Source organism: Micromonospora reichwaldensis, assembly GCF_031845925.1.
Taxonomy (GTDB): domain Bacteria; phylum Actinomycetota; class Actinomycetes; order Mycobacteriales; family Micromonosporaceae; genus Micromonospora; species Micromonospora reichwaldensis.
Genome location: NZ_JAVRFL010000010.1, coordinates 113991 through 170993, shown reverse-complemented (window position 1 = coordinate 170993; position 57003 = coordinate 113991). Strand labels below are relative to the sequence as shown.

At 74.5% G+C, this 57003-nt stretch carries 55 protein-coding genes and 1 pseudogene (2 of these 56 running past the window's edge); 13 read left to right on the top strand and 43 right to left on the bottom strand.

Features of this window, described 5'->3' with window-relative positions; translation table 11 throughout:
- Positions 1 to 128: the end of an AMP-dependent synthetase/ligase gene (locus RM555_RS11035; RefSeq protein WP_311411645.1), read on the top strand. 1699 nt of this gene lie to the left of the window's left edge; only the last 128 of its 1827 coding nucleotides appear in the window; the start codon falls outside the window, past its left edge; the stop codon is at positions 126 to 128.
- Positions 129 to 194: 66 nt separating this feature from the next.
- Here RM555_RS11035 and RM555_RS11030 read toward each other — a convergent pair whose 3' ends face one another.
- Together RM555_RS11030 and yczR are read right to left on the bottom strand one after the other, a co-directional pair.
- On the bottom strand, positions 195 to 1508 hold the full coding sequence (locus RM555_RS11030; RefSeq protein WP_311411644.1) for a low temperature requirement protein A: 1314 nt from the start codon (positions 1506 to 1508) through the stop codon (positions 195 to 197).
- A gap of 86 nt (positions 1509 to 1594) precedes the next feature.
- Complete coding sequence (gene yczR / locus RM555_RS11025) at positions 1595 to 3052, bottom strand: MocR-like transcription factor YczR (protein WP_311411643.1); 1458 nt, start codon at positions 3050 to 3052, stop codon at positions 1595 to 1597.
- A 58-nt stretch (positions 3053 to 3110) separates the two neighbouring features.
- Between yczR and yczE the strand changes: the two genes are divergently transcribed.
- Positions 3111 to 3764: a membrane protein YczE gene (gene yczE, locus RM555_RS11020; protein ID WP_132236350.1), complete on the top strand. Its 654-nt coding sequence runs from the start codon at positions 3111 to 3113 to the stop codon at positions 3762 to 3764.
- Between the two features lie 55 nt (positions 3765 to 3819).
- Entirely contained in the window at positions 3820 to 4281 is a 462-nt protein-coding gene (locus RM555_RS11015) for a hypothetical protein (protein WP_311411642.1), read from the top strand.
- 83 nt (positions 4282 to 4364) lie between these two features.
- On the opposite strand, the gene hisF is transcribed toward RM555_RS11015, so the two are convergent.
- The 12 genes from hisF to hisD all read right to left on the bottom strand — a co-directional run bounded on the left by hisF (position 4365) and on the right by hisD (position 12804).
- Complete coding sequence (gene hisF / locus RM555_RS11010) at positions 4365 to 5132, bottom strand: imidazole glycerol phosphate synthase subunit HisF (RefSeq protein ID WP_101411832.1); 768 nt, start codon at positions 5130 to 5132, stop codon at positions 4365 to 4367.
- Positions 5133 to 5271: 139 nt separating this feature from the next.
- Positions 5272 to 6273, bottom strand: a complete 1002-nt coding sequence (locus tag RM555_RS11005) for an NADP-dependent oxidoreductase (protein ID WP_311411641.1) — start codon at positions 6271 to 6273, stop codon at positions 5272 to 5274.
- The gene (locus tag RM555_RS11000; protein WP_311411665.1) at positions 6270 to 6695 is read right to left on the bottom strand and encodes an organic hydroperoxide resistance protein; all 426 of its coding nucleotides are present in this window, start codon (positions 6693 to 6695) and stop codon (positions 6270 to 6272) included. The genes RM555_RS11005 and RM555_RS11000 overlap by 4 nt, the downstream gene beginning before the upstream one ends.
- 5 nt (positions 6696 to 6700) lie before the next feature.
- Positions 6701 to 7144, bottom strand: coding sequence for a MarR family winged helix-turn-helix transcriptional regulator (locus tag RM555_RS10995; RefSeq protein WP_151454278.1), 444 nt, complete (start codon positions 7142 to 7144; stop codon positions 6701 to 6703).
- A gap of 94 nt (positions 7145 to 7238) precedes the next feature.
- Positions 7239 to 7628, bottom strand: coding sequence for a RidA family protein (locus tag RM555_RS10990; RefSeq protein ID WP_311411640.1), 390 nt, complete (start codon positions 7626 to 7628; stop codon positions 7239 to 7241).
- Positions 7625 to 8350, bottom strand: a complete 726-nt coding sequence (priA, locus tag RM555_RS10985) for a bifunctional 1-(5-phosphoribosyl)-5-((5-phosphoribosylamino)methylideneamino)imidazole-4-carboxamide isomerase/phosphoribosylanthranilate isomerase PriA (RefSeq protein ID WP_151454280.1) — start codon at positions 8348 to 8350, stop codon at positions 7625 to 7627. The genes RM555_RS10990 and priA overlap by 4 nt, the downstream gene beginning before the upstream one ends.
- A 17-nt stretch (positions 8351 to 8367) precedes the next feature.
- Positions 8368 to 8691, bottom strand: coding sequence for a hypothetical protein (locus RM555_RS10980; RefSeq protein WP_311411639.1), 324 nt, complete (start codon positions 8689 to 8691; stop codon positions 8368 to 8370).
- A gap of 99 nt (positions 8692 to 8790) precedes the next feature.
- Entirely contained in the window at positions 8791 to 9423 is a 633-nt protein-coding gene (gene hisH, locus RM555_RS10975; protein ID WP_311411638.1) for an imidazole glycerol phosphate synthase subunit HisH, read from the bottom strand.
- Positions 9420 to 9593 (bottom strand): hypothetical protein, encoded by a 174-nt coding sequence (locus RM555_RS10970; protein ID WP_165947807.1) that lies wholly within the window; start codon positions 9591 to 9593, stop codon positions 9420 to 9422. The genes hisH and RM555_RS10970 overlap by 4 nt, the downstream gene beginning before the upstream one ends.
- A gap of 112 nt (positions 9594 to 9705) precedes the next feature.
- On the bottom strand, positions 9706 to 10317 hold the full coding sequence (hisB, locus tag RM555_RS10965; protein WP_132236332.1) for an imidazoleglycerol-phosphate dehydratase HisB: 612 nt from the start codon (positions 10315 to 10317) through the stop codon (positions 9706 to 9708).
- Between the two features lie 94 nt (positions 10318 to 10411).
- Positions 10412 to 11485, bottom strand: a complete 1074-nt coding sequence (locus tag RM555_RS10960) for a histidinol-phosphate transaminase (protein WP_151454283.1) — start codon at positions 11483 to 11485, stop codon at positions 10412 to 10414.
- Positions 11482 to 12804: a histidinol dehydrogenase gene (hisD, locus tag RM555_RS10955; RefSeq protein ID WP_311411637.1), complete on the bottom strand. Its 1323-nt coding sequence runs from the start codon at positions 12802 to 12804 to the stop codon at positions 11482 to 11484. Before hisD ends, RM555_RS10960 begins: the two co-directional genes overlap by 4 nt.
- Before the next feature lie 106 nt (positions 12805 to 12910).
- On the opposite strand from hisD, the gene RM555_RS10950 reads away from it, so the two are divergent.
- The gene (locus tag RM555_RS10950) at positions 12911 to 13615 is read left to right on the top strand and encodes an LON peptidase substrate-binding domain-containing protein (protein WP_311411636.1); all 705 of its coding nucleotides are present in this window, start codon (positions 12911 to 12913) and stop codon (positions 13613 to 13615) included.
- On the opposite strand, the gene RM555_RS10945 is transcribed toward RM555_RS10950, so the two are convergent.
- The 24 genes and pseudogenes from RM555_RS10945 to mraZ form a co-directional block, all read right to left on the bottom strand.
- Positions 13530 to 14495, bottom strand: coding sequence for a DUF2567 domain-containing protein (locus RM555_RS10945; RefSeq protein WP_311411635.1), 966 nt, complete (start codon positions 14493 to 14495; stop codon positions 13530 to 13532). The two genes, RM555_RS10950 and RM555_RS10945, sit on opposite strands and share 86 nt — an antisense overlap.
- 56 nt (positions 14496 to 14551) lie before the next feature.
- Positions 14552 to 16327 carry a MinD/ParA family ATP-binding protein gene (locus tag RM555_RS10940; RefSeq protein WP_396888730.1) on the bottom strand — a complete coding sequence of 592 codons (1776 nt, stop codon included), beginning with the start codon at positions 16325 to 16327 and terminating at the stop codon, positions 14552 to 14554.
- 289 nt (positions 16328 to 16616) lie between these two features.
- On the bottom strand, positions 16617 to 17561 hold the full coding sequence (locus RM555_RS10935; RefSeq protein ID WP_311411633.1) for an RluA family pseudouridine synthase: 945 nt from the start codon (positions 17559 to 17561) through the stop codon (positions 16617 to 16619).
- Positions 17558 to 18193, bottom strand: a complete 636-nt coding sequence (lspA, locus tag RM555_RS10930; RefSeq protein WP_311411632.1) for a signal peptidase II — start codon at positions 18191 to 18193, stop codon at positions 17558 to 17560. The genes RM555_RS10935 and lspA overlap by 4 nt, the downstream gene beginning before the upstream one ends.
- A gap of 66 nt (positions 18194 to 18259) precedes the next feature.
- Positions 18260 to 18679: a TraR/DksA family transcriptional regulator gene (locus RM555_RS10925; RefSeq protein ID WP_121400566.1), complete on the bottom strand. Its 420-nt coding sequence runs from the start codon at positions 18677 to 18679 to the stop codon at positions 18260 to 18262.
- 222 nt (positions 18680 to 18901) lie between these two features.
- Positions 18902 to 20401 (bottom strand): potassium/proton antiporter, encoded by a 1500-nt coding sequence (locus RM555_RS10920; protein ID WP_311411631.1) that lies wholly within the window; start codon positions 20399 to 20401, stop codon positions 18902 to 18904.
- A 22-nt stretch (positions 20402 to 20423) separates the two neighbouring features.
- Positions 20424 to 20723 (bottom strand): DUF167 domain-containing protein, encoded by a 300-nt coding sequence (locus RM555_RS10915; RefSeq protein WP_151455895.1) that lies wholly within the window; start codon positions 20721 to 20723, stop codon positions 20424 to 20426.
- A gap of 18 nt (positions 20724 to 20741) precedes the next feature.
- On the bottom strand, positions 20742 to 21365 hold the full coding sequence (locus tag RM555_RS10910) for a hypothetical protein (RefSeq protein ID WP_311411630.1): 624 nt from the start codon (positions 21363 to 21365) through the stop codon (positions 20742 to 20744).
- A gap of 76 nt (positions 21366 to 21441) precedes the next feature.
- Positions 21442 to 22254 carry a DivIVA domain-containing protein gene (locus RM555_RS10905; RefSeq protein ID WP_311411629.1) on the bottom strand — a complete coding sequence of 271 codons (813 nt, stop codon included), beginning with the start codon at positions 22252 to 22254 and terminating at the stop codon, positions 21442 to 21444.
- 44 nt (positions 22255 to 22298) lie between these two features.
- Positions 22299 to 22604 (bottom strand): YggT family protein, encoded by a 306-nt coding sequence (locus RM555_RS10900; RefSeq protein WP_088999245.1) that lies wholly within the window; start codon positions 22602 to 22604, stop codon positions 22299 to 22301.
- A 30-nt stretch (positions 22605 to 22634) separates the two neighbouring features.
- Positions 22635 to 23330: a cell division protein SepF gene (locus RM555_RS10895; RefSeq protein ID WP_132236311.1), complete on the bottom strand. Its 696-nt coding sequence runs from the start codon at positions 23328 to 23330 to the stop codon at positions 22635 to 22637.
- 191 nt (positions 23331 to 23521) lie between these two features.
- Positions 23522 to 24268, bottom strand: coding sequence for a YggS family pyridoxal phosphate-dependent enzyme (locus tag RM555_RS10890; RefSeq protein ID WP_311411628.1), 747 nt, complete (start codon positions 24266 to 24268; stop codon positions 23522 to 23524).
- 9 nt (positions 24269 to 24277) lie between these two features.
- Positions 24278 to 25393, bottom strand: coding sequence for a cell division protein FtsZ (ftsZ, locus tag RM555_RS10885; protein WP_132236307.1), 1116 nt, complete (start codon positions 25391 to 25393; stop codon positions 24278 to 24280).
- Between the two features lie 246 nt (positions 25394 to 25639).
- Positions 25640 to 26455, bottom strand: a complete 816-nt coding sequence (locus RM555_RS10880) for a cell division protein FtsQ/DivIB (RefSeq protein WP_311411627.1) — start codon at positions 26453 to 26455, stop codon at positions 25640 to 25642.
- Positions 26452 to 28005, bottom strand: a complete 1554-nt coding sequence (gene murC / locus RM555_RS10875; RefSeq protein WP_311411626.1) for a UDP-N-acetylmuramate--L-alanine ligase — start codon at positions 28003 to 28005, stop codon at positions 26452 to 26454. Before murC ends, RM555_RS10880 begins: the two co-directional genes overlap by 4 nt.
- Positions 28006 to 28202: 197 nt before the next feature.
- Positions 28203 to 29309: an undecaprenyldiphospho-muramoylpentapeptide beta-N-acetylglucosaminyltransferase gene (gene murG, locus RM555_RS10870; protein WP_311411625.1), complete on the bottom strand. Its 1107-nt coding sequence runs from the start codon at positions 29307 to 29309 to the stop codon at positions 28203 to 28205.
- The gene (locus RM555_RS10865; RefSeq protein ID WP_311411664.1) at positions 29309 to 30721 is read right to left on the bottom strand and encodes an FtsW/RodA/SpoVE family cell cycle protein; all 1413 of its coding nucleotides are present in this window, start codon (positions 30719 to 30721) and stop codon (positions 29309 to 29311) included. The genes murG and RM555_RS10865 overlap by 1 nt, the downstream gene beginning before the upstream one ends.
- A gap of 308 nt (positions 30722 to 31029) precedes the next feature.
- The gene (mraY, locus tag RM555_RS10860; RefSeq protein ID WP_311411624.1) at positions 31030 to 32157 is read right to left on the bottom strand and encodes a phospho-N-acetylmuramoyl-pentapeptide-transferase; all 1128 of its coding nucleotides are present in this window, start codon (positions 32155 to 32157) and stop codon (positions 31030 to 31032) included.
- Positions 32154 to 33578 carry a UDP-N-acetylmuramoyl-tripeptide--D-alanyl-D-alanine ligase gene (locus tag RM555_RS10855; RefSeq protein ID WP_311411623.1) on the bottom strand — a complete coding sequence of 475 codons (1425 nt, stop codon included), beginning with the start codon at positions 33576 to 33578 and terminating at the stop codon, positions 32154 to 32156. Before RM555_RS10855 ends, mraY begins: the two co-directional genes overlap by 4 nt.
- Positions 33575 to 35137 (bottom strand): UDP-N-acetylmuramoyl-L-alanyl-D-glutamate--2,6-diaminopimelate ligase, encoded by a 1563-nt coding sequence (locus RM555_RS10850; RefSeq protein WP_311411622.1) that lies wholly within the window; start codon positions 35135 to 35137, stop codon positions 33575 to 33577. Before RM555_RS10850 ends, RM555_RS10855 begins: the two co-directional genes overlap by 4 nt.
- A 52-nt stretch (positions 35138 to 35189) precedes the next feature.
- Positions 35190 to 37397: a peptidoglycan D,D-transpeptidase FtsI family protein gene (locus RM555_RS10845; protein ID WP_311411621.1), complete on the bottom strand. Its 2208-nt coding sequence runs from the start codon at positions 37395 to 37397 to the stop codon at positions 35190 to 35192.
- Between the two features lie 5 nt (positions 37398 to 37402).
- The gene (locus RM555_RS10840; protein ID WP_311411620.1) at positions 37403 to 38008 is read right to left on the bottom strand and encodes a septum formation initiator family protein; all 606 of its coding nucleotides are present in this window, start codon (positions 38006 to 38008) and stop codon (positions 37403 to 37405) included.
- Positions 37998 to 39111: pseudogene (gene rsmH, locus RM555_RS10835) on the bottom strand (16S rRNA (cytosine(1402)-N(4))-methyltransferase RsmH). Before rsmH ends, RM555_RS10840 begins: the two are co-directional and overlap by 11 nt.
- A 205-nt stretch (positions 39112 to 39316) precedes the next feature.
- Complete coding sequence (mraZ, locus tag RM555_RS10830; protein ID WP_311411619.1) at positions 39317 to 39748, bottom strand: division/cell wall cluster transcriptional repressor MraZ; 432 nt, start codon at positions 39746 to 39748, stop codon at positions 39317 to 39319.
- 354 nt (positions 39749 to 40102) lie between these two features.
- Between mraZ and RM555_RS10825 the strand changes: the two genes are divergently transcribed.
- The 4 genes from RM555_RS10825 to RM555_RS10810 are packed head-to-tail and all read left to right on the top strand — an operon-like array spanning position 40103 to position 43623.
- The gene (locus tag RM555_RS10825; protein WP_151457258.1) at positions 40103 to 41350 is read left to right on the top strand and encodes a MurT ligase domain-containing protein; all 1248 of its coding nucleotides are present in this window, start codon (positions 40103 to 40105) and stop codon (positions 41348 to 41350) included.
- Entirely contained in the window at positions 41340 to 42062 is a 723-nt protein-coding gene (locus RM555_RS10820; protein ID WP_132236287.1) for a type 1 glutamine amidotransferase, read from the top strand. The genes RM555_RS10825 and RM555_RS10820 overlap by 11 nt, the downstream gene beginning before the upstream one ends.
- Positions 42059 to 42742 (top strand): TVP38/TMEM64 family protein, encoded by a 684-nt coding sequence (locus RM555_RS10815; protein ID WP_311411618.1) that lies wholly within the window; start codon positions 42059 to 42061, stop codon positions 42740 to 42742. The genes RM555_RS10820 and RM555_RS10815 overlap by 4 nt, the downstream gene beginning before the upstream one ends.
- A gap of 8 nt (positions 42743 to 42750) precedes the next feature.
- Positions 42751 to 43623: a phosphotransferase gene (locus RM555_RS10810; RefSeq protein WP_311411617.1), complete on the top strand. Its 873-nt coding sequence runs from the start codon at positions 42751 to 42753 to the stop codon at positions 43621 to 43623.
- A gap of 64 nt (positions 43624 to 43687) precedes the next feature.
- On the opposite strand, the gene RM555_RS10805 is transcribed toward RM555_RS10810, so the two are convergent.
- Both RM555_RS10805 and RM555_RS10800 read right to left on the bottom strand, forming a co-directional pair.
- Positions 43688 to 44344, bottom strand: coding sequence for a response regulator transcription factor (locus tag RM555_RS10805; RefSeq protein ID WP_311411616.1), 657 nt, complete (start codon positions 44342 to 44344; stop codon positions 43688 to 43690).
- Positions 44341 to 45597 carry a sensor histidine kinase gene (locus RM555_RS10800; RefSeq protein WP_311411615.1) on the bottom strand — a complete coding sequence of 419 codons (1257 nt, stop codon included), beginning with the start codon at positions 45595 to 45597 and terminating at the stop codon, positions 44341 to 44343. The genes RM555_RS10805 and RM555_RS10800 overlap by 4 nt, the downstream gene beginning before the upstream one ends.
- Positions 45598 to 45729: 132 nt before the next feature.
- On the opposite strand from RM555_RS10800, the gene RM555_RS10795 reads away from it, so the two are divergent.
- Together RM555_RS10795 and RM555_RS10790 are read left to right on the top strand one after the other, a co-directional pair.
- Entirely contained in the window at positions 45730 to 46644 is a 915-nt protein-coding gene (locus tag RM555_RS10795) for an ABC transporter ATP-binding protein (RefSeq protein WP_396888729.1), read from the top strand.
- Positions 46641 to 47495 carry a hypothetical protein gene (locus RM555_RS10790; RefSeq protein WP_311411613.1) on the top strand — a complete coding sequence of 285 codons (855 nt, stop codon included), beginning with the start codon at positions 46641 to 46643 and terminating at the stop codon, positions 47493 to 47495. The genes RM555_RS10795 and RM555_RS10790 overlap by 4 nt, the downstream gene beginning before the upstream one ends.
- A gap of 149 nt (positions 47496 to 47644) precedes the next feature.
- Here RM555_RS10790 and leuS read toward each other — a convergent pair whose 3' ends face one another.
- Entirely contained in the window at positions 47645 to 50479 is a 2835-nt protein-coding gene (leuS, locus tag RM555_RS10785; RefSeq protein ID WP_311411612.1) for a leucine--tRNA ligase, read from the bottom strand.
- Between the two features lie 581 nt (positions 50480 to 51060).
- Here leuS and RM555_RS10780 point away from each other — a divergent pair.
- Genes RM555_RS10780 through RM555_RS10770 form a run of 3 tightly spaced genes read left to right on the top strand, consistent with a single transcriptional unit; the run spans position 51061 to position 55895 of the window.
- Complete coding sequence (locus RM555_RS10780; protein ID WP_311411611.1) at positions 51061 to 52116, top strand: AAA family ATPase; 1056 nt, start codon at positions 51061 to 51063, stop codon at positions 52114 to 52116.
- Position 52117: 1 nt separating this feature from the next.
- Positions 52118 to 53416 (top strand): DUF58 domain-containing protein, encoded by a 1299-nt coding sequence (locus RM555_RS10775; RefSeq protein ID WP_311411610.1) that lies wholly within the window; start codon positions 52118 to 52120, stop codon positions 53414 to 53416.
- Positions 53417 to 53432: 16 nt separating this feature from the next.
- Positions 53433 to 55895: a transglutaminase TgpA family protein gene (locus tag RM555_RS10770; RefSeq protein ID WP_311411609.1), complete on the top strand. Its 2463-nt coding sequence runs from the start codon at positions 53433 to 53435 to the stop codon at positions 55893 to 55895.
- A 257-nt stretch (positions 55896 to 56152) separates the two neighbouring features.
- Here the strand turns inward: RM555_RS10770 and RM555_RS10765 are convergent, their stop codons facing one another.
- Both RM555_RS10765 and RM555_RS10760 read right to left on the bottom strand, forming a co-directional pair.
- Complete coding sequence (locus RM555_RS10765; RefSeq protein ID WP_132236265.1) at positions 56153 to 56548, bottom strand: DUF3040 domain-containing protein; 396 nt, start codon at positions 56546 to 56548, stop codon at positions 56153 to 56155.
- A gap of 115 nt (positions 56549 to 56663) precedes the next feature.
- Positions 56664 to 57003, bottom strand: partial view of a DNA polymerase IV gene (locus RM555_RS10760; RefSeq protein ID WP_311411608.1) — the end only. 920 nt of this gene lie beyond the right edge of the window; 340 of the gene's 1260 nt are visible here — the last part of the coding sequence; the start codon falls outside the window, past its right edge; its stop codon occupies positions 56664 to 56666.

Below are 57003 nucleotides of genomic sequence, written 5' to 3'. Positions count from 1 at the left end.
TGCCGCGCGACCTGACCATCGAGGACGGCGAGATCACCCCGTCGCTCAAGATCAAGCGCCGCGGCGTGGAGAGCAACTTCGCCGGCGAGATCGAGAAGATGTACGCGGGCACGCTGGCCGAGCTCTGAGCCCGCGACGTCGGCGGCCCCACGTTCCGTACGGGGTCGCCGACGTCGGACGGGCGGGGCGCCGACTCACAGGTGGTGGCCCCGCCACCGCGTCTGCTCGACCTCGGAGGCGAGCTGTTCCTCCAGCGCCACCTGCCGCACGCGCCGCCGCCGCGGGGCGTCGACGACCGTCTGCACCGCGACCGTCAGCACGGCGGCCACCGCCAGCATGGCCAGGGCGACCAGTTCCGGCAGTCGCCCGGCCACCGGGGTCAGCGCGACGAGCAGCAGGACCCCGCAGATCGACGGCCAGCGCGCCGCGCCCAGCATCCGGCTGCCGAGCAGGATCAGCGTGAGCAGGTAGAGCGCGACCCCGCCGTAGAGGGCCAGCATGTCGAAGCCGGGCAGCGGCACCCCCCACTGCGGGGTCGCCGGGTCGGCGCCCTCGTGGATCAGCCCCTTGAGGCCCAGGGCGAAGAGGATCACGCCGGTGATCAGCGGCAGGTGCAGGTAGGTGTACACGTCCCGGGCCAGCCCGGCGCGGGTGCGCCGCTCCCGGGTGCGGTGCAGCACCTGCTCCATGGCCAGGGCGAGGGTGTCGAAGTACGCCCACCACAGCGCCGCGACCACCGCGATGCCAAGGAGAGCCGCGACGATCACCGGCCAGGTCAGCGGCAGGGCGGCGGTGGTGCCGGGCCCGATCCCCAACGCGATGATCGACTCGCCGAGCGCCACCATGATGATCAGCGCGTGCCGTTCCGCCCAGTGTCCCGCCGAGAGCACCGTCCAGCCCGCGCGGTGCTGGGCCAGGCCGGAACCGTACTCGACGCCGAGCGCGGCGAGCCACAGCACCAGCCGCAGCATCATCTCGGCGCGGCCGTCGAGGAGGCGCTGCGGCACCAGCGCGGCGGTCAGGATGAAGCCCGTCGCCAGCAGGAACGGCAGGGCCAGCACGGGCATCCGCCGGCGCACCTCCCGGTCGGCGCGTACGGCCCAGAGGAAGACCGTCACCTGGGTCGCGCGGACCAGGAAGTAGCAGACGGCGAAGACCACCGGGCCGGGCAGCCCGCCGGGGCGGTCGACGAACGCCTTCGGCAGGCTCAGCGCGAGCACGAACACGGCGGCGGAGACGGCGAAGCCGACCAGCGGCGCGAGCCCCTGGTCGGTGCGGACCACGTTGCCCAGCGCGGCGAAGCCGCTCCAGCACCACCAGAGCAGGGCGAGCACCACCAGGAGCTGGACCAGTCCGCGCGGGGTCGGGTTGCTGGCCGTCACCGTCGTCACGTTGAGGAAGGCGAAGACGAAGACGAGGTCGTAGAAGAGTTCGAGCCGGGTGGTGCGGGAGCCCGGGGCGTTCGGCAGGATCCCCCGCGGCCACCGTATCCCCCGCCCGTCCCCCACCTGCGCAGTCTCCCAGCCGCGGGGCGGGGCGCAGGCGCGATTGACCGACCCGGCGGCCCGTTCCGGCCGGCACGCCGGCCCGGCCCTCAGGCGATGACCGCCGGCTCCCGCCACTGCGACCGGCCGCCCCGGTCCAGGTCGTACCGGACGGCGGCGATGCGGCCGACCGCCTCGGCCAGGTCGGCGGCCGGCAGGGTGAACGGCAGCCGCAGGAAGCGCTCCAACGTGCCGTCCAGGCCGAACCGGGGACCGGGCGCCAGGCGTACGCCGACCTCCTCGGCGGCCCGGGCCAGCGCGCTGGAGATCGGCCCGTCGAGTTCGGCCCAGAGGGTCACCCCGCCGTGCGGGACGGTGACCCGCCACTCGGGCAGGCGCTGCGCGAGCGCCGCCAGCAGGGCGTCGCGCTGGGCGGTGAGCTGGGCCTGGCGCGCGGCGACGATGGCCGGCGCGTCGGCGAGCAGGTGGACCGCGACCAGCTGGTCCAGGACCGGGCTGGCCATGTCGACGCCGACCCGGGCGGCGGCGAGCCGCTGCACCTGCGGGGCGGAGGCGCGCACCCAGCCGATCCGCAGGCCGCCCCAGAAGGGCTTGCTCATCCCGCCGATGGTGATCACCCGGGAGTGCCGGTCGAAGCTGGCGGTGGGCGGGGGCAGCACCGTCCCGTCCAGTGGCAGGTCCACGAAGGACTCGTCGACGACCAGGTCGGTGCCGACGGCGTGCGCGGTGGCCACCACCCGCTCGCGCAGCGCGGCCGACATCAGGTGGCCGGTCGGGTTCTGGAAGTCCGGGATCAGGTACGCCAGCTTGGGCCGGGCCTGCCGGAGGGCGCCGAGCAGCAGGTCGGCGTCCCACCCGGGCTCCTCGACGGCCAGGCCGTGGGTGGTGATCCGGGCCCGGCGGGCGGCCAGCGCGGCCAGCGCGTTCGGATAGCTGGGCGCCTCGACCAGCACGTTGCCGCCGGGGGCGAGGGCCAGCCGGAGCACCAGGTCGAGGGCGTGCTGGGTGCCGTTGGTGACCATGATCTGGTCGGGCGAGGTGGGCAGACCCCGCTCGGTGTACGCGCGGGCCACCGCCTCGCGCAGCTCGATGATCCCGGTCGGGTGGTAGCCGGCGCCGCCCAGGTAGCGGGGCAGGTCCTCGGCCGCCGCGCGGGCGGCCGGCAGCAGCTCGGGCGGCGCGGCGAGCGCGGCGACCCCGAGGTCGATCATGTCGCGGTCGTCCAGCGGGGTCCAGAGCCCGGTGCTCGCCACCCGGTGGGTGCCCGGGAGCATCGTCCAGCTGCCCGCACCCCGCCGGCTGGCGAGGTGCCCGCTCTCCCGCAGCTCCCGGTACGCGGCCGTGACCGTGGTCCGGCTGATCTTCAGCGCCTCGGCCAGCTCCCGCTCGGCGGGCAGCCGCACGCCCAGCGGCAGCCGGCCGTCGGCGAGCAGGCCGCGTACGGCACCGGCCAGGGCGGCGTAGTCGGGGCTGCGCCGGCGGCCGGGAAGCGCATGCCACTGACCGAGGAGCCGGGCCAATTGGACACCCCGAACCTGACTCGTCATGGCCACTCCTCCCGGATTGGCTCTTACGCTGCGCCAATTGGCCTTTAGCGTGGCATGGGTGACACCGATTGGCAATCTCCGACATCGTCCCGCGCGGCGGCTCAGCCAGCTCTACGCGGGCCTCGTCCTCTACGGCGTCAGCATGGCCCTGATGATCAACTCGGAGCTGGGCCTGGACCCGTGGAACGTGTTCCACCAGGGCCTGTCCGAGCTGACCGGCCTCTCCATCGGCACCGTCACCATCGCGGTGGGCGTGCTGGTGCTGCTGCTCTGGATACCGCTGCGCCAGCGCCCCGGCCTCGGCACGGTCAGCAACGCGCTGGTGGTCGGGCTGGTGGTCGACGCGACACTCGCGCTGATGCCGGCCGGCGGGTCGCTGGGCGTACGGGCCGGGATGCTGGTCGCCGGCATCGTGGCCAACGGGGCGGCGACGGGTCTCTACCTCGGCGCCCGCCTCGGACCCGGCCCCCGCGACGGCCTGATGACCGGCTACGTCGCCCGCCGGCCCGGCCGCTCGATCCGGCTCGTCCGCACCGTCATCGAGGTCACGGTGCTGGCGCTGGGCTGGCTGCTCGGCGGGACGGTGGGCGTCGGCACGATCGCCTACGCGCTGGGCATCGGCCCGCTGACCCAGGTCTTCCTGCCGCTGTTCACGGTCCCCGGGCCGCAGGACCCCGCCCCGGGCCCGGTCGCGCCGCTCCCCGCCACCTGACCCGACCCGGACGCCGGGTGTTCCCTTCGGACGCCACGCCCGGCAGAATCCTCGCATGGGGGAGAACGGATGGCGCTGGACCGATGCCTGGATCTTCGTCTCGGTGGTGATCGCCAGCGGTGCGGGACGGCACCGCCGCGCGGCGGCCAGCCGCCGCCCCGAGGGCGTACGCCTCGCCGACGTGCTCTCCACCGCCGACCATCTCAACCAGGCGATCCCCGAGCGACACGAGGTGGAGGCGGCGGTCCGTCGCCTCGTCGGGGCCGGGCTGGTCAGCGTCACCGACGGCTGGTTCCGGATCACCTCCGACGGTGAGCGCCTCTGGCGCACCAGGCCGAATGCCGGGCTGGCCACCACGGTGGACACCGTGCAGGGCGTCCTGGTCCGGCGACACGCCCCGGGCAGCGCCGACTGGCAGCTGGACGAGGCCGACCACGCCGCCGCCGTGCAGGAGTACGTGGTGCGCTCGATCCCGGCGCCCCGGCGCTCCCCCGAGAACCGTTCCCGCCGCGACTGAGCGGGCGCCGACGGATCGCGCGGGTCGAAGGGACCGGGCGGATCACGCGGGTCGAAGGGACCGGGCGGATCGCGCGGGGGCGGTCAGCGGACGGGGTGCCCGGCCCCGCGCAGCGCGTCCTTGACCTCGGCGACGGTCAGCTCGCCGAAGTGGAAGACGCTGGCGGCGAGCACCGCGTCGGCGCCGGCGCCGATCGCCGGCGCGAAGTGCGCCACCTCGCCCGCGCCGCCGCTGGCCACCACCGGCACGTCCACCACCCGGCGCACCGCGCCGATGAGTTCGAGGTCGAAGCCGGCCTTGGTGCCGTCGGCGTCCATCGAGTTCAGCAGGATCTCGCCCGCGCCCAGCTCGGCGCCGCGCCGGGCCCATTCGACCGCGTCCAGTCCGGTGCCGCGCCGACCGCCGTGGGTGGTCACCTCGAAACCGCTGGGCGTGCCGCCGCCGGGCGCGCGCCGCACGTCGAGCGAGAGCACCAGCACCTGCCGGCCGAAGCGGTCGGCGATCTCGGCGATCAGCTCGGGGCGGGCGATCGCGGCGGTGTTCACCCCGACCTTGTCCGCGCCGGCGCGCAGCAGGGTGTCGACGTCGGCGACCTGCCGGACGCCACCGCCGACGGTCAGCGGGATGAAGACCGACTCCGCCGTGCGGCGGACCACGTCGAGCATGGTGCCCCGGTCGCTGGAGGAGGCGGTGACGTCGAGGAAGGTCAGCTCGTCCGCGCCGGCCCGGTCGTACGCCGCCGCCAGTTCCACCGGGTCGCCAGCGTCGCGCAGGTCGAGGAAGTTGACTCCCTTGACCACCCGACCGGCGTCCACGTCGAGACACGGGATGACCCGCACCGCCACCGTCATGCCGCGAGCCTATCCCTCCCGGCACCGGCGGTGACCGACCTGTGAGGCCGACCACCGCCGTCGCGGCACGCCGCCACGCTCCCCCGGGGGTTAGGAAGGGGCCCTTCCTCTACCGCAGGCGTTAGGAAGGTGCCCTTCCTTACACGCGGACGAGCATCTTGCCCAGGTTCTCGCCGCGCAGCAGGCCGAGGAACGCCTCCGGGGCGTTCTCGATGCCGTCGACGACCGTCTCGTCGTACGAGACCCTGCCGTCGCGCAGCCAGCCGGCCATCTCGCGCACGAACTCGTCGCGCAGGTGGCCGTGGTCGCCGACCAGGAAGCCACGCAGGGTGAGCCGCTTGCCGATGACCAGCGCCAGGTTGCGCGGCGCGGCCGGGGGCTCGGTGTCGTTGTACTGCGCGATCATGCCGCAGATCGCGGCCCGGCCGTGCACCTTCATCGCGGAGATCGCCGCCTCCAGGTGGTCGCCGCCGACGTTGTCGAAGTAGACGTCGACGCCGTCCGGGGCGGCGGCCTTCAGCGAGTCGCGCACCGGCCCGTCGTGGTAGTCGAACGCGGCGTCGAAGCCGAGCGCGCGCAGCCGCTCGACCTTGGCCGCCGAGCCCGCGCTGCCGACCACGTGCGCCGCGCCCCGCAGCTTGGCGATCTGACCCACCAGGCTGCCCACCGCACCGGCGGCGGCGGAGACGAAGACGGTCTCCCCCGCCTTCATCCCGGCGACGTCCAGCAGCCCGGCGTACGCGGTCAGGCCGGTCATGCCGAGCACGCTCAGGTAGGCGCTGACCGGGGCGAGGTCGGGGTCGACCTTCCGGGCGGCCCGCGCGTCGAGCAGCGCGTACTCGCGCCAGCCGAGGCCGTGCAGCACGGTGTCGCCGGGCTGGAGGCCCTCGGCCTCGCTGGCCACCACCTCGCCGACCGCCCCGCCGTCCAGCGGGGCGTCGAGCGCGAACGGCGGCACGTAGGACCTGACATCGTTCATCCGCCCCCGCATGTACGGGTCGACCGACACGTACCGGTTGCGGACCACGATCTGGCCCGGCCCCGGGGTGGGCACCTCGGTCTCGACGAGCCGGAAGTTGTCCGCGGTCGGCCAGCCCTGCGGGCGGGCGGCCAGGTGGATCTCCCGGTTGCGGGTGCTCACAGCGCCTCGCGCACGGTGAGGGTGACCTCGACGTTGCCGCGGGTGGCGTTCGAGTACGGGCAGACCTGGTGGGCCTGCTCGACGACCTGCTCGGCGGCGGCCCGCTCGACGGCCGGGAGGTCGACCAGAAGGGTGACGGCCAGCCCGAAGCCGCCGCTGCCGTTGGCGCCGATGCCGACCTCGGCCTCGACGACCGAGCCGGAGACGTCGACCTTCGCCTTGCGGGCGACCAGGCGCAGCGCCGAGTGGAAGCAGGCGGCGTAGCCGGCCGCGAAGAGCTGCTCGGGGTTGGCGGCGCCGCCGGCGCCACCCATCTCCTTCGGCACGGCCAGGTCGAGCTCGACGGTGCCGTCGGAGGTGCGGACGTGGCCGTCCCGACCGTCCCCGGTGGCCCGGGCGGACGCGGTGTAGAGCACCTGCATGGTGGTCACTGCTCCTTCTGTCGGTGGATCGTCTCGGTGACCCGGGTGAGGGTGTCGCGCAGGGCGACCAGCTCCGCCTCGGTGAGGCCCGTGGCGCGGGCGACCCGCAGCGGCACCTCGTCCATCCGGTGCCGCAGGGCCCGCCCGTCGCCGGTCAGGCCCACCTCCACCCGCCGCTCGTCGCGCGCCGACCGGGTCCGGACGACCAGCCCCGCCCCCTCCAGCCGCTTGAGCAGCGGGGAGAGCGTGCCGGAGTCCAGTCGCAGGGCGGCGCCGAGCTCGGAGACCGTGGGTGCGTCGTCGCGTTCCCAGAGCACCAGCAGCACCAGGTACTGCGGGTAGGTCAGGCCGAACTCGTCGAGGACGGGCCGGTAGACGTCGGTGAGGGCGCGCGACGCGGCGTAGAGCGCGAAGCACACCTGCCGGCGCAGCACCAGATGGTCGGTCACGGGGAAACCGTAGCGCGCGATTAGATTGCGCGCAACCGATCAGGGCGCACGGCGGCACGTCGGGCGGCACCGTCTCGGCGCGCTTCCCGGGGGCTCAGCGGTCGCCGAGGTACGCCTCCAACTCCACCTCGACCAGCTGGTCCGGGTCGAGCAGGCCGGCCACCACCACCATGGTGGCCGCCGGGCGGACCGCGCCGAAGACCACGTTGTGCGCCCGGCCCACCTCGTCGGCGTACGTCCGGTCGGTGACGTACATCCGGGTCCGCACCACGTCCCCGGGCTCCGCGCCCACCTCGGCGAGCGCGTCCAGGCCGATCCGCAGGGCCTGCGCGGTCTGCGCCGCCGCGTCCCCGACGTGGGTGACCACGCCGTCCACCGTCGAGGTGCAGCCGGCCGTCCAGGCCAGGTCGCCGGCCCGGACGACCCGGCAGTAGCCGTACACCGGCTCCCAGGGGCCGCCCGAGCCGAGCCGCGTGACGGTCACGCCGCCGCCAGGGTTTCCAGCGCCTGCGCCACGGTGAAGGCGCCCGCGTACAGCGCCTTGCCGGCGATCACGCCCTCCACCCCGATCGGCTCCAGGGTGGCCAGCGCCCGCAGGTCGTCCAGGGTGGAGACCCCGCCCGAGGCGATCACCGGGGCGTCGGTGCGGGCGCAGACCTCGCGCAGCAGGTCCAGGTTCGGCCCGCGCATGGTGCCGTCCTTGGTGATGTCGGTGACGACGTAACGCGCCGCGCCCGCCTTGTCCAGCCGCTCCAGCACCTCGAAGAGGTCGCCGCCGTCGCGCGTCCAGCCCCGGGCGGAGAGGGTACGGCCCCGCACGTCGAGCCCGATCGCCACCCGGTCGCCGTACTCCCCGCACACCCGGTCGCACCAGACCGGGTCCTCCAGGGCGGCGGTGCCGATGTTCACCCGGGCGGCGCCGGTGCCGAGCGCGGCGTGCAGCGACTCGTCGTCGCGGATGCCGCCGGACAGCTCCACCTTCACGTCGAGCTGCCGCACCACCTCGGCCAGCAGGTGCGCGTTGGAGCCCCGGCCGAACGCGGCGTCGAGGTCGACCAGGTGGATCCACTCGGCGCCGTCCCGCTGCCAGGCGAGCGCGGCCTCCAACGGGTCGCCGTACGTCGTCTCGCTGCCGGCGGCTCCCTGCACGAGTCGGACGGCCTGGCCGTCGGCGACGTCCACGGCGGGCAACAGGGTGAGGCTCACGGTATTTCTCCTCGAAGTCAGGTGCGACGGTCCAGGGCGATCACCACGATCGCCGGCAGTACGAGCAGCAACAGCACGACCAGCGCGACGCGCAGCGCCAGGTCGTCGACGAGCGACCAGATCAGGACCATCGCCACCAGGGTCAGCAGCACGATGGCGGCCCGCTCGCCGCGACTGTGCCGGGGCAGCCGGCCCGTCCTCCCCCGACGCAGCGACGGCGTCAACCGGCGGACGAGTGCCCGCCGCCGCGACCGCCGGGCCGCCCGCCGCTCGCGGACGGCCCGTTCCCGGGCGGCCTCGGCCTCCCGGGCCGCCCGGCGCCGGGCCCGCTCCTTGCTCACGGCGTGTCCCGCCGGGGGCGCGGTCGTCCGGGTAGCTGTCGACGCGGGACAGGGCGGCCGGCGGCGGGCCGGAGCGGGCCCGCCGCACCGGGCAGGCGCTCAGTCACCGGTGGGAAGCGTGGCGAGCCAGTTGCGCAGCAGCGCGGCACCGGTGTCGGCGGACTTCTCCGGGTGGAACTGCGCGGCGCAGAGCGGACCCCGCTCCACGGCCGCCACGAAGTCCGTCCCGTGGTGGGCGGTGGTGACCGTGGCGCCGGCCTCCGCCAGCGCACCCGGGTCCCCGACCCCGTACGAGTGCACGAAGTAGAACCGGCTGTCGGCGGGCAGCCCGGCGAAGAGCACCGAACCCGCCGGCGCCGCGACCGTGTTCCAGCCCATGTGCGGCAGCCGGGGGGCGGCCAGCCTGGTCACCCCGCCGGGCAGCAGCCCGAGTCCCTTGGTCACCACCCCGTGCTCGTCGCCGTGCTCGAAGAGCACCTGCATGCCCACGCAGATGCCCAGCACCGGACGGCCGGCGGCGACGCGCTCGGCGATCACCGGGCCGGCGCCCAGGGCCTCGATCCCGGCCATGCAGGCGGCGTACGCGCCCACACCCGGCACCACCAGGCCGTCCGCCCCGGCGGCGGCGGTCAGGTCGTCGGTCACCGTCACGTCCGCGCCGGCGTGGGCCAGGGCCCGCTCGGCCGAGCGCAGGTTGCCCGACCCGTAGTCGAGCACCACCACCCGGCTCACGCGCCCTCCCCCGGCAGCAGCCACAGCACGCCACCGACCGTGGCCAGCGCGGCGAGCAGCGCCGTGACGACCACCGCCCCACGCGGAGCGCCCTGCTTGTGCAGCGACCACGCCCCGCCGACCAGCACGCCGGCCAGGATCAGCAGCAACGTCGGCAGCACCCCACCCATCAGAACCGCCTTCCGTTCGCGACTGCGGGACTCCGCTTCGCTGCGTTCCTCGCGCTCACAGGACCGACCACGTTCGCGACTGCGGTACTCCGCTTCGCTGCGTTCCTCGCGCTCACAGGGCCCCCTTCGTGCTGGGGATCGCGCCCGCCGCACGCGGGTCGACGGCGGTGGCCTCGCGCAGCGCGCGGGAGACCGCCTTGAACTGGGCCTCCACCACGTGGTGGGCGTCCGGGTGGCCGCCGGGGCGGGCCGCCCGCAGCACGTCCACGTGCAGCGTGATCCGGGCCGCCTGGCCGAAGGACTCCCAGATGTGCCGGGTCATGCTGGTCGGGTAGACCGGCCCGATGTACGGCGCCAGCACCGGCTCGTCGTGCACCACGTACGGGCGGCCGGAGAGGTCGACGGCGGCCCGGACGAGGACCTCGTCCATCGGGACGGTGGCCGAGCCGTACCGCCGGATGCCGGCCTTGTCCCCCAGCGCCTGGTCGAACGCGGCGCCCAGGGCGAGCGCGGTGTCCTCCATCGTGTGGTGGGCGTCGATCTCCAGGTCACCCACGGTGCGCACGGTCAGGTCGAAGCCGCCGTGCCGGGCGATCTGGTGCAGCATGTGGTCGTAGAAGCCGACCCCGGTGCCGATCTCGGCCCGGCCCGTGCCGTCGAGGTCGATCTCGACGAGGACCTTCGTCTCCTTGGTGATCCGCTCCACGCGGGCGGTCCGGCTCATTGCTTGCCTTTCGGTCGCGGCTGCGGGGCTCGCAAGCTCACTCCTCGCGCTCCCAGTTGCTTGCCTTTCGGTCGCGGCTGCGGGGCTCGCACGCTCACTGGATCTTCTCCGCGGCGGCGAGGAAGGCGTCGGTCTCGGCGGGGGTGCCGGCGGTGACCCGCAGCCAGCCCGGCAGGCCGACGTCGCGTACCAGCACGCCGGCGTCGAGCAGGGTGCGCCAGGCGGCGGCCTGGTCGCCCCCGACCTCGAACAGCACGAAGTTGGCGTCGCTGTCGGCCACCCGCACCCCCCGCTCGCGCAGCCGCGCCACGATCCGGTCCCGCTGCGCGCAGATCGCGGCCACCGTGTCGAGGAGGGCGTCGCGGTGCGCCAGCGCCGCCCGGGCCGCGGCCTGGGTGAGCGCCGAGAGGTGGTACGGCAGCCGGACCAGCTGCACCGCCGCCACCACCGCCGGGTCGGCCGCCAGGTAGCCCAGCCGGCCGCCGGCGAACCCGAACGCCTTGCTCATCGTGCGGGTCACCACCAACCGCGGGTGCCCGGGCAGCACCGCCAGGGCGCTGACCGTGCCGGGGCGGGCGAACTCGGCGTACGCCTCGTCGACGACCACCATGCCGGGCGCGGCGTCCAGCACCGCGGCGACCACCGCCGGGTCGAGGGCGGTGCCGGTCGGGTTGTTCGGCGAGCAGAGGAAGACCACGTCCGGGGCGTGCTCGCGGACCTGGGCGACCGCCTCGTCGGCGCTCAGCCCGAAGTCGACGCCGCGGCGGGCCGGCACCCACCGGGTGCCGGTGCCGAGGGCCAGCAGCGGGTGCATCGAGTACGCGGGGACGAAGCCGAGCGCGCTGCGCCCCGGGCCGCCGAACGCCTGGAGCAGCTGCTGCTGGATCTCGTTGGAGCCGTTGGCCGCCCACACCTGCTCGACGGTGAGCCCGTGGCCCAGGTAGCCGGCCAGGTCGGCGCGCAGCGCCACGGCGTCGCGGTCCGGGTAGCGGTTGAGGTCACGCAGCTCCGCCGCGAGGGCCTTGCCGATCGCGTCCACCACCGGCTCGGGCACCGGGTAGGAATTCTCGTTGGTGTTCAGCCGCACGGGCACGTCGAGCTGCGGCGCCCCGTACGGCGACAGCCCGCGCAGGTCGTCGCGGATCGGCAGGTCGTCGAGGGTGGTCACGCCAGGCCCTCCGGGAAGCGCACCTGGACGGCCCGGCCGTGCGCCGGCAGGTCCTCGACGCCGGCCAGGGTGACCACGTGCGGGGCCACCTCGCGCAGCGCCTGCTCCGAGTAGTCGATCAGGTGGATGCCGCGCAGGAAGGACTGCACCGACAGCCCGGAGGAGTGCCGGGCACAGCCGCCGGTGGGCAGCACGTGGTTGGAGCCGGCGCAGTAGTCGCCGAGCGACACCGGCGACCAGGCGCCGACGAAGATCGCCCCGGCGTTGCGCACCCGCAGCGCCCATTCGCGGGCGTCCCGGGTCTGGATCTCCAGGTGCTCGGCCGCGTACGCGTCGACCACCCGCAGCCCGGCGTCGAGGTCGTCGACCAGGACGACGCCGCTCTGCTCGCCGGTGAGCGCGGTGGTGACCCGCTCGGCGTGCTTGGTGGCCGGCACCTGCCGGGCCAGCTCCCGCTCCACGGCCTCCACCAGCTCGACCGAGGGGGTCACCAGCACGCTGGCCGCGAGGGGGTCGTGCTCGGCCTGGCTGACCAGGTCGGCCGCGACGTGCGCCGGGTCGGCGGTGTCGTCGGCCAGGATGGCGATCTCGGTCGGGCCGGCCTCGGCGTCGATGCCGACGACGCCGCGCAGCAGCCGCTTGGCGGCGGTGACCCAGATGTTGCCCGGCCCGGTGATCATGTCGACCGGGTCGCAGTGCGCGGCGCCCTCGGCGTCGACCGCCGCGCCGTACGCCAGCATCGCGACCGCCTGGGCGCCGCCGACGGCGTAGACCTCGTCGACGCCCAGCAGGGCGCAGGCGGCGAGCACCCGGGCGTCGGGCAGGCCACCGTTCTCCTTCTGCGGCGGGCTCGCCACCACCAGCGAGCGCACCCCGGCCGCCTGGGCCGGCACCACGTTCATCACCACGGTCGACGGGTACATCGCCAGGCCGCCGGGGACGTAGAGGCCGACCCGGTCGACCGGCACCCAGCGCTCGGTCACCGTGCCGCCCGGCACCACCTGCGTGGTGTGGTCGGTGCGGCGCTGGTCGGCGTGCACCTTGCGGGCCCGGGTGATGGACTCCAGCAGCGCGGCGCGCACCTCGGGAGCGAGGGTGCCCTCCGCCTCGGCGATCGCCTCAACGGGCACCCGCAGCACCTCGGGCGAGACCCCGTCGAAGCGCTCACTGGCCTCCCGGATCGCCGGGTAACCATGCTCCCGGACCGCCTCCACGAGCGGGCGGATCCGCTCGACGGCCACGGAGACGTCGAGTTGGGCACGGGGCAGCAGGCGGCGCGGGTCACGGACGCCGCCGCGCAGGTCGATCCGGTTCAACACCCTTGCGAGTCTAGGCGGCCCGCCCGGACGGCGACCGGCGCCGCCCGTACGCCGGGACGGTGAGCCGGGCCACGCGGTCGCGCCGGGATCGGGCTACGCTCGACGCGTGACTGCGCGGCTGCCGGTGTTTCCGCTCGGAATGGTCCTCTTCCCCGGTCTGGTGCTGCCGCTGCACATATTCGAGGAGCGCTACCGCGCCCTGGTCCGGCACCTGGTCGCGCTGCCCGAGGACGCCCCGCGCGAGTTCGGCGTGGTGGCCATCCGGGCCGGCTGGGAGGTCGCCCCGACCGGGCCGGACGGCCAGCCGCTGCCCGGTGGCGGCGACGTCACCCTGCACGAGGTGGGCTGCACCGCCGAGCTGCGGCAGGTCACCGAGCGCCCCGACGGCGGCTTCGACATCGTCACGGTGGGCAAGCGCAGGTTCCGCGTCGCCGACGTCGACCGGGACACCGAGCCCTACCTGACCGCCGACGTGGAGTGGCTGCCCGAGCCGGGCGGGCCCGACGAGGTCGCCGACCTGCTCGCCACAAGGGTGATCTCGGTCTTCCGGCAGTACCTGGGCCTGATCCGGGCCGATCCCGAGGAGCTGTCCGAGCAGTTGCCGGAGGATCCGACGGTGCTGTCGCACCTGGTGGCCGCGACAGCCGTGCTGACCGTGGCCGACCGGCAGCGGCTGCTCGCCATCGACGACACCGCCGCCCGGCTCCGCGCCGAGCTGCGCCTGCTCAACCGTGAGGCGGCGCTGCTGCGCCAGGTGCGGGCGGTTCCGGTGCCGCTGACGGAGCTGGCGTCCCCGCCGACCCCCAACTGAGCCCCGGCGCGTCGGGCTCCCGCTCCGGACGCAACGACGGCCAGCGGGACCAGCCGGCCAGCAGGGTGTACGTCACGGCCGCGCCGAACGCGGGCAGCAGCAGGTTGCCGTGCGGCACCGGCAGCACGCCGAACACCCACTCGATCCCGCCGGCCCGCAGGTCGGCCGGCTTCTCGAAGGCCCGCCCGACGGGCGCGCTCTCCAGCAGCCGCTCATAGCCGGCCAGCCCCGTGCGCCGGCCCACCTGCCAGGCGACCAGCGCCGCGCCGAAGGCGCCGAGCACGGCGGCGGACAGCCCGACCGGTCCCCGGAGCCGGCGCAGCAGGAACCACAGCGTGAGCGCGGCGAGCACCCCGAAGCCCAGCCCCAGCAGGCTGAACCAGCCGTCGGCGGCGATCGGCTGCTCCGGCTGCGGCTCGGCGTAGACCGCCCCCTCGGCGACCTTGATCACCGGCGTGTCCGGCGCGAGGGCGGCCCAGAGCAGCCCGAGCGGCACCCCCAGCACGATCGTCACGAGCGCCGCCAGCAGGGCGAGCCGCGCCGCCCGCCCGCGCGGCAGGTCCGGCTCCACGGGCACGGGGGAATAGCCGGCGGCGTACCCGAGGTCGGTGTTGCCGGGGACGTACCCCAGCGGCCCGTCGTGCGGCGGCGCGCCGGAAGGTGCCCGCCACGCGTCGCCGGTCGGGGCGTACGCCGGCGCGCCGGTCGGGACGTGCGGCGGTGTCGTTCCCGGGTCGTACGACGGGGCAGGCTCCCGGGCGGCGTACGGGTCGACAGGGCCGACGCGGGCCGACGGCCCGGGTTCCGCCCGGGCGGCCGGTGCCCCCGGCTCGTCGGGCCGGCGGCCGGGCCGGTCGGGTTCGGGGGTGTCCGCGCTCACCCGGTGATCCTCTCAGGCCCGTGGGCGCAGTGGGCGGTCGGTGGCGGCACACCCGCTCACCGGGCGAACGGCTCCAGCATCACCGAGGCGGCCTTCAGCCACGCCTGCCGGGTCTCCTGCTGGAGCTGGTGGTACTCGATCGAGGAGCCGGTCTCCAGTGCCGGGTCGTACGGCACCACGGCGACGGCCCGGGTACGGGTGGCGAAGTGCCGCTCCAGGTCGTCCTGCAACGGCGAGCGGCCCGGGGTGGGGCAGGAGATCAGGGTGACCGCGTTGTCGGCCAGCTCCCCCATGCCGACCTCGTGCAGCAGGTCCAGCATCCAGTCGGCGCTGAACGCGGCGTCCTCGCGGGGCACGGTGGTCACCACGAGCTGGTCCGCCGCCTGCATGACGGTGCGCCAGTTGGCGCTCTCCACGTTGTTGCCCGTGTCCACGCAGACCACGTCGTGGGTGCGCCGCAGCAACTCCAGCACCCGCCGGACGGTGAACTGGTCGAGCCGCTGGGCGAAACGGGGGCTCTCCTCGCCGGCCAGCACGTCGTACGAGCCGTCGGAGGCGTGCCGCAGGTAGTCGTCCAGGTGCGCCAGCAGCTCGGGGCCCTCCTTGATCTCGACGTGCGCGAGATCGCCGACCAGGTGCCGGATGGTCCGGGCGTGCCGGGCGCTGCCGGCGCGCAGCCCGAGCGTGCCGCGCAGCTCGTTGTCGTCCCAGGCCAGCACGCCCCGCCCGCGTACGCTGCCGACGGTCGCCGCGGCCAGCACGGTGGCGGTGGTCTTGTGCACGCCGCCCTTCGGGTTGGCGAACGCGAGCACCCGGGGAGTGCCCAGGTCGCGGCGGAGCACCCCGACGGCGCGCTCCACCTCGTCCTCCGCGCCGCGCGGGCGCCACTCGACGCGCGCCGGGTAGCCCCGCTCGACGGGCGGCGGCACGGCGAGCGGCGGCACGGCGGGCGGTGGCACGGCGAGCGGCGGCGCGGCGGGCGGTGGCACGGCCGGCGGCGGCACAACGGGCGGTGGTGCGGCGGGCGGGGCCTGGTGGGCGCGCCGGGAGCGGTAGCCGTTGTCGAGCACCGCGTAGCGCGACTCGACCGGGGGCGACTCGTGCCGGTAGCCGTTGTCCAGCACCGCGTAGCGCGACTCGACCGGCCCCGGGCCCCGGCGCGGCTCGGTCTCGATGCGGGGCGGCGGGGGCTGGGCCGGCACGCGGTACGCCGGCTCGGCCGGATACCCCGGGTCCGCCCGGTAGGTCGGCTCGATCGGGTCCACCCGGTAGGCCGGCTCGATGGAGCCCGACCGGTAGGTCGGCTCGACCGGATCCGACCGGTAGGTCGGCTCGACCGGATCCGACCGGTACGACGGCTCGACCGGATCCGACCGGTAGGTCGGCTCGACCGGATCCGACCGGTAGGTCGGCTCGGGCGGGTGTTCCGGTTCCACCCGGTAGGCGGGCTCCAGCGGGTCCACCCGGTAGGCCGGCTCCACCCGGTAGGTGGCCTCGGCCCGGTAGCCCGCGTCGACCGGGCGGCCGTACTCCGCGCCGTACGGCGGTGGGGCGTCCGCGCCGTACGGCGGTGGGCCGGGCTCCGGCACGTACGGTTCGGGGGCCCGCCCGATGGCCGGCACCCGCGCGGCATAGCCGTTGCCCGACGAGCGGCGGGGCAGCGGCTCCGGCGGGAGGGGCGGCGGATCGGCGTGTCGGTCGGCCTCGGCCTGCTCGGCCGTGCGGCTGCCGTGCCGGGCCCGGTCGAGCAGCGCCCGCCACCGCGGTGCTGGTTCGGCCGGCCGCCCCCAGCCGGTCTCGCTGCCCTCCACGGCTCGCCCTCCCAGCGCCATCGATGCCCGTCTGACAGGCTACGAACGAAACCCTATTCGGACCACACCCGTCTACGCACCTTCGGTTCTTCCTCCCGTCACGGCACGGCCCCCGGTACGCCGTCGATGCCGGCGTACGGGGAGGTCGACAGGGCGGCCGGCGGCGACCCGCCGCCGGCCGGTCCGGCCGATGTCGGTGATGGTTCCGTCACGCCCGGCGCGGGTTCCGACGTTTCGCCCACGGTCGGGTCGGGGGCACCGGCACACACGGCGGGATCCCCTCGTCGGATCGTCACGGGCGGGACGACGCTCAGTCGCGCAGGATCTCGAGCGCGCGGTCCAGGTCGTCAGGGTAGTCGCTGACGAAGCGCACCTCGTCCCCCGTGCGGGGGTGCAGGAAGCTCAGCGACCGGGCGTGCAGCCACTGCCTGGACAGGCCGAGCCGGGCGGACAGGGTCGGGTCGGCGCCGTACGTGAGGTCGCCCACGCACGGGTGCCGCAGCGTGGAGAAGTGCACCCGGATCTGGTGGGTGCGCCCGGTCTCCAGCCGGACGTCGACCAGGCTCGCCGCCGGGAACGCCTCCACCGTGTCGTAGTGGGTGATGCTCGGCTTGCCGCCGGAGACCACCGCCCAGCGGTAGTCGTGGGTGGGGTGCCGGTCGATCGGGGCGTCGACGGTGCCGCGCAGCGGGTCCAGGTGCCCCTGCACCACCGCGTGGTAGCGCTTCTCCACCTCGCGGTACTTGAACGCCCGCTTCAACGCGGTGTACGCCTGCTCGCTCTTGGCCACCACCATGATGCCCGTGGTGCCGACGTCGAGCCGGTGCACCACGCCCTGCCGCTCGGCGGCGCCGCTGGTCGAGATGCGGTGCCCGATGGCGGCCAGCGCGCCGATCACCGTCGGGCCGGTCCAGCCGGGGCTCGGGTGGGCCGCGACGCCGACCGGCTTGTCCACCACCACGATGTCGTCGTCGGCGTACACCACCCGCAGCCCGGGCACCGCCTGCGGCACCACGGTGGGCGGGGCGACCGGCGCGGGCAGGGTCACCTCCAGCCAGGAGCCGGCCTTCACCCGGTAGGAGTTCGGCCGGGCGGCCCCGTCGACCAGCGCGTCGCCGGCGTCGACCAGGGCCGCGGCGGCGGTGCGGGACAGCCCGAACAGCCGCGACACGGCCTGGTCGAGCCGCGTACCGTCGAGGCCGTCGGGGACGGGCAGGGAACGGTGGTCGCCGCCGGCGGCGAAGGCGGCGGTCATGCCCGCTCCCGCTGCCCGGCGTCGGCCTGGGCCGCCGCCTCGTCGGTGGACTCGCCGTGGCCGATCCGGCTGCCGTCACGCTGCCGGCCGGTCAACTCCAGCAGGAGGGCGAGCAGCACGCCGCAGACGAGGGCGCTGTCGGCCAGGTTGAACACCGGGAACACCCGGCCGTACGGGGCGAAGACGCTGACCATGTCCACGACGTGCCCCACGAACCAGCCCGGGGCGCGGAAGACCCGGTCGACGAAGTTGCCCAGCGCCCCGCCCAGCACCAGGCCCAGCGAGATCGCCCAGGGCAGCGAGCGCAGGCGCAGCGCCATCCAGACGATCCAACCGACCACCCCGAGGGTGATCAGCGGGAAGACCCAGGTGTAGTCGGCGCCGATGCTCCACGCCGCGCCGCTGTTGCGGGTCAGGCTGAGGTAGACCGCACCGCCGAGCAGCCTGACCGGCTCGCGGTCCTCGAGGGCACCCAGGGCGAGGTGCTTGGTCGCCGCGTCGGCGGCGAGCACCGTGAGCGCGAGGCCGAACAGGGTGGCGGCGGCCCGGCGGTGGGGCGTGCCGGACCTCGGCTCGGCGCTGTCGGCACCCGGCTCAGTACTGCCGGGCCCGGCGGGCGGTGCTTCGGACATCTGCTCCCCATCGACGCTCGCGGCGACGCGTCCGCGCCGCCTCCCATGGCCGCCGGGGAGCGGGCCTCAGCGCCGCTCCTCCAGCTGCTTGCACGTCACGCAGAGGGTGGCCGACGGGAAGGCGGCGAGCCGCTCCACCGGAATGGGGTTGCCGCACCGCTCGCACCAGCCGTAGCCACCCTCGTCGAGCCGCTCCAGCGCCCGCTCGACCTGCGTGATCCGTTCCAGGATGCTGTTGGCGAGTGAGATCTCCTGCTCACGCTCGAACGTCTTGGTCCCGGTGTCGGCCTGGTCGTCCCCGGCCGAGTCGGTCAGCCGGTCGCGCTGCAGCTCGGTGATCTCGCTCAGCGTCCGATCGTACTCGGCGCGCAACTCGTCACGCCGCGCCGCCAGGGCCGCCCGGATCTTCTCGGTCTCCGCAGCGCTGCGGGTGGCCTTCGCCACCGGCTTCCGGCCGGCGGTCCTGGTGTCGGCTGGCTTCGCCATCGTCGCTCCCTCGGCCGCGGAACCGCGGCGTTCCGCGGTACCTGGACAGGGGCCGCCGGCATCGGCGCCCCCAGGTACAAAAGGGGCGCGCGGCGACGGGGCCGCGCACTCCGGAGATTCGCAAGAATACGGAACGTACAGGCGCACGACAACGTGCCGCTCCGACGTACCGGCGTTCGGCCCCTGGTCATCCCTAACCGGGGCAAAAGGAACGCTAGCAGATCACGCGTCGGGACCCCGGCCGTACTCGCCAAACCAGCGGGCCAGCCGGCCCCGCCGACTGACCGCCCGCAGCCGCCGCTCCGCCTCGTCGCGCACCCCGGCCGTGGCCACGATCAACATGCTGTCGCCGGTCTTCAGCCGGAAGTCCGGACCGGGCACGACGCCCGCCCCGTCGCGCAGCACCAGGGTCACCGAGGCGCCCAACGGCAGCCGCAACTCGTCGACGTGCACCCCGGCCAGCCGGGAACCGGGCGGCACCTCCAGCTGGAGCAGGTCCGCGCCCATCCGCTCCAGCGGCGCCGTCTCCACCCGGATCTCGGTCGCCTCGGCCGGCGCGGTCACCCGCAGCCGGCGGGCCACCGGAGCCAGCGTCCCCGTCTGCAGCAGCGTGAAGATCACCACCAGTACGAAGACCGAGTCGAAGAGCCGGTCGGCGCCCGGCACCCGCTCCGACAGCGGAATGGTGGCGAGCACGATCGGCACCGCCCCGCGCAGCCCCGCCCAGGACAGGAACGCCTGCTCGCGCAGGTCGAACCGGAACGGCAGTGCGGACGCCGCCACCGACAGCGGCCGGGCCAGCAGCACCAGCGCCAGCCCGGCGACCACCGCCGGCAGCACCGCCGAGCCCAACCGGCCCGGCGAGACAAGCAGCCCGAGCAGCACGAAGAGCCCGATCTGGGCCAGCCACGCCAGGCCGTCGGCGAAGCCGAGGATCGCCTGCCGGTGCGGCAGCCGGGCGTTGCCGAGGATCACCCCCGCCACGTAGACGGCGAGGAAACCCGAGGCGTGCAGCACCGCGCCGGCGGCGTAGGCGAACACGGTCAGCCCGACCGCCGCGATCGGGTAGAGCCCCGCCGACGGCAGCGCCGCCCGGCGCAGCGCCCACCGCCCGCCGACGCCGGCCGCCAGACCGACCGCCGCGCCGACGCCCAGCTCGTAGCTGAGCAGGGATATCTCGTACCACCACGGGTGGGTGACGCCCTCCCGGGACAGCAGCACCACCAGCAGCACGACCGGGGCGTCGTTCATCCCCGATTCCGCCTCCAGGGTGGCCACCAGGCGGGGCGGCAGCCGCAGCCGGCGCAGCGTGGCGAAGACCGCCGCCGCGTCGGTGGAGGAGAGCACCGCGCCGTAGAGCAGGGCCAGCCGCCAGTCCAGTCCCAGCAGCAGGTGCACGACGAGGCCGACGACCAGGATGCTGACCACCACGCCGACCGTGGAGAGCAGCGCGGCCAGCCCGAGCACCGGCCGCAGGGTGCTCCACCGGGCGGTCAGCCCGCCCTCGGCGATGATCACGATGAGCGCGCAGAAGCCCAGGGTCCGGGTCAGCTCGACGTCGTCGAAGCGGATGCCCAGCCCCGCCTCCCCGATCGCCACCCCGAGGGCCAGGTAGGCCAGGAGGCTCGGCACGCCGAGCCGGGTGGAGAGACGGACCGCGCCGACCGCGACCAGCAGGACACCCGCACAGAGCAGGAGCGCGAGATCCAGCCCCGGCGTCACCGCCGCCCGGCCCCGGCGTCCGTCACCCGGCGGCCCCGTCACGCAGCCGGCGCAGTGCCTCCGTCAACTCCGGGGCGGGCCCCTCGACCAGGAAGAGCTTGTCGCGGCTGGCCGCGCCGGCCCGCAACGACACCACGGCCGGCCGTACGCCCAGCGCCCCGGCCAGCGCCCGCCGGGCCGCCTCGGTGGCCCGCCCGTCCACGGCGGGGGCGTGCACCGCGATCACCAGGGCCGGCCCGTGCGGCCCGTCGAATCGGCCGCCGACGCGGGCCCGGGCGGAGCCGGGCTTCACCCGGACCGCGACGGTCAGCGTGGCGTCCATCAGGAGGCGTCCCGCCGCTCAGATCCGACCGGCGTCGGCGAGCAGGGCGGTGTCGGGCGCGCAGCGGGCGCACGGGGTGAAGCCGAGGTCGACGGCCTCCGCGACCGGCAGTGGCTCGTGCTCCCGCCCCACGAGGTACGCGCAGTCGGCCAGGTGGTAGCGGGGCCGCCCGTCGACCACCCGCACCTCGGCGGCGAGGCGGGCCACCCGGGCGGCCTCGCCCGGCGTGACGTCCTGCGCGGGCGGCTCGTCGTCGTACGGCACGGCGGGGCCGGCGCCGGGCGTGGCGGCGGCCGGTACGGCGCCGTCGGTCACCGGCGGCTCGGGCGGTTGCCGCCACCCGGTGCCGTCGGCGTCGACCGTGGAAGGAACGTGCTGGACGGGGATCTCCGGCTCCGCCGACGGCCCACCGGCGAAGGCCGGTCCGGCCGGGCGGGTCGCCCGACGGGGTCGCCACCCCGGCCGGCCCGGGTCCGCCGCCGCCCGGTCCGCGGCCGCCTGGCGGGCGCCCGCGACAAGCGCGACGGCGGCCAGCAGGCTGGCCGCGATGGAGATGGTCAGGAGGACGCTGGAGCCACCGGCCAGGCCGAGCACCAGCAGCACCACCGCGACGAGGATGAGCAGGAGACTGGCGACTATCACAGCTCACCCCCGCCGCGTCGTGCTGATGAGGCGAGGTCGGCGACCGTCATCGTGACGACGGTCGCCGACCGATGGTTCAGCGCCCGGTCTCGAGAGCGCCGGAGCGACCGCCGCCGCCGTAGGAGCCGGCGAGCCCTGCGGTGGCCAGGCCGTTGCCGCCGCCGGCGGCCCGGGTGCCCTCACCCCCACGGGTCATCTCGACCTCCAGGCCCTGGCCGCGGCCGTCGAGGTCACGCAGCTGGCTCTCCAGGTAGGCCTTGAGCCGGGTGCGGTACTCGCGCTCGAACTGCTTGAGCTCCTCGATGTGCTTCTGCAGGGCCGTGCGCTTGGCGTCCAGGCCGCCCATGGCCTCCTGGTGCCGCTGGCGGGCGTCGCGCTCCAGGGCGTCGGCCTTGGCGCGGGCCTCGCGGGTGACCTCCTCGGCCTTGGAACGGGCCTCGGAGAGCAGCTGGTCGGCCTCGCGACGGGCGTCGGAGACGTGGTCGTCGGCGGTCCGCTGGGCCATCATCAGCACCCGCAGCGCCTGCTGCTCACCGTCGGCGCCGCCGACGGCCGGGCCACCAGCGGAGCGGACCTGCTCCAGCTCGGCCTGCATCGCGCGGGCGGCCTGCTCGGCCGCCGCCTTGTCGCGCTGCACCCGGTCGAGCTGGGCCTTGACGTCGTTGAGCTCCGCCGCGAGACGGGCGTCGCCACCGGGGCCGGCGGGGGCGCCACCACGGCCACCGCGCTCCACCTGGGCGCGCAGCTCGTTGTTCTCCTCGATGAGACGGGCAAGCTCGCGCTCGACCTCGTCCAGGAAAGCGTCGACCTCCTCCTCGTCGTAGCCCCGCTTGCCGATCGGCGGCTTTTTGAAGGCGACGTTGTGGACGTCGGCCGGGGTCAGCGGCATCGAAACTCCTCGGGTCAGTTGCGGCCGCGAAAGCGCGTCGGTCATCAGACGGTGCCGATGATCGACCGCCTCAACACGAACTCCATCAGCACGAACAGGATAACCAGGAGCACAAGTGAGGCCAGGTCGATGCTCACGGTACCAATTCGCAACGGAGGGATCACACGCCTCAACGCGTTGAGAGGGGGATCAGTGACGCTCCACACGATTTCCAGCCCCACCGATGCCCCGCGCCCCGGCTGCCAGCGACGGCCGTACTGGAGGACGGCGCTCAGGACGAACCGGGCCAGCAGGACGAGCAGGAAGAAGTAGAGCACCAGATACAGCACTTGCAGCACGATCGACAACACGGCAGGCGACGTCCCTCGGGTCGGGCGGGGCTAGCTCAGGCTGAAGAAGCCGCCCTCGGCGATCTTGGCCTTGTCCTCCGCGGTGACCTGGACATTGGCCGGTGAGAGCAGGAACACCCGATTGGTCACGCGCTCGATCGTACCCCGCAGCCCGAACGCCAGACCGGCGGCGAAGTCCACAAGTCGGCGCGCGTCCGCCTCGTCCATCTCGGTGAGGTTGATGATCACCGGAACGTTGTCGCGGAAGTGCTCACCGATGGTGCGCGCCTCCCGGTACGTGGTGGGGTGCAGCGTGGTGATCTGGTAGCGCTGCTCCTCCTCGGCGACCACCGCACGCTCCCGGGGCTGCGCCTGCGGCGCCAGGGCCAGGTTGTCGCGGGTGTGGTAGGTCAGCGCGCCCGACGTGTCGCCGGCCGACGGCCGGGTGATGGAGCGGACGCTGGACCGCTCGGCCCGCTCCGCCCGGTCGGTGTCGCCCCGCTCGGCGTCGGCCACCCGACCGGCGGCGCGCTCGGAGAGCCGGCCACGGTCGCTCAGCCGGGACCGGGGCGCCGGCGGCTCCTCGGAGTCGTCCTCGTCGTCGTCGGCGAACTCCTCCGAGTACCGGCTCTGCCGGTAACGCGAATCGCGGTAGCCACCCTTGTCGTAGCCACCGTCGTCGTAGGCCCGCTCGTCGTCCTCTTCGACCAGACCGAGCCAGACCCCCGCCTTGCGCAGTGCACCCATCCCGCGCCCTTCCCGTCCGCCGTGCGGCACGCGCCCCCGTACCGTGTCGCTTGTCGCGAGTGGACCACTTCTGCCCACCGGGGCGGATCGGCAATCCCCTGGCACGCGATTCGCGTCGCGTGCCACGACCCCCGACAACGGGATGCCGCTCCCCCAAACAACACAGATGTAATTTGCTTCCCGCGGTCAGGCTACCGCAGCGTGGGACGCATTCCGAGCAACGCGCTGCCGACGCGGACATGTGTCGCGCCGTACCGGATCGCGATTTCCAGGTCGCCGCTCATCCCGGCGGAGAGCGCGGCGGCTCCCGGGTGGACCGTCCGGAACCCGGCGGCCACCTCGGCCAGCCGGGCGAACGCCCGCTCCGGTTCCCAGCCCAGCGGCGCCACCGCCATCAGGCCGGCCAGTCGCAGCGCCTCCGCCCCGGCCACCGCCTCGGCCACCGCGCCGAGCCCGGCGCCCGGATCGGCCGAGCCGGGCAGCGCCCCGCCCCGGGCCGCGTCGCCGTCGATGCTCACCTGGACCAGCACGTCCAGCGGCCGGTCCCGCGCCGCCGCCGACGCCGCGTCCAGCGCCCGCGCCAGCCGGACACTGTCGACCGAGTGCACGACGTCGGCGTAGCGGACCACCGACCGGGCCTTGTTGCGCTGCAACTGCCCGATGAAGTGCCACCGGGGCGTCACCCCCGCCGCGGCCACCTCGGCCGACTTGGCGGACGCCTCCTGGTCGCGGTTCTCCCCCATGTCGACGACGCCGAGCCCGGCCAGGGCCACCACGTCCCCGGCCGGGTAGGTCTTGGTCACCGCGATCATGGTGACCTCGGAGTCGTCCCGACCCGCGGCGGCACAGGCGTCCGCGATCCGGGACCGTACGCGGCCCAGGCCGGCCGCGATCTCGGCGCGCCGGTCCGGGCGCACCGTGGCTGGGCTGTCGGTCATCGGCGGTACTCAGGAACCGTTCTTGAGGAAGTCGGGCACGTCGACGTCGTCGAAGAGCACCCGGCGGGGCGACTGCTGCGGGGCCGGCATGGTGGCCGGCGGCGCGACCGGGGCGCTCGGCTGCGCCGGCTGGTTCTGGTTGCTCTTGCGGGGCGGCTCGGCCGCCTTGTACGCCGGCGTGCCGCCGTCGAAGCCCGCCGCGATGACGGTGACCCGCACCTCGTCGCCGAGGGCGTCGTCGATGACGGCGCCGAAGATGATGTTCGCGTCGGGGTGGGCCGCGTCGGTGACGAGCTGGGCCGCGTCGTTGATCTCGAACAGGCCCAGGTCCGACCCGCCGGCGATGGAGAGCAGCACGCCGCGCGCGCCGTCCATGCTCTGCTCCAGCAGCGGGCTGGAGATGGCCGCCTCGGCCGCCTCGACGGCACGGTTCTCGCCCCGCGCGCTGCCGATGCCCATGAGCGCGCTGCCCGCGCCGCTCATCACGCTCTTCACGTCGGCGAAGTCCAGGTTGATCAGGCCCGGCGTGGTGATCAGGTCGGTGATGCCCTGGACACCGGAGAGCAGCACCTGGTCGGCGGTGCGGAACGCGTCCATCATGCTGATGTTGCGGTCGCCGAGCGCCAGCAGCCGGTCGTTGGGGATGACGATCAGCGTGTCGCACTGGTTGCGCAGTTCGTCTATTCCGGACTCCGCCTGCACCTGGCGGCGCTTGCCCTCGAACGAGAACGGCCGCGTGACCACGCCGATGGTCAGCGCGCCGAGCTTGCGGGCGATGTTCGCCACCACGGGCGCGCCGCCGGTGCCGGTGCCGCCGCCCTCGCCGCAGGTCACGAAGACCATGTCGGCGCCCTTGAGCACCTCCTCGATCTCGTCGCGGTGGTCCTCGGCGGCGTTCTTGCCGACGTCGGGGTTGGCGCCGGCGCCGAGCCCGCGGGTCAGCTCACGGCCGACGTCGAGCTTCACGTCGGCGTCGCTCATGAGCAGCGCCTGCGCGTCGGTGTTGATCGCGATGAACTCGACGCCCTTGAGCCCAACCTCGATCATCCGGTTGACGGCGTTGACGCCGCCGCCACCGATGCCGACGACCTTGATGACCGCCAGGTAGTTGTGCGGAGGTGTCATCTCCGGTCCTTTCCCTTCGAGATTGGCATGGGCCGACCGGGTAGGGCCTGGCCAGACCAGCGGCCGACGACAGCTGTCGCCAGCGAGGATCAGGGTTGAACCCTCACCCTCTACTAGAGGCTTACTGTTATGTCAACCACTGATCCCCTTCGGGGCAACGTAAGCGCCCTCACGCGATGAGCCAAGGACCCGCTCGGCGTGTCGCCGCCGGAGCGGGGCGGGTCACGTCGCCGGTTGAGCGGCCGCTCACCGCAGGGTAACCACGTCGGGTGCGCTGACGTCGATGGTGTCGGCCTTCCGGTCGAGCAGGGCGCCGGCCACCCGGGCCTTGTCCGCGCCCCGGGTCGCGTCCCCCCAGACCACCACCCGGTCGCCGCGCAGCCGCAGTGTGATCCGGGCCAGCCCCTCGACGGTCACGTCCACCAGCTCGGCGCGCAGCTGCGGGGTGAGCGCACCGAGCACCTCCAGCGCCGCCCGGGTCGACCCGTCGTCCGGGCCCGGGTCGGCGAGTCGGACCACCGGCAGGCCGTCCGGCGGCCGCGGCACGCTCCGGAAGACCACGCCCGCGCGGTCGATCACCACGAACTGCTCCCCGCGCGGCACCGCCGCCACGCCGGTGCGCTCGGTCACCCGGACGACCAGCGTGTCCGGCCAGTCCCGGGTCACCACCGCCCGCTGGACCGCCGGCAGCTCGCCGACCCGCCGCGCGGTGGCGGCCAGGTCCACCCGGGCCAGCGGGGCGTCGTCGGGCACCGCGGCCGCGTCGCGGACCTGCACCGTCGTGACCAGCTCGGCGCCCTCGACGCGGACCTCGCGCACCCCGAACAGGCCGGTGCCGAGCAGGGTCCAGGCGACCAGCCCGGCCACCGCGAGCACGCCCGCGGCGACCGCCCACGGCAGGGCCGCGCGCATCCGACGCTGCCGGGCCCGGGCCATGAACCGGCGGGTCGAGGCGGGGACCGCGTCGCTGCCGGCCCGGACCAGCTGCCACCGCCGCTGCGGCCCGCGCCGTCCGCCGCCGTCCGCGCCGGTGGTGCGCCCCCGCGCCGGACCGGGACTCATCCGGCCGCGGGCGCCGCGCCGTCCGCGACCGCGCCGCCGGCACCGCCGACGCCGGGGACGGTGCCGCCGATGGTCGTCGTCCCGCCGGCGTCACCGCCGGGCGTCGTGCCCGCCGGCGCCGCCGGATCGGTGGTACGCGCCGAGAGCGCGGCCAGCAGCTGGTCGCCCATCAGGGAAATCGGCGGAGCGCCCATGGTCACCACCACGTCGCCGGGGCGGGCCCGCCGGGTCACCTCCACCGGCGCGGCCTCCCACGAGTCCACGAAGACCTTCCGCTCCGCCGGCAGCGCCACGGCCTCGATCAGCGCCGCCGAGCCCTCCCCCGGCTCACGCAGCTCGCCCGGGCCGAAGACCTCCAGCAGCACCAGTTCGTCGGCGATGGCCAACGACTCGGCGATCTCCGCCTGGAGTTCGCGGGTGCGGTAGAGCCGGTAGGGCTGGAAGACCACGATCAGCCGGCCGTCCCCGGCCACCTCACGCAGCGTCTGCAACGCCAGCGTCATCGAGGTCGGATGGTAGGCGTACTCGTCGTAGACCAGCACGTCGTCCGCGACGCCCTTGCGCTCGAAGCGCCGCCGCACGCCGGGGAACGCCGCGAGCGCGCCCTCCGCCGCCTCCAGCGGCAGCCCCAGCAGGTACGCGGTCAGCACCGCCGAGGCGCTGTTGAGCCCCATGTGCCGCCCGGGCACCGGCAGCCGGAACTCGCCGAGCGACCGCCCGTCGATGCTGGCGATGTAGCGCACCCCCCGGGCCGACGAGGCGATGTCGGTCAGCCGCAGGTCGGCGTCCGCCGCCTCGCCGTAGGTGTGCACCCGACGGCCCTCCGCGCGCAGCGTCTCGGCCAGCCGCCGGCCGCCCGGGTCGTCGGCGCAGGTGATGATGAAGCCGTCCGGGTCGGTGAGCCGGGCGAACTCGGCGAAGGCCGCCTCCAGCGTGGCCAGGTCGCCGTAGGTGTTCAGGTGGTCGGCCTCGACGTTGGTGATGATCGACACGTACGGGCGGTAGATGAGGAAGGAGCGGTCGCTCTCGTCCGCCTCGACCACGAAGTGCTCGCCCGTGCCGTGGTGGGCGCCCGAGCCGACCTCGGAGATCTCCCCACCGATCACGAAGGACGGGTCCTGCCCGGCCTGCTGGAGCACCATGGTGACCATCGAGGTGGTGGTGGTCTTGCCGTGGGTGCCCGCGACCGCCACCGTCCGGCGGCCCGTCATCGCGGCGGCCAGCGCCTCGGAGCGGTGCAGCACGCGCAGGCCGCGCCGGCGCGCCTCCACCATCTCCAGGTGGTCCTGCGGGATCGCCGAGGAGTAGACGACGGTGTCGACGCCGTCGAGGTTGGACACCTCGTGGCTCATGTGGATCGTGCCGCCGAGGGCGCGCATGCCGGCCAGCGAGGGCCACTCCCGCAACTCGCTGCCGGAGACCCGGATGCCCCGGGTCAGGAAGAGCCGGGCCAGCCCGCTCATGCCAACCCCACCCACTCCGATCAGGTGGATCGTGCCCAGGTCCTCGGCGGTGAGCGTGCCGGCCGGGGTGAACTGTGCGGTGTTCATGCCGAGTACCTTCCCGTCGCGGTGCGCCGAATCACGGGGCCACCGTCGTTCGCGACTGCGGGGCTCGCAAGCTCACTCCTCGCGCTCACGGCGCCTGCCTTTCGTTCGCGACTGCGGGGCTCGCAAGCTCACTCCTCGCGCTCACGGCGCCTGCCTTTCGTTCGCGACTGCGGGGCTCGCAAGCTCACTCCTCGCGCTCACGGGGCCACCGCCTCCAGGACGAAGTTGAGCAGTGCCTCGTCGCCGTCGCGGCGGCCGTACGCGGCGGCGGCGGAGCCCATCGCGTGCAGCCGGTGCGGGTCGCTGATCAGCGGGATGACCGTCCGCTCGACCCAGTCCGGCGTCAGCTCGGCGTCGTCGACGAGCAGCCCGCCGCCGGCCTCCACCACGGGCAGCGCGTTGCGCTTCTGCTCCTGGTTGCTGTGCGGGTACGGCACGTAGATGGTGGGCAGCCCGATGGCGGCCACCTCCGCGCAGGTCATCGCCCCGCCCCGGCCGAGCATCAGGTCCGCCGCGGCGTAGCCGGCCTCCATCTCGGACAGGTACGGCAGCGTCACGTACGGCACCGGCAGGTCGGTGGGGACGGGCACCGGCTCGTTGCGGGCGCCGATCACGTGCAGCACCTGCACCCCGTTGCGGGCGAGTTCCTTCGCCGCGCCGGCGACGGCGAGGTTGATCGAGCGGGCGCCCTGCGAGCCACCGGCGACGAAGAGCACCGGCAGGTCGGGGCGGAGTCCGAAGTGGGCCCTGGCGGCGTTGCGCATGGCGAACCGGTCCAGCCCGGCGATGCCCCGGCGCAGCGGCACGCCGACGACGCGGGCGTCGCGCAGGGCCTCGGCCTGGGCGGGCTGGTGCGGGAAGCCGACCGCCACGTGGCGGGTGAACCTCATCCCCAGCCGGTTGGCCACCCCCGGCGGCACGTTGACCTCGTGGATCACGATCGGCAGCTCGCGCCGCCAGGCGGCGAGGTAGGCCGGCACGGAGACGTACCCGCCGAAGCCGACCACCACGTCGGCGCGCACCTCTTCGATGACCTTGCCCGCGGCGCGGGCCGCGGTCCACATCCGGCCGGGGGTCTTGACCAGGTTCATGTTCACCGACCGGGGCAGCTGGTAGGCCGGGATCTGCCGCAGGTCGTAGCCCTGCGGCGGGATCAGCTCGTTCTCCAGGCCCTTCGGTGTCCCCAGGCAGGTGATGCGGACGCCGGGGTCGTGTCGGCGCAGGCAGTCGGCGAAGGCGAGCAGCGGGTAGATGTGCCCCCCGGTGCCACCTCCCGCGAGCACCACCGAACGCAGCGGACCCATCAACGTCTCCTCTCGTCCGCCGACCCGCGGCGGGTCCGGGCCAGCCGGACACCGCGCGGTGCGGCCACATCGTCCGGCCGCCGCTCCCGCGACCGGGGTACGGACCCTCGGGCAGCCTGGGGCGCCGCCGGACGGCGGCGCCGCCCGGGAAGCGGCGGCAACGGGGCCCAGAGTAGTCGGACCCATCTGGCCGGCGGACGGGCATGCAGCGCTCTGGCGGCGTCAGGTTCGGCGCGGGCGAAGGAGGCGAGCATCCCGATGGCGGCGAGGGTGACGACCAGGGCGCTGCCGCCGTCGGAGATGAACGGCAGCGGCACACCGGTCAGCGGCAGCAGGCCGACCACCCCGCCGATGTTGATCACCGCCTGGCCGACCAGCCAGGTGGTCGCCGCCGCGGCGGCGAGCCGGCGGAACGGGTCGTCGACCCGACGGGCGATCCGCAGCCCGGTGTACGCCAGCACGGCGAAGAGCGCCACCACCACGACGCACCCGACGACGCCCAGCTCCTCGGCGACCACGGCGAAGATGAAGTCGTTCTCCGCCGCCGGCAGCCACTGCCACTTGGCGATGCTCTTGCCGAGGCCGACGCCGAACCAGCCGCCGTTCTCGATCGCGTAGCGGGCCTGGGCGATCTGGTAGCAGTCGGCCAGCTTGCACTCGTCCGGCGGGGGCGGGCTGATGAAGGCGGTCAGCCGGGCCAGCCGGTAGTTCTCCTCGCCCTTCTCGCCGGAGCCGGCGCCGAGCGAGGCCACCGCGACCAGCAGACCGATGCCGAGCAGGCCCACCGCGGAGAGCGCGGCGAAGACCCGCATCCGCACCCCGGCCGCCCAGAGCAGCCCCACCACCAGGGCGAGCAGGCAGAGCATCGTGCCCAGGTCGTTGTAGCCGACGAGGACGAAGAGCAGGCCCACCACCGGGAAGAGCGGGGTGGCCAGCTCCCGCCACCAGCCCAGCGCGGCGCCCTTGCGGGCGATCACGTGGGCCCCCCAGAGCACCAGGGCGAACTTCGCGAACTCGGAGGGCTGCACCTGGATGCCGCCGACGAAGAGCCAGAGCAGCCGGGCCTCGACCGGGCCGATCCGGGCGGACTCCTGACCCGTCAGCCGGGCGTAGGCGAGCAGCAGGTTGAGCACCAGCAGCAGGCCGATGGCGGTGAACAGCAGCGGCCGGCCCAGCGTCCGGTAGGTCGTCGCCGGCAGCCGCTGGCACGCCCAGAACGCGACGATGCCGATCACCGCGAAGATCGCCTGCTTGACCAGCGACGTCGAGGCGTTGCCGTTCTCCGCGTAGTCCCGGACGCTGGTCGCGGAGAAGACCATGGTGAGGCCGATCAGCAGCAGCAGGCCGGCGCTGGACAGCAGCAGGTGGTAGGAGGCCAGCGGCCGGTCCAGCAGCCCGCGCAGCGCGGCCAGCCCGCCCGCCGGGCCCAGCCCGCGCGGCACCTGGGGACCGGGATCGTCCGGTCCCCGCGTCGCGGCGGGCGCGTCGCGCGTAAGCCTGCCTCCCGCCGACCGCCCGGCCGTCCCCTCCGCCGTGACCTCGATGCCTCGTCCCTCCCCCACCCGACCATCATGGCGGTTCCGCCGGGTCGCCACCGGCGCAACCGCCCGGTCGGCGTGTCGGGCTTGCGCCGGGGCGCGCGCGCCGTCGCGGCCGATGGACACGCCGCGGGGCCCGGGCGACGCGCGCCCGGGCCCCGCGGCGGGAACCGCCGGCCGGCTCAGGTCATGTTCGCGAGGAACTCGCTGTAGAACAGGCCCAGCGCGATGGCCACGCCGATGCCGGCGATGATCCAGAACCGGACCACGATGTTGACCTCGCTCCACCCGGCGAGCTCGAAGTGGTGCTGCAACGGCGACATCCGGAACACCCGCTTGCCGGTGGTGCGGAACGAGATGATCTGGATCACCACGGACATCGTGATGATCACGAAGAGGCCACCGATGATCGGCAGCAGCAGGATCGTCCGGGTGGACATCGCCATGCCGGCGATCAGGCCGCCGAGGCCCAGCGCGCCGGTGTCACCCATGAAGATCCGCGCCGGCGAGGTGTTCCACCACAGGAAGCCCACGCAGGCCCCGGCCGCCGCGCCGGCGATCAGCGCGATCTCCAGCGGGTCCCGGACGGCGTAGCAGTAGTCCTGGGTGTAGTTCGGGTCGGCGCACCAGTGCCGGTACTGCCAGAACGCGATCAGCGCGTACGCGGCGAGGACCATCACCGAGGCGCCGGTGGCCAGGCCGTCGAGGCCGTCGGTGAGGTTGACGCCGTTGGTGGCCGCCATCACCACGAAGATGAAGATGACCACCGCGCCGATCTTGGTGATGTCGAGCGCCGGGATGTCCCGGATGAAGCTGAGCGTCGTGCTGCCCACGGTCTCGGTGTTGGTCTCCGCGCCCGAGGCGTCGGTCATGGTGCTCGGGAAGTAGAGCGCCACGACGCCGAAGACCGCGCCGACCAGGATCTGGCCGAGCAGCTTGCCCCGCTTGTTGAGCCCGCCGCTGTGCCGCTTGCGCACCTTGAGGAAGTCGTCGATGAAGCCGACGGCGCCGGAGAAGACCATCAGCCCCAGCAGCACCAGCGCGGTGATCGTCGGCTCGACCTGGGCGATCTGCGCGTCCGGCAGGGTCGTCAGCGCCAGGTGGCCGGCCACGTACGCGATGACCGTGGCGAGGATGAACACCACGCCGCCCATCGTCGGCGTGCCCTTCTTGCCCTCGTTGCTGGCGAGCCCGAGGTTCGATCGGATCGGCTGGCCGGCCTTCAGCCGGGCGAACACCTTGATCGCGATCGGGGTGCAGAGCAGCGACACCAGGAAGGCCACCCCGATGGCGACGATGACCGCCCTCATGCGGCGCCGCCCCCCGTCGCCGTCGGATCGGATCCGTTGCCGGCGGCGTCCGCGCGCAGCGCGTCGGCCACCTCCCAGGTGCGGTACCGGGAGCCCTTCACCAGGACGACGTCGCCCGGTCGTAACTCGCTCCGCAGCACCTCGACGGCCGCCGCCTGATCGGTGAGCAGCACCGACTCTCCTCCCCAGTCACCTACCGATGTCGCGCCTTCGTGGATCGGCGCGGCCGGCTCGCCCACCACGAGCAGCCGGTCGACGCCCAGTTCGGCCGCGAGCCGGCCGACCTCGGCGTGCCCGTCGCGTTCGAAGGGACCCAGCTCGGCCATGTAGCCCAGCACCGCGACGGTGCGCCGCTCCCGCCCGATGCCGGTCAGCGCGCGCAGCGCGACCGCCATCGAGGCGGGGTTGGCGTTGTACGAGTCGTCGATCACGGTCACCCCGTCGGCGCGTTCGAAGACGTCCATCCGACGGGTGGAGACCAGCCCCATGGCGCCCAGCGCGGTGGCCAGCTCGGCCAGCGGCATGCCCAGCTCGCGGGCCACCGCGGCGGCGGCGAGCGAGTTGGACACCTGGTGCCGGCCGGTCAGCCCCAGCCGCACCGGCGCGGTCCCCTCCGGGGTGACCAGGGTGTACGCGGGCCGCCCCCGGTCGTCCAGCGTCACGTCCTCGGCCCGCACGTCGGCGTGCGCCGCCTCGCCGTAGCGGACCACCCGGGCGACCGTACGCGAGGCCATCGCGTCGACCAGCGGGTCGTCGGCGTTCAACACGGCCAGGCCGTCGGCGGGCAGCGCCTCGACCAGCTCGCCCTTCGCCAGCGCGATCGTCTCCACCGAGCCGAACTCGCCGATGTGCGCCACCCCGACGTTGAGCACCACGGAGATCCGGGGCGGCACCACGTCGCAGAGGTAGCGCACGTGTCCCACCCCCCGGGCGCCCTTCTCCATCACCAGGTAGCGGGTCTCGGGCCCGGCCTGCAACGCCGTGTACGGGTGCCCCAGCTCGTTGTTGAACGACCCGGGCGGGGCGACGGTCGGGCCGAGCCGCGCGGTGAGCTGCGCGATCAGGTCCTTGGTGGTGGTCTTGCCCGACGAGCCGGTCAACCCGACGACGGTGAGACCGGGCAGCCGGTCGACCACCGCACGGGCCAGCCGGCCCAGCGCGGCCAGCGCGTCGTCGACCAGCACCATCGGCACGCCGGGCACCGCACGGGTGCCGAGTACGGCCACCGCGCCGGCCGCCACCGCGCCCGCGGCGTAGTCGTGCCCGTCCACCTTCTCGCCCGGGAAGGCGACGAAGAGCGCGCCCGGGCGCACCTTGCGCGAGTCGAACTCGACCGGGCCGGTGACCCGGGCCTGCGGGTCGGCGCCGGCCAGCCGCCCGTCGACCGCCGAGGCGACCTCGGCCAGGCTGAGCGGGATCACCGCTGACCCGCCGGGTCGGCGAAGCGGGCGCGCAACGCGTCGGCCAGCTCGGTGCGGTCGTCGAACGGGTGCACCTCGCCACCGATCTCCTGCCCGCGCTCGTGGCCCTTGCCGAGCACCGCGACCACGTCGCCCGGCTCGGCCAGCCGGACGGCCGCGTCGATCGCCGTCCGGCGGTCGGCCACCTCCTCGACGCGGGCCGTCGTGCCGGCGCGCCGGGCGCCGGCGAGCACCTCGGCCCGGATCGCCGCCGGATCCTCGGTGCGCGGATTGTCGTCGGTCACCAGCACCACGTCGGCTCCCTCCGCCGCGGCGGCGCCCATCACCGGCCGCTTGCCCCGGTCCCGGTCGCCACCGGCACCGATCACGCAGATCAGCCGGCCCGCGCTGAGCTCCCGCAGCGCCGCCAGCGCGGCGACGATCGCGTCCGCCTTGTGCGCGTAGTCGACCACGCCCCGCACCGGGCCGGGGGCGTCCACCAGCTCCAGCCGGCCGGGGACCCCGCCGCACGCGGCGACTCCGGCGGCGGCGGTCTCCGGGTCCACCCCGGCGGCGACCAGCACGGCGATGGCCAGCAGGGCGTTGGCCACGTTGTGCCGGCCCGGCAGCGCCACGCCGGCCGCCAGGGTCAGCCCGTCGGGGCCGTGCGCGGTGAACCGCTGCGCGTAGCCCTCGCCGCCGACCTCGTCGGCCCACCAGGTGGCGCTCGGGTCGCCGGCCGCCGAGTAGGTGACCGTCGCCGGGCGGTACAGCGACTTCAGCGCCGGGTCGTCGTGGTTGAGCACCTCGACCGCGCAGCGCCCGTCGAACAGCTGCGCCTTCGCGGCGAAGTAGTCCGCCGTGTCGGCGTGGAAGTCCAGGTGGTCGGAGCCGAAGTTGGTGTAGCCGCCGACGGTGAACCGGACCCCGCCGACCCGGCCCATCGCCAGGGCGTGGCTGGAGACCTCCATGACCACGGCGGTGACGCCGCGTTCGCGGGCGGCGGCCAGCATGGCGTGCAGGTCGGTGGCCTCGGGCGTGGTGCGCACGCTGTCGATCGCCAGGTCGCCGAGGCGGGTCTCGACGGTGCCGATCAGGCCGGTGGTGTGGCCGGCGGCGCGCAGGCCGGACTCGACCAGGTAGGCCGTCGAGGTCTTGCCGGCCGTCCCGGTCACCCCGATCACCGTCAGTCCCTCGGTCGGGTCGCCGTAGACGGCCGCGGCGAGGGTGCCCAGCGCGGCGCGCGGGTCGGACACCACCAGCGCCGGCAGGCCCGCCTCGGCCGCCGCGTCGGCGCCCGCCGGGTCGGTCAGCACGGCCACCGCGCCGGCGGCCGCCGCACCGGCGGCGAACTCCGCCCCGTGCCGGCGGGCGCCCGGCAGGGCCGCGTAGAGGTCGCCGGGGCGGACCTCCTGGCTGGCGTGGGTCACCCCGGTCACCACCAGCTCGGCGGCGCCCTCCGGGGGCTCGACGGCGAGCCGGGTGGCGAGGTCGCCGAGCCGGACACCGATCACGGTACGGGGACGAGGATTGCCGGGCACGGCGTCAGACCCTACCCGGTCGTCCGGTTCCGGCCGCACTGCCGCCCCGGTGGTTCGTCCGCACTCACCGATGATGTCGCGGCGTGGCCGCTCAACGCGGATAGACCGTGAACTTCGGGGCCTTCTCCCCACTCGGCGGCACCCCGTAGTGACGCAGCGTGAACTGCATCATGTCCCGGAACGCCGGGGCCGCGATGTCCCCGCCCCCGCCCGAGGGGGTGTGCGCGAAGACCGCGATCACGTAGCGCGGCTTCTCGGCCGGGGCCATCCCGATGAACGAGGCCACCTCGCCGAGCTGCCTGCGCCCGTCGACCAGCCGCCAGCCGGTGCCGGTCTTGCCGGCGACCCGCCACTCGGGGATCGCCGCGGCCCTGCCGGTGGCGTCCTCGACCGTGGTGACCGCCTCCAGGATGGTCCGCAGCGCGGCGGCGTTCTCCGGGCTGAGCACCGACCGGGTGACCGGAGGGTCGGTCGGCGTACGCTTCCCGTCCGGCCCGACCACCTCCTTGACCAGACGCGGCTGCACGTACGTGCCGTTGTTGGCGATCGTCGCGTAGACGGCGGCCATCTGCAGCGGCGTGGCGTCCACGCTGTGCCCGATCGGCACCGACCCGTACGACGACCCGCTCCACTCGTCGAGCGGCAGCAGCCGCCCGCTGGCCTCGCCGGGCATGCCCACCCGCGTCGGCTCCCCGAGGCCGAAGCGCTTCTGGTAGTCGATGAGCCGCTCCGGGCCGAGCTTGTCGGCGATCTGGATGGTGCCGACGTTGGACGAGTACGCCATCATGCCGGGCAGGCTCATCTGCTTTCCGTGCGCCTTGTGCGTGTCGGTGAACCAGACGTCGCCCATCTTGATGCTGTTGGCGATCGGCAGCGTGGTGTCGGGGGTGATCACGCGCTCCTGGAGCGCGGCGCCGAAGGTGATCGCCTTGTGCACCGAGCCGGGGTCGACCACGAAGCTGGTGGCCGCGTCCTCGCGGTCGGTCGGGTCGCTCGGCACGGGCTTCGCCGCGTTGTAGGTGGGGTGGCTGGCCTGGGCCAGCACCTCGCCGGAGGGGATCTCGATCACCACGGCGGCGCCGGTGCTGCCCTTGCTCTGCGTCATGTGCCGGCTCAGCATCCGCTGCACCATGAACTGCAGGTCGCGGTCGATGGTGAGCTGGAGCGAGCTGCCCGGCTTGGCCTTCGTCGTCTCGCTGTAGCCGCCGGGGATCGGGGCGGCCAGGTCGCCGAGGCCGACCTCGTAGACCCGCTTGCCGTCCTTGCCGCGCAGCACGTCGTCGTAGCGGGCCTCCAGCCCCTCCAGCCCGACCATGTCCTGGCTGGTGAAGCCGAGCAGGTTGGCCGCGAGGTCACCGCCGGGCACCTCGCGCCGCTCGTCGCGGTGGGTGTAGATGCCGGGCAGCTCCAGCGCCGTGATCTGCCGGGCCCGGTCGATGTCCACCCCCCGGGCCAGGTATTCGAACTGCGAGTCGACGCCGTTGACCCGCTTGCGGGGCTTCATCTTCTCGGCCAGCTCCGAGGCCGGCATGCCGAGCAGCGGGGACAGCGCCCTGGCGGTGGCCTGCTGGTCCTTGACCTGGGTGGGGTCGGCGTAGACGTAGCGCGCCTCGACGCTGTGCGCCAGCGGGGCGCCGGACCGATCGTAGATGGCGCCGCGCGCCGCCGGCAGCGTGACGGTGCGCAGCCGGTCGGCGAGACCACCGCCGGCGTACGCCGGAGTCTCCACGGCCTGGAGGACCACCAGCCGGATGCCGATGACGGCGAAGAGCGTCAGGGTGAGCACGGTGCCCAGCCGCAGCCGGCGACGGGGATCGGCCAGCCGGGGCGGCTTCGGCGGCTTGCGCGACGGCCGCCGGGCGGCCGGACGGTCCGGCCGGCGGGCGGGGCGCGGGGCGGCGCGGCGCGGGGCCGCCGGCTCGTCGTCGTGGCGCGGGGTGCGGGGCGTGACGGTGCGGACGACGCCGGAGCGGCCCGCCGCCTCCCGCCGGCCGGCCCGGCCGGCGCCGGCGCGCCCGCCGTCGAGGACCTGGAGGGCGGGGCGGAACGGGTCGCCGGAGCGCGTGCTGCGTGGCGTCCGGCGCTGCTCGGCGGGGCCGGCGTCGGCGTCCCGCTCGGCGCGACCGCCGGCGCGCTGCTCGCGCACGGTACGCCCGCGCGGGGTGTACGCCCGGGCGTCGGAGATGCCACCGACCCCCGGCTCGCCGGAGCGCGGCTCGCCGCCCCGGCCCCCGTTACGCGACGAACCGCGCCGGGAGCCTGTGGCGTCCCGGCGCGGTTCCTCCGATCTCGGCGGCACGGTCGTCAGCCTCCCGCGCCCTGCTGGCTGGTGATCGAGGGCTTGCCCCCGGCGGGCTGCGGCACGCCGATGACCTTGCCGTCGGGCAGCCGGATGTAGGCCGGCTCGCCCGCCTCCACCAGACCGAGCTTGCGGGCCCGGGCCTCCAGGTTGCCCGGGGCCTCCGCGTCGGCGATCTCCTTGTTGAGCTGCTGCTGCTCCACGTCGAGCTTGGCCTGCTGCTCCTGGAGCTTCTCCAGCCGGAAGGCGTTCTCGTTGATCTTCGTGTTGACCAGCAGGATGCCGAGCACCCCGCCGACCACCAGCACCAGCACCAGCGCGGCGAAGGGTGCCCGCGGCACCTTCACCGGCGGCGGCGGCGCCACCCGCAGCCGGGGCGGACGGGCCTGGCCGGCGTTGTCCCGCTCGGCCGGACGCAGCGCGGCGCTGCCCTGGGTCGGGAACTCGCGCGCCCCCCGGGCGCGAGTCTCCCCCTGCCGGTTCGCGCGGTCCGTCCGCGGCGTGCCGGTACCGATGCGCGTGGCCCGCTCCGCCGCGGTCCGGCCCCCCGACCGCGGTGCGCGCTGCCCGCCGCCGGCGATGTCCCGACGGTCGCGCTTGTCAATAGTCATGTCCCTCCCCCTCTTCGTCCGTCCCTGTCCCGTCCCCCGGGGTCCGTCGGATCCGTGTCGGATCCGGGAGACCCCGCCCCTGGTTGGTGCATGGCCTTGACCCGCCGGCGGTACCGTTCGCGGTCGGTGCCGCCCTGCTGTGCCGCGTCCGGGTCGAGTCGCTCCGCGGCCCGCAGCCGCACTGACGCGGCCCGCGGGTTCGCGGCGACCTCCACCTCCCCGGGGAGTTCGGCGCCCCGGCTGAGCAGCCGGAACGTCGGACCGGACCCGGGCAGTTCGACCGGGAGGTCGACCGGGCCCTTGCTGCGGACCCGGTCGCTGAGCGCCGCCTTGGTGAGCCGGTCCTCCAGCGAGTGGTAGGACAGGACCACCATGCGGCCGCCCACGTTGAGCTTGTCGAGCGCGGCCGGCAGCGCCGTCTCCAGCGCTGCCAGTTCCTTGTTTACCTCGATCCGTAAAGCCTGAAACGTTCTCTTGGCCGGGTGTCCCCCGGTTCGTCGGGCGGGTGCCGGAATGGACTCCCTGACCAGTTCGGCCAGCCGCGCCGACGAGGTGATCCGGGCCCGCTCCCGCTCGCGGATGATCGCCGAGGCGATCCGGCCCGCGAACTTCTCCTCGCCGTAGACCCGCAGCACGCGGGCCAGGTCCGGATGGGCGTACGTGTTGACCACCTCCTCGGCGGTCACCCCCCGGGTCTGGTCCATCCGCATGTCCAGCGGGGCGTCCTGCGCGTAGGCGAACCCGCGGTCGGGTGCGTCGAGTTGCAGGGAGGAGACGCCCAGGTCGAACAGGATGCCGTCGATCGCCGGGTAGCCCAGCCGATCGAGCACCTCCGGCAGCTCGTCGTAGACGGCGTGCTCCAGGTGGACGCGGTCGGCGAAGCGGGCCAGCCGGACGCGTGCGTGAGCGAGCGCCTCGGTGTCCCGGTCCAGCCCGATCAGCACCGTCTCCGGATGCGCCTCGAGCACCGCCTCGGCGTGCCCGGCCAGGCCCAGCGTCGCGTCGACGTGGACCGTCCGCCCGCCCCGGCCCAGCGCGGGGGCCAGCAACTCGAGACACCGCTCGAGCAGCACCGGCACGTGCGTGCCGCGTAGCTCCCCCATGTCGACCCCCACTGGTGTGAAACCTTCGTCCTTCACGCGTCTGTCGTCGGACGACGCCGTGCCGTCGTACCGCCAGATCCCCATCCGCTCCCGCCCGTCGGAGGCCGCGGCCCTCCGATCGGATCGTGCGCCTGGCACCGGGGAAGGGGTGCCAGGAACTCGAAAGCGGGTGGAGATCTCGCAGTACGTCGGGCGCCGTCACGCCCTACAGACCGCCGGGCAGCACCCCCTCCTCGATGTCGGCGAAGCCGTCTTCGCTCTCCGCGAGGTAGGTCTCCCAGGCAGCCTTGTCCCAGATCTCCACCCGGGTGCTCGCGCCGATCACGACCAGATCCCGGTCGAGCGCGGCGTAGGCCCGCAGGTGGGCCGGGATCGTCACCCGGCCCTGCTTGTCGGGCACCTCGTCGTGCGCGCTGGCGAAGAAGACCCGGCTGTAGGCTCGGGCCGCCTTGTTCGTCATCGGTTGCGCGCGCAACTGCTCCGCGATCCGCTGGAACTCGGGCATCGGGAAGGCGTAGAGGCAGCGATCCTGCCCTTTGGTTATCACGACACCCCCCGCCAGCTCGTCCCGGAACTTCGCCGGGAGGATCAACCGGCCTTTGTCGTCCAGGCGCGGGGTGTGGGTGCCGAGAAACATCGGCCCAACCCCCTCGCCCTTGAGCGGCGTTCGCGGCGCCGCTGACCCCCCGGGCCGGTGGGCCCTCCCGGCCTCACCACTGCGCCCCACTCTACTCCACTTCCCTCCACCCGCAACCAGAATCGCCCGCGTGGCGCGAGCTTTCGCCGCGCAAAACCGCACGTCAACGGGGGTGGAGCGGAGTGGAGGGCCGCGGGCCCGCCGGGCCGGTCCGCTTTCCGACATAGATCGACTCCGTCCGGCTGAGCGCGTCCCGACCACCCCGCCGGACCACCCCGGCCGAACGGTTCGCCGTCGGCGGCGATCTGGCGGGGTCGCCGGTCCGGTAACCTCGCTCGGGTGACGGACGCGAAGATGCCCCTGCGGGCAAAGGTGGCAAGCTCGGTGTCGCGGACCGCCGCGGCGCTGTCGCGGGCCGCAGGGCGCGGTGACGGTTCGGTGATCGGCGGCTGGATCGGCCTGAAGATCGACCCGGACCTGCTGGCCCACCTGTCGGCCGGGCGCGCCATCGCCCTGATCTCCGGCACCAACGGCAAGACCACCACCACCCGGCTCACCGCGGCGGCGGTCGGGGTGCTCGGCCGCGTCGCCACCAACTCGTTCGGCGCCAACATGCCGACGGGGCACACCTCGGCGCTCGCCAAGGCCGGCAGCACGCCCTACGCGGTGCTGGAGGTGGACGAGCACTACCTCGCCCAGGTGCTGGACGCCACCGAGCCGCACGTGGTGGCGCTGCTCAACCTCTCCCGCGACCAGCTCGACCGGGCCAAGGAGGTCGCCATGATGGCGCAGCTCTGGCGCGCCGCGCTGGTCCGGCACACCAACGTCCGCGTCGTCGCCAACGCCGACGACCCGATGGTGGTCTGGGCCGCGACCCCGCCGCCCAACCACGACCACCGCATCGCCCCGCCGCAGGTCACCTGGTTCAGCGCCGGGCAACGCTGGCACGACGACTCCTGGGTCTGCCCCGAGTGCGGCTCCACCATCCAGCGCTCCGGCGACCAGTGGTGGTGCAGCGGCTGCCCGCTGCGCCGGCCCGAGCCGCAGTGGACGGTGGAGGACGACGGCGTGCTCGACCCGACCGGCGCCTGGCACAAGGTCAAGCTCCAGCTTCCCGGCAAGGTCAACGTCGGCAACGCCGCGACCGCGCTGGCCGTCGCCGCCGAGTTCGGCGTCCGGCCCGTGGACGCGGTGCTCCAGCTCGGCAGCGTCACCTCCGTCGCGGGCCGCTACGCCCAGGTCGACCGGGACGGGCGCAACATCCGGCTGCTGCTGGCCAAGAACCCGGCCAGCTGGCTGGAGGCCTTCGACATGGCCGACGTCGCCCCGACGCTGCTCTCCATCAACGCCCGGGACCCCGACGGGCTGGACACCTCCTGGCTCTTCGACGTCGACTTCGCCCCGCTACGGGGCCGGCAGGTGCTGATCACCGGGGACCGCGCGTACGACCTCGCGGTCCGGCTCGAGGTCAACGACGTGCCCTTCCAGCATGTGCGGACGTTCGACGACGCCGTCCGGTCGGTGCCCCCGGGGCGCCTGGAGGTCATCGCGAACTACACCGCGTTCCAGGACATCCGAGCGGAGTTGGACCGTGTCAACTGAGAGCCTGCGCATCGTCTGGATCTACCCCGACCTGCTCTCCACCTACGGCGACCGGGGCAACGCCCTGATCCTCGCCCGCCGGGCGCGGCAGCGCGGCTTCCCGGTCGAGGTGCTGGAGGTGCGTTCCGACCAGCGCCTCCCCTCCACCGCCGACATCTACCTCATCGGCGGCGGCGAGGACGGCCCGCAGGCGCTCGGCGCGCAGCGGCTGCTCGCCGACGGCGGCCTGCACCGGGCGGTCGCCCAGGGCTCGGTCGTGTTCGGGGTCTGCGCCGGCTACCAGCTCCTCGGCACCTCCTTCTTCGCCAAGGGCACCCTCTGCGCCGGGCTGGAGCTGCTCGACCTCTCCTCCGACCGGGGGCCGACCCGCGCCGTCGGCGAGCTGGCCGGCGAGATCGACCCACGGCTGGGCGTGCCGGCGCTGACCGGGTTCGAGAACCACGGCGGGCGCACCCACCTCGGCCCGGGGGTCTCCCCGCTGGCCCGGGTCACCGCCGGGGTCGGCAACGACGGCGCCACCGAGGGGGCGTGGCGGGGCAAGCTGCTCGGCACGTATTCACACGGCCCGGCCCTCGCCCGCAATCCCGCCCTGGCGGACCTGCTGCTGCGCTGGGCCACCGGCGCGCACCAGCTCCCGCCGCTCGACGACACCTGGTCGGACCGGCTGCGCGCCGAGCGCCGCACCGCGGTGGCCGCCGCCGCCCGGGCATGATCCTGGCCGTCCGGCGGCTGCTGCGGCAGCCGTCGGCCGTCCGGTTCGCCCTGCTGCTGCTCCTGCTCGCCTCCTTCGGGGCGGTGCTGCTCGTCGTCGACCTGCCCGAGGCGCGGGAACTGCCCGGGCTGGCCGACCGGCTGGGCGGTTTCGCCCCCGTGGCGGCGGTCCTCGGCGGAGCGCTGCTGCTGGTCGTGCTGGTCCCCCGGACCTTCATCACGCTCGCCTCGGGCGCGATCTTCGGTGCGCTGGAGGGCGCCGCGTACGCGCTGGGCGCCGCCCTGCTCGCGGCGGCGCTGGGCTTCACGGTCGGCCGCCTGCTCGGGCGGGACTTCGTCGCCGAGCGGGTACGCGGCCGGCTGGCCCGGCTGGACGGCTGGTTCGCCCGCCAGAGCGTCCTGGGCGTGGTCACCGTACGGCTGCTGCCGATCGCCGGCTTCGGGCTGGTCAGCTACGGCTACGGCACCACCGGCGCCCGGGTGCTGCCGTTCCTCGCCGGCAGTGTGATCGCCTCCGCGCCCACCGCGTTCGGCTACGCGGCGGTGGGCGCGACGGTCACCTCCCCGGGCGACGTCAACTGGTTCGGCGCCGCGCCGGCCGCGCTCGGCCTGATCGCCAGCGTCGTGCTGATCCACCGCTGGTGGCGCGCCGAGCGGCAGCGCCGGCTCGGGCCGAGCTGAGGCCGGCGGTGCGCGGCGGGTCGCCCGGAGCGGGCGGGGCCACGGGGCCGGAAGACGAGGGGCGACAGCCGACCGGCGCCACCGGTCGCGTCGACCCGACCGTCACCGGTCGCGTCGACCCGACCGCCACCGAGGAGCGGCTGCGGGGCGGCTTCATCGCCGAGGTGGTCCGGGTCGGCGACACCGTCCGGCGTACGCCGCCGCAGAACGCCGGGTTCGTCGCCGCGCTGCTGCGGCACCTGGAGCGGGTGGGCGCGGACGTCGCGCCCCGCCACCTCGGCACGGACGAGCGGGGTCGGCAGGTGCTCAGCCACGTCGACGGCCGGGTGCCGTGGCGGGACAGGGAGGATCCGGCGTACTTCGCCGACCCGGCGCTGACCCGGCTGGCCGAGCTGCTCCGGCGGCTGCACGACGCCTGCGCGGGCAGCCCGCTGGCCGGCGACGCCGAGACGGTCTGCCACCGCGACCTGTCCCCGAAGAACACGGTGTACCGGGACTCTCCGGCCGGCCCGCTGCCCGTGGCGCTGATCGACTGGGACCTGGCCGCGCCCGGCCGGCGGGTCGAGGACGTCGCCTTCGCCGCCTGGCACTGGGCGGCGACGGGGCCGGGAGCCGACCCAGTGGAGCTTGGCCGGCGCGCCCGACTGCTCTGCGACTCCTACGAGGCGGCCGGCACGGGGTCGCTCGCGCTCCCCCGCGCCGAACTGGTCGACGTGATGCTCGCCCAGATCGACGGCACCTGGCGCGGGATCGCGGCCGGCGCGGAGCGGGGTGATGCGGCCATGTGCCGGCTCCGCGACGCGGGGATCGCCGACACGGTGCGCCGCTGGCACGACTGGCTGGGCGAGCGCCGCCCGGTGGTGGCGGCCGCGCTGCGCTGACCGGCTCCGCGCCGCACGGCGGCCACGCTGCGCTGAGCGCCCGGAGCGCGCCCGGTCGCGCGCCTCATCCCGTTGGGGAGACCAGGCCGGCCTCGTAGGCGGCGATGACGAGGTGCACCCGGTCGCGGGCGCCCAGCTTGCTGAACAGCCGGGCCACGTGCGCCTTGGCGGTGGCCGCGCTGATCACCAGCTCGGCGGCGATCTCGCCGTTGGACAGGCCCCGGCCGACGAGCGTCAGCACCTCGCGCTCCCGCTCGGTGACGCCGTCGAGGGCCCGGGTCGGGGCGGCGGGGGTCGGCCGGCGGGCGAACTCGGCGATGAGCCGGCGGGTGACCCCGGGGGCGATCAGCGCGTCCCCGGCGGCGACCACCCGGACCGCGCCGAGGATGTCGTCCAGCGCCATGTCCTTGACCAGGAACCCGCTCGCGCCGGCACGCAACGCGGCGTGCACGTGCTCGTCGTCGTCGAAGGTGGTGAGCACGAGGACGCGGGTGGCGCCGCCGTGCGCGGTGATCGCGCGGGTGGCCTGGATGCCGTCCATGCCGGGCATCCGCAGGTCCATCAGCACCACGTCCGGCACGACCTCGCGGGCCAGCCGCACCGCCTCGGCCCCCGTACCCGCCTCGCCGACGACGTCGATGTCGGGGGCGTCGGCGATGAGCACCCGCAGGCCGGCACGGACCAGTGGCTGGTCGTCGACGAGCAGCACCCGGACGCTCACCGGTCCGCCGTCCCGGCCCGCGCTCCGACCGACTCCGTCGCCACGTGTGCTGCCGGCGCTGCCGGTGGCGCCGGCGCTGCGGGGGGTGCCGGTAGCCACGCCGCCACCCGGAAGCCGCCCTCGGGGCGGGGCCCGGCGTGGAACCGGCCCTCCAGCAGAGCGACCCGTTCGCGCATGCCGAGGATGCCGTGCCCCTCGCCGCCGACCGCGCCGCCCCGGCCGTCGTCGACGACCTCCACGGCGACCTCGTCGGGGCCCTGTGTGACGGTGACCCGGCACCGGTCGCTGCCCGCGTGTCGTACCACGTTGGTGAGCGCCTCCTGCACGATCCGGAACGCGGCGAGGTCGACCTCGGCCGGGACCGGCCGCCGTTCGCCGACGCGCCGCAGGTCGACCCGCACCCCGGCGTCGGCGGCGGCGACGACCAGCCGGTCGAGGTCGTCCAGCCCCGGCGTCGGGTCCAGCGACGCCGATTCCGACTGCGGGCGGCGCAGCGCGCCGAGCGTACGCCGCAGGCCGGCCAGGGTGTCGCGGCTGGTCGCCTCGATGGTGGCCAGCGCGGCGCGGGCCTGGGCCGGTTGGGTGTCGATGACCCGGGCCCCCACGCCGGCCTGGATGGCGATCACCCCGATGCTGTGGGCGACCATGTCGTGCAGCTCGCGGGCGATGCGCAGCCGCTCGGCGGTGACCGCCTCGGCGGCGGTGTGCGCCCGGACGGCTGCGGCGTAGCCGCGCCGGGCCTGGACCGAGTTGCCGACCGTCCACGCGGTGACGACCGCCAGCACGGCGAGCGTGGCCCGGTTGATGGGGTCGCTGGCGGGGTTCACGAAGCCAGCGGTGATCTGCACGACGAGCACCGCGACGGCCACCGGCACCGAGACGCGGCGCGACCTCCTCGCCGCGATCAGCCCCACCACCAGGTCGATGGCCAGGAACTGTGCGTACCAGATGTCGGTCAGGTAGCCGCCTTCCGGAACGTTGACGGCGGCGGTGATCACGCACGCCGCGACGACCATCAGGACCAGGGCGAGCACCGGGCGGCGGCGCAGCAGGCCGGCGGGCGGCACCACGGCCAGCAGCGGCACCAGGTAGCGCTCGGAGATCCACCAGTCGCCGAACCCCACGCCGCCCCGGCTCGACGCGACGGCCGGGGCGAGCAGCACGGTGACGGGCAGCAGCGCGACGCCGACCCAGGGCAGGACCGCCCGCGCCAGCGACGCGGCGCGGCGCGGCAGCGGCACGGTGGCGTCCATGCGCACACCGTAGACAGCCGGTCGCCGCCCGCGCATCGGCCCACGGGCGTACGCCCCGGGGCGGGTCACCGGCCGCCGGGTGTGGCCGCCGGGGCGACGCCCCGCCGCCCGCCGCCCGGCAGCGTGGGTGGAGTGATCGAACTCAACGCCCTGACGAGACGGTACGGCCGCACGACGGCCGTCAACGACCTCACCCTGACCGTGCGCCCCGGCCACGTGACCGGGTTCCTCGGCCCCAACGGGGCCGGCAAGTCCACCACGCTGCGGATGATCATCGGACTCACCGCGCCGACCAGCGGCACCGTCACGGTGGACGGGGTCCGCTTCGCCGACCGGCCACGCGGGCTGCGCCACGCCGGCGCGTTGCTCGACGCCGGGGACGTGCACGGCGGGCGCAGCGCCGTCGCGCACCTGTCGGCCCTGGCCCGCAGCAACGGCATCGCGCGCGCCCGGGTCGACGAGGTGCTGCGGGAGGTGGGGCTGTCGGCCGTCGCCCGGCGGCGCATCGGCGGCTTCTCGCTCGGCATGCGGCAACGGCTCGGGATCGCCGCCGCGCTGCTCGGGGACCCGCCCGTACTGCTCTTCGACGAGCCGTTCAACGGCCTCGACCCGGAGGGGGTGCGCTGGGTACGGGACCTGTTCCGGCGGCTGGCGGCCGAGGGGCGCACGGTCTTCGTCTCCAGCCACCTGATGAGCGAGATGCAGAACTGCGTCGACCGGCTCGTGGTGATCGGCCGGGGCCGGCTGATCGCCGAGCAGGGCCTCGCCGAGTTCGCCGCCGGGAGCACCCGGGCCGACGTGACCGTCCGTACGCCCGACCCGGCGACCCTGTCCGCCGTGCTCACGGCCGAGGGCGCGCACGTCCGCCCCGACGACGCCGGGGCGCTCGTCGTGACCGGCCTGACGGCCGCGCGGATCGGCGACCTCGCGCTCGCCCACGGAGTCGGGCTGCACGAACTGACCACCCGTACCGCCTCGCTGGAGGAGGCCTTCATGGCACTCACCGCCGACAGCGTCGAGTATCTCGCCGGGGAGGGGACCCGATGACCGCCGTGACCCAGCCGACCCGCCGTCCGACCATGACCGGGGCGCCGGCCCGGTTCCGCGACCTGCTGGCCGCCGAGTGGATCAAACTCTGGTCGCTGCGCTCGACCCGCTGGACGCTGCCGCTGGTCTTCCTGTTCGTGGTCGGGGTCAGCGTCAACGCCAGCCTCGCCGACCACCGGAACTGGCCGGGATACCCGCAGGGGCGCCGGGAGATGTTCCACCTGTACGGGCCGGTGCGCGACGCCTTCCCCGAGGTCGGCTACCTGGTGCTGATCCTCGTCTCGGCCACCATCGGCGCCCTGACGATCGTCGGCGAGCACCAGAGCGGGCTGATCCGGGCCACGTTCGCCGCCGTCCCCGCCCGCCGCGCGCTGGTCGCGGCGAAGGCCGCCGTACTGGCCGGGGTCATGCTCGGCTTCGGCACGGTCACCGCGGCGACGTCGTTCTGGGTGTCCCAGGCGATCCTCGCCGACCGGGACGCCGGCTGGTCGATCGGCGAGCCGGGGGTGCTGCGCGCCGTCGTGGCGAGCGCCGTGCTGGTGCCCGTGTGCGCGCTGGTCGGGCTGGGTCTGGGCGCGCTCACCCGGCACGCCGCCGGTGCGGTGGCCGCCGCGACGGCGGTGCTCGTGCTGGTGCCGATGGCGGTGGACAGCGACGAGCACCGGTGGATCGCCGAGGCGTACAACGCCCTGCCCCTCACCGCCTGGCTACGACTGATCGAGGTGCATCCCGACGTCGTCAACCGGGACCCGTACCCGGCCACCGTCACCGGGTCCTGGCTCACCCTGGCCGCCTGGTCCGCGGCCGCGACCCTCGCCGCCGTCACCCTGACCCACCGCCGCGACCCGTAACCGCCCGCCCCACCGACTCCCGGTGCGGTGCGGTGCGATCCGGTGCGGTCCGGTGCGGTCCGGACCGACCGGGTGTAAGGAAGGGCCCCCTCCTATACAAAATGCGATAGGAGAGGGCCCTTCCTTACACCTCAGTCCCTACACCTGGGTCAGGCTACGACGGAGACCATGCGGCCCTTGATCACGATGACCTTGCGGGGTTCCTTGCCGGCCAGCGAGGACGCGACCGCCTCCAGGGCCGCCGCGCGGACGGTCTCCTCGGACGCGTCGGCGGGGACCTCGACGCGGCCCCGCACCTTGCCGTTGATCTGCACCGGGTAGGTCACCGTCTCGGCCACCAGCAGCGCCGGGTCGGCGGTCGGGAAGTCCGCGTACGTCAGGGAGGTGTCGTGCCCCAGCCGGCGCCACAGCTCCTCGGCGACGTGCGGGGCGAACGGCGCCAGCATCAGCACCAGCGGCTCGGCCACCTCGCGCGGGGTCTCCGTCAGCCGGGTCAGCCCGTTGGTCAGCTCGATCAGCTTGGCGATCGCGGTGTTGAACCGGATCGCCTCCATGTCGCCGCGCACCCCGTCGACCACCTTGTGCAGCAGCCGCCGGGTCGCGGAGTCGGCGGGCGCGTCGGTGACCCGCAGCGCGCCGGTCTGCTCGTCGACGACCGCCCGCCAGACCCGCTGCAGGAACCGGTACGACCCGACGACCGCCCGGGTCTCCCACGGCCGGGACACCTCCAGCGGGCCCATCGACATCTCGTAGACGCGGAACGTGTCCGCCCCGTACGCGGCACACATCTCGTCCGGCGTGACCACGTTCTTCAGGGACTTGCCCATCTTGCCGTACTCGCGGTTGACCTGGGTGTCGCCCAGGTAGAAGCCGCCGTCGCGCTCGGTGACCTCCTCGGCCGGCACGTAGGCGCCCCGGGCGTCGGTGTACGCGTACGCCTGGATGTAGCCCTGGTTGAACAGCTTGCGGAACGGCTCGAACGACGAGACGTGCCCCAGGTCGTACAGCACCTTGTGCCAGAAACGCGCGTACAGCAGGTGCAGCACGGCGTGCTCGGCGCCGCCGACGTACAGGTCGGTGCCACCGCAGTCGCCCTCGCCGCGCGGCCCCATCCAGTACGCCTCGTTCTCCGCGTCGACGAAGCGCCCGGAGTTCGTCGGGTCCAGGTAGCGCAGCTCGTACCAGCACGAGCCGGCCCACTGCGGCATCACGTTGGTCTCGCGGGTGTAGCGCTTCGGGCCGTCGCCCAGGTCCAGCTCCACCTCGACCCAGTCGCGCCGGCGCGACAGCGGGGTCTCCGGGTTGCTGCCGGCGTCCTCCGGGTCGAACGTGCGCGGCGAGAAGTCGTCCACCTCGGGCAGCTCGACCGGCAGCATCTCCTCCGGCAGGGCGATGGCCGCACCCGTCTCGTCGTAGACGATCGGGAACGGCTCGCCCCAGTAGCGCTGCCGGGAGAACAGCCAGTCGCGCAGCCGGTAGGTCACCGCGCCCGTGCCGTGGCCGTTGGCCTCCAGCCACTCGATGATCCGGGCCTTCGCCTCGGCCACCCCCAGGCCGTTCAGGTCCAGGCCGCGCTCGGGCGCGGCGCTGTTGACCGCCGGGCCGTCCCCGGTGTACGCCTTGCCGTCGAAGCCCTCCGCCGGCTGCACGGTACGCACGATCGGCAGGTCGAAGACCTCGGCGAACGCCCAGTCCCGCTCGTCCTGGCCGGGCACCGCCATGATCGCACCGGTGCCGTAGCCGGCCAGCACGTAGTCGGCGACGAAGACCGGGACCTGCCCGCCGGTGACCGGGTTGGTGGCGTACGCCCCGACGAAGACGCCGGTCTTCTCCTTCGTGTCGGCCTGCCGCTCGACGTCGGTCTTGGCCGCCGCCGCCTTGCGGTACGCCTCCACGGCCGCGCGCGGGTTGGCGTGCCCGCCGGTCCACGCGTCCTTCGTCCCCTCGGGCCAGGCCGCCGGCGCCAGCGCGTCGACCAGCTCGTGCTCGGGGGCCAGCACCATGTAGGTGGCGCCGAAGACGGTGTCCGGCCGGGTGGTGAACACCCGGATCGGCGCGACGGCGGTCGGGAAGTCGATGTGCGCGCCCGTGGAGCGGCCGATCCAGTTGCGCTGCATCAGCTTGATCGGCTCGGGCCAGTCCAGCGTGTCCAGGTCGTCCAGCAGCCGGTCCCCGTACGCGGTGATCCGCATCATCCACTGCTTCAGGTTGCGCTTGAAGACCGGGAAGTTGCCGCGCTCGGAGCGGCCGTCGGCGGTGACCTCCTCGTTGGCCAGCACGGTGCCCAGCCCCGGGCACCAGTTGACCGGTGCCTGCGAGACGTACGCCAGCCGGTGGTCGTCGACGATCCCCCGGCGCTCGGCGACGGACAGCTCCGCCCACGGCCGCCCGTCGGGCGTGGGCCGGTTGCCGCCCTCGAACTCGGCGATCAGCTCGGCGATCGGGCGGGCCCGCTTCGCCCCGGTGTCGTACCAGGAGTTGAAGACCTGCAGGAAGATCCACTGCGTCCACCGGTAGAAGTCGGTGTCGATGGTGGCCACCGAGCGACGCTCGTCGTGGGCCAGGCCCAGCCGGCGCAGCTGCGCCTTGTAGCGCTCGATGTTGGCCACCGTCGTGGTCCGCGGGTGGGTGCCGGTCTGCACCGCGTACTGCTCGGCGGGCAGGCCGAACGCGTCGAAGCCCATGGCGTGCAGCACGTTGCGCCCCGCCATCCGCTGGTAGCGGGCGAAGCAGTCGGTGCCGATGTAGCCCAGGGGGTGGCCGACGTGCAGGCCCGCGCCCGACGGGTACGGGAACATGTCCAGCACGTACAGCTTCTCCGCCCCGGCGCGCGGATGACCGGGGTCTGCCAGCGGGCCGGTCGGGTTCGGGGCGTGGAACGTCCCCTCCCGCGCCCAGGCGTCCTGCCAGCGCTGTTCGATCTCCTCGGCCAGGGCCGCGGTGTACCGGAACGGGGGAATGTCGGCCGGTGCTGCCTCACTCATGGCGTCTCCTCGCTTCGCTCGTCGCCGCCGGCCACGCCACGGCCGGGCTGGGTGCTGACCTCGCTCGGCGCGGTCATGTCGGTCTGGCTCGGGTCTGTCCGCCGCCGGCGCCGCGCCGCCCGAGGGCCGGCGCCGGTGCCGGGTGCCGATCGCCGGGGCGTCCGGCGGAGGGCACAAAAAAGCCCCTCGCGCAGGAGGGGCCGCCGTGCTGTCGCGCGTCAGCGCATCAGCACGGCCCGGTAAGAAGCAGGAAGAATCCGGCCATGCCCGGGAGTGTACCCCGCCGTCCGGTCCCGCACGTCGCCCGCCGCCACCGGTCGGGACGGCGACCGCGGCCGTACGCGTCGCGGCAGCCCTTCGTGATCATCGCCGGCACCGAGAGCGACGGTCCGTTCCCCCGACCCGGCGAATGTTCGGTGCGTAACCGACCGTCTACCTGCGGGGGTCGGCGACGGCGACAAACATGGTTAGCCTGAGAGACCAGTGAGATTTCTGCGGCAGACGAGGCTCGGCGTCGCGAACCCTACGGCGGGTCCAGCTGCTCTATTCAGAGCTGCCGTCCGGCGACGAGGAGGAGGCCCGTGACACAACAGACCTGGGACGAGGTGGGCGGCGTGTTGCCGCACGACGAGTTCCGTGCCGCCAGCGAAGCCATCGTGTCGAACATCGAGCAGGTCATCGAGGGCAAGACCGCCACCGTGCGGCTCGCCCTGGCCGTCCTGCTCGCCGAGGGCCACCTGCTCATCGAGGACGTGCCCGGGGTCGGCAAGACCAAGCTCGCGAAGGCCATGGCCCGGTCGATCGACTGCTCCGTGCGCCGCATCCAGTTCACCCCCGACCTGCTGCCCAGCGACGTCACGGGGGTCAGCGTCTACAACCAGGAGACGCACGACTTCGAGTTCCGCCCCGGTGCGGTCTTCGCCAACCTGGTCGTCGGCGACGAGATCAACCGCGCCTCGCCGAAGACGCAGTCGGCGCTGCTGGAGTGCATGGAGGAGCGGCAGGTCACCGTCGACGGCGTCACCTACCACCTCCAGACGCCGTTCATGGTCGTCGCGACCCAGAACCCGATCGAGATGGAGGGCACCTATCCCCTCCCCGAGGCGCAGCGCGACCGGTTCACCGCCCGCATCGCGATGGGCTACCCGGACCCGAGCGCCGAGCTGGCGATGCTCGACGGGCACGGCGCGACGGACCCGCTGGACGAGCTGCGTCCGGTCGCCGACGCCAACACCGTGCGGCAGCTGATCGGCCACGTCCGGCAGGTGCACGTCGCCGACGCCGTCAAGCAGTACGCGATCGACCTGGTCACCGCCACCCGCGAGGTCGCCGACCTGCGCCTGGGCGCCTCCCCGCGGGCGACCCTCCAGCTCCTGCGCACCGCCCGCGCGGTGGCCGCCCTGGAGGGGCGCGACTACGTCCTGCCCGACGACCTCCAGGTGCTGGCCGTGCCCGTGCTCGCGCACCGGATCATCCCCACCGCCGACGCCCAGCTCGCCCGGCGTACGACCGATGCGATCGTCTCCGAGCTGGTGCACCGGCTGCCGCTGCCGCACGACCGCGGGCGCTCCCCGTACGACACCCGCCCCACGGGCGAGGGCAACGGCCGAGCCACGTACGAGCCGCGGAGGCGGTGACGTGCGCGACGGGCTGCGCGGGCTGACCACCCGCGGCCGTTCGTTCATCGCGGCCGCGGTCGCGGCGGCGGTCTCGGCCGGCATCCTCGGCGAGAAGGACCTGCTCCGGGTGGCCGTGCTGCTGGCCGTCCTGCCGCTGCTCGCCGCGGCCTACGTCGGGCGCAGCCGCTACAAGCTGGCCTGCAACCGGTCGCTGGACCCGCACCGGGTGCCCGTCGGGGCCAGCTCCCGGGTGGTGCTGCGGTTGCAGAACATGTCCCGCCTGCCCACCGGCACCCTGCTGCTGGAGGACCGGCTGCCGTACGCGCTGGGCAGCCGGCCCCGGGTGGTGCTGGAGCGGCTCGGCGCCCACCAGGCCAGCTCGGTGGCCTACACGGTGCGCGCCGACGTGCGTGGCCGCTACGAGGTGGGCCCGCTGGTGGTCCGGATGACCGACCCGTTCGGGTTGTGCGAGCTGAGCCGCGCCTTCCCGAGCACCGATCATCTGACCGTCATCCCGCAGGTCACGCCGCTGCCCTCGGTGCGCCTGCCCGGCGAGTACGCGGGCAGCGGCGACAGCCGGGCCCGCTCGGTGGCGGTGCACGGCGAGGACGACGCCGCCACCCGGGAGTACCGGATGGGCGACGACCTGCGCCGGGTGCACTGGAAGTCGACCGCGCGCACGGGCGAGCTGATGGTGCGCCGGGAGGAGCAGCCCTGGGAGAGCCGGGCCACCGTCGTGCTGGACACCCGCGCGTACGGCCACCGCGGCGACGGGCCGACGGCCTCCTTCGAGTGGGCGGTCTCCGCCGCGGCCAGCATCGCGGTGCACCTGCGGCAGGCCGGCTACAAGCTGCGCCTGGTCACCGGTTCCGGCGCGGACGTGGACGCGTCCGAGGCGGCCGGTGACGGGGTGCTCCTCGACCACCTCGCCGAGGTCCGGCTCGACAAGAACGGTGAGCTCACCACCCTGGTGCAGCGGGTCCGGCAACGGTCGGACGGCGGCCTGATCATCGGCCTCTTCGGCTCGGTGAGCACGGCCGAGGCCGAGCTGCTGGCCGGGCTGCGGGGCAACGGCGCCACCTGCGTCGGTTTCCTGCTGGACAGCTCCACCTGGCTCAACCTGCCCGCCAAGGCCCGGGCCGAGGCCGACCACGCCCACGGCGCCGCCGCGCTGGCCATGTTGCAGAGCGGCTGGCGGGTCATCGGCGTCGACCACGGCACGCAGTTGCCCGCGCTGTGGCCGCAGGCGGCCCGCGGCTCGCAGGGCTTCGCGCTGCGGGCGGCCATGGCCGAGACGGTGGCCGGCGGCATGCGATGAACGGAAGGGTCCCCTCATGATCGCCCACCGGAACCTGGGCTTCGTGGCCGCCGCGGCGACGCTGCTCGCCGCCGCGCCGCTGTCGGCCATCTTCGAACGCTGGACGTGGCTGATCCAGGCGACGATCGCGGTGGCCGTGGTCGCCGCCGTGGCCGCGCTCGCCCGGCTGGCGCGGGTTCCGCTCTGGGGCCAGGCGCTGGGCATGCTGGCCGGCCTGACGCTGGCCCTGACCTGGCTCTTCCCCGGCGGCACCGAACTGCTGGGCATCGTGCCCACCCCGTCGACCTTCACGCACTTCGGCGAACTGCTCGACGGCTCGCTGGAGGACATGCGCTCGTACGGCGTCAAGGTCCCCGACACCGACCCGCTGCTGTTCGTCACGGTGCTCGGGATCGGCGGGGTGGCCGTGGCGGTCGACGTGCTCACCGTCGGGCTACGCCGGCCGGCGCTGGCCGGCCTGCCGATGCTGGCGATCTACTCGGTGCCCGTCGCGGTCTACGTGGACAGCGTCCCGGCGGTGCCGTTCGTCGTCGGCGCGGCCGGGTTTCTCTGGCTGCTGGTGACCGACAACGTCGACCGGGTCCGCCGGTTCGGCCGGCGGTTCACCGGCGACGGGCGGGACGTCGACGTCTGGGAGGCCTCGCCGCTGGCCGCCGCCGGCCGGCGGCTGGCGGTGGTGGGTGTGGCACTGGCCGTGGTGCTGCCGCTGGCCGTGCCGGGGATGACGGGCGGGCTGCTGGACACGCTGGGCGGTTCGGGCAACGGCAACGGTAACGGGCGCTCCGGGCAGGGCGGCACCGGCCAGATCGACCTGTTCGCGGCGTTGAGCGGGCAGCTCAACCAGTCCGAGGTCGCCGACCTGGTCAAGGTCACCACGAACGAGCCCCGCCCCTTCTACCTGCGCTTCGGCGTGGCCGACAAGCTCACGCCGAGCGGCTTCCGCGAGGGCACCCCCACGGGCCGGCCCGTCGACGACCTGCCGGCGCCGTCCGCGCGGGGCGCCGAGCAGCGGACGTACCAGGCCACGGTCGAGGTGACGAAGACCCTCAACATGCCGCTGCTGCCGGTCTACACCGAACCGGTGCGCTCCGAGGGCCTCAACGGCAACTGGGCGTACGACCCCAGCCTCCAGGTGGTCTTCTCCCGCCGGGACAACTCGCGCGACAAGCGCTACTCGTTCGAGTACGTGCGCTCGACCTACACGCCGGCGGCCCTGCGCCGGTCGTCGCCGCTGCCCGCCGACCACGCCGTGCGGCGTCTGCATCCCGCGCCGCCGCCGGTGCCCGAGGTCGAGGAGCTGGTCTCCACCCTGGTACGGGGCAAGGACACCGAGTACGACAAGGTCCGCGCGATCTACGACCACTTCTCCGCGGACAACGGCTTCACCTACTCGCTCAGCACCAAGGGCGGCACCAGCGGGCGGGAGATCGTCGACTTCCTCGACAACAAGGTCGGCTTCTGCCAGCAGTACGCCGCCGCGATGACGTGGCTGGTCCGGGCCGCCGGCGTACCGGCGCGGGTGGCGTTCGGCTTCGCCAACGGCAGCAACTCCGGCGACGGCACGTACACGCTGACCAACCGGAACCTGCACGCCTGGACGGAGGTCTACTTCAACGAGGTCGGTTGGGTGCCCTTCGACCCGACCCCGGCGTACGGCGTGCAGGGCTCGACCCGGTCGGCGTGGGCGCCGGACATCGACGCCCCGGAGGCGGAGACGCCGACCGCAGGCCCGACGAGTGCCCCCGGCGACGTCGACCCGTCGGCCGGCCCGGCGGGGCCGGAGGGCCCCGAGGAGGACATCGACTCCGGCCTGGCCCTCGACGGCACGGTCCCGACCGACCAGGCTCCGGTCTGGCCCTGGTACGCCGCCGCGGCGGTGCTGGCCCTGCTCGCTCTGCTGGCCCTGCCGGCGCTGCGCCGCACGGCCCTGCGCCGCAAGCGCAGCGGTCCGGCGAGACCGGCCGCGGCGGCGGTGCGCCCCGGGGCCGCCGGCGACGCGCCCGCCGACGGGCGACGCATGGTGGTGGTGGCGGACGCGGAGCGGGCGCGGGCGGACGCGCACGCCGCCTGGGACGAATTGCTGGACACGCTCGTGGACTACCGGGTCCGCGTGGACCGGACGGAGACCCCCCGGGCGACCGCCGACCGGCTGTCCCGGGAGGCGCTCACCGCCGACGCGGGGGCGACCACGGCGGTACGCCTGCTCGGCCGCGCCGAGGAACGCGCCCGCTACGCCCGCGATCCACTGACCGGCGAGCAGCTCCTGCCGGCCCTGCGCACCGTACGCGCCGCGCTCGCCGCACAGACCGACCGGCGTACCCGCCTGGTGGCGGCGGTGCTGCCGCCGTCGGTGCTGCTGCGCTGGCGCACGGGCACGGCCGAGGCGTCGTCCCGGCTGGTGGCGGCGGGTGGTCGGGCCCGGCACCGGTTGCTGCGCTGGAACCCCCGTCGCCTGCTGGCCGGCCGCATGGCCCGCTGAACGACGGACGAACGGGCCGGTAGGGGCACCCGCCCCCACCGGCCCGTCGCGTTCGCGGGGCTCACGGGCCGACCGGGCGCAAGGGCCGACCGAACTCACCAGCCGACCGGTCTCACGGGCGGACGAGGCCGGCCGGATGCCGGACATCGGGAGATGCGGAGGATGCACGCCCCGGGGCGTGCGGAGTCGTCGGTGGCCGCCGGGCGTCCCGGCGGCCGACTGTTTGTCGCGCGGCCCGCCTCAGGGGCGGGCCGGGCTCAGCGGTGCCCCTCCGGGCGCTGCCGCCACCGGTCCTCCATCCGGTCCAGGATCGAGGGCCGACGACCCGACCGGCCGCGGGGGCGACGACGACTCGTCGTCCCGCCCACGACGTGCAGGTCCGGTGACTGTCCCCGACGGTGCGACTGCACCGCGAACGCGGCCGAGGCCAGCATGACGACGAAACCCGCCACTGCCAGCGGCGGAAGCTTGATCACCGCGCCATAGACCAACAGGGCCAGCCCAGCGATGATCACGCCGGCAGCGACGAGCAGGCGACGCCGCGCGTGGAAGCGCGGATCGCTGGCGCGCACGGCCGAGGCGAATTTGGGGTCCTCGGCAAGCGACCGCTCGATCTGCTCGAACAGCCGCTGCTCGTGCTCCGAGAGCGGCACGGCACTCCTCCCCGGTCACGTTGGTCGGCCCGGTCGGGCCGACAGACCGTGGCAGCCAACCGGCTGCTTACCCGCAAGTCTACGAGGGCCCTCGCGCGTCGGAAAGCGGGACGACCTACGGCCGGGGTGGATTTTCATTTCGTCGCCCCTCGCGGACCCCGAGCAGACTGGCCGGACCTATGACGGACCGCCCGAAACGGGCAGCGGCGGCGTCGGCTGCGGCCTCCGCCTCCCGCCAGCCCCGCTCGGGCGCACCGAGGGTGAGCTGCCGCGGGGTCTCCCGCGCGGCGGCGAGCCCCTCGACCCGTACGCCGACCAGACGGACGGGCTCACCCGGGTCGAGCGCGGTGTAGAGCGCCCAGACGGTGTCGAAGATCTCCCTGGCGACGTCGGTCGGCACGCCCGCCGTGCGGGAGCGGCTGACGGTGCGGAAATCGGTCAGCCGCACCTTGAGC

Coding starts and splice junctions, on each gene's coding strand:
- yczR (WP_311411643.1), bottom strand. CDS start 3,052: ATGACGAGTCAGGTTCGGGGTGTCCAATTGGCCCGGCTCCTCGGTCAG.
- RM555_RS11015 (WP_311411642.1), top strand. CDS start 3,820: ATGGGGGAGAACGGATGGCGCTGGACCGATGCCTGGATCTTCGTCTCG.
- hisF (WP_101411832.1), bottom strand. CDS start 5,132: ATGACGGTGGCGGTGCGGGTCATCCCGTGTCTCGACGTGGACGCCGGT.
- RM555_RS11000 (WP_311411665.1), bottom strand. CDS start 6,695: ATGCAGGTGCTCTACACCGCGTCCGCCCGGGCCACCGGGGACGGTCGG.
- RM555_RS10970 (WP_165947807.1), bottom strand. CDS start 9,593: ATGGGTGGGGTGCTGCCGACGTTGCTGCTGATCCTGGCCGGCGTGCTG.
- hisB (WP_132236332.1), bottom strand. CDS start 10,317: ATGAGCCGGACCGCCCGCGTGGAGCGGATCACCAAGGAGACGAAGGTC.
- RM555_RS10940 (WP_396888730.1), bottom strand. CDS start 16,327: ATGGCGCTGGGAGGGCGAGCCGTGGAGGGCAGCGAGACCGGCTGGGGG.
- RM555_RS10935 (WP_311411633.1), bottom strand. CDS start 17,561: ATGACCGCCGCCTTCGCCGCCGGCGGCGACCACCGTTCCCTGCCCGTC.
- lspA (WP_311411632.1), bottom strand. CDS start 18,193: ATGTCCGAAGCACCGCCCGCCGGGCCCGGCAGTACTGAGCCGGGTGCC.
- RM555_RS10925 (WP_121400566.1), bottom strand. CDS start 18,679: ATGGCGAAGCCAGCCGACACCAGGACCGCCGGCCGGAAGCCGGTGGCG.
- RM555_RS10915 (WP_151455895.1), bottom strand. CDS start 20,723: ATGGACGCCACGCTGACCGTCGCGGTCCGGGTGAAGCCCGGCTCCGCC.
- RM555_RS10905 (WP_311411629.1), bottom strand. CDS start 22,254: ATGCCGCTGACCCCGGCCGACGTCCACAACGTCGCCTTCAAAAAGCCG.
- RM555_RS10895 (WP_132236311.1), bottom strand. CDS start 23,330: ATGGGTGCACTGCGCAAGGCGGGGGTCTGGCTCGGTCTGGTCGAAGAG.
- RM555_RS10890 (WP_311411628.1), bottom strand. CDS start 24,268: ATGACCGACAGCCCAGCCACGGTGCGCCCGGACCGGCGCGCCGAGATC.
- ftsZ (WP_132236307.1), bottom strand. CDS start 25,393: ATGACACCTCCGCACAACTACCTGGCGGTCATCAAGGTCGTCGGCATC.
- RM555_RS10880 (WP_311411627.1), bottom strand. CDS start 26,455: ATGAGTCCCGGTCCGGCGCGGGGGCGCACCACCGGCGCGGACGGCGGC.
- murC (WP_311411626.1), bottom strand. CDS start 28,005: ATGAACACCGCACAGTTCACCCCGGCCGGCACGCTCACCGCCGAGGAC.
- murG (WP_311411625.1), bottom strand. CDS start 29,309: ATGGGTCCGCTGCGTTCGGTGGTGCTCGCGGGAGGTGGCACCGGGGGG.
- mraY (WP_311411624.1), bottom strand. CDS start 32,157: ATGAGGGCGGTCATCGTCGCCATCGGGGTGGCCTTCCTGGTGTCGCTG.
- RM555_RS10840 (WP_311411620.1), bottom strand. CDS start 38,008: ATGACTATTGACAAGCGCGACCGTCGGGACATCGCCGGCGGCGGGCAG.
- mraZ (WP_311411619.1), bottom strand. CDS start 39,748: ATGTTTCTCGGCACCCACACCCCGCGCCTGGACGACAAAGGCCGGTTG.
- RM555_RS10825 (WP_151457258.1), top strand. CDS start 40,103: ATGCCCCTGCGGGCAAAGGTGGCAAGCTCGGTGTCGCGGACCGCCGCG.
- RM555_RS10815 (WP_311411618.1), top strand. CDS start 42,059: ATGATCCTGGCCGTCCGGCGGCTGCTGCGGCAGCCGTCGGCCGTCCGG.
- RM555_RS10800 (WP_311411615.1), bottom strand. CDS start 45,597: ATGGACGCCACCGTGCCGCTGCCGCGCCGCGCCGCGTCGCTGGCGCGG.
- RM555_RS10790 (WP_311411613.1), top strand. CDS start 46,641: ATGACCGCCGTGACCCAGCCGACCCGCCGTCCGACCATGACCGGGGCG.
- leuS (WP_311411612.1), bottom strand. CDS start 50,479: ATGAGTGAGGCAGCACCGGCCGACATTCCCCCGTTCCGGTACACCGCG.
- RM555_RS10770 (WP_311411609.1), top strand. CDS start 53,433: ATGATCGCCCACCGGAACCTGGGCTTCGTGGCCGCCGCGGCGACGCTG.